The organism is Nereida ignava, assembly GCF_001049735.1.
GTDB classification, from domain to species: domain Bacteria; phylum Pseudomonadota; class Alphaproteobacteria; order Rhodobacterales; family Rhodobacteraceae; genus Nereida; species Nereida ignava.
Genome location: NZ_CVPC01000011.1, coordinates 57,672 through 112,100 on the forward strand (window position 1 = coordinate 57,672; position 54,429 = coordinate 112,100).

The window sequence follows — 54,429 nt, forward strand, 5'->3', positions numbered from 1 at the left end:
GGAAGTGCGCGCAGGCGTTGCATGCTGTCCCACATCTGCGCGGGCGTTCCTTCAAACAGACGTCCACAGCCCAATGTCATTAAGCTATCGGCAGTAAAGACGCATTCAGCGTCCGGTGCGTGAATGGCGATGTGCCCCACCGTGTGACCGGGGACATCAATGATGTGACACGGCGTGTCAGACAACATGATCTCTGCGCCCGCGTTAACGGCAATATCAAGGGGTGGCAGGCGGTGCGCATCAGCGGCGTTGCCCACTACTTTACTGCCAAAGGCGGCTACCAGCTCGGCCAGCCCGTCCACATGATCGTTGTGGTGGTGTGTGATCACAATATGCTCAAGCCCCCACCCACGGTCTTTCAAGACAGTCATAATGGGCGCGGCTTCGGGCGCATCAATAAGCGTGGTGCTGCCGGTGACGGCATTATGGATCAAAAACGCATAGTTATCATTGACGCGAAACACGCTTGGGTCGACCCGCGTGTGGATCATCACAACCTCCAACGCGCCGCGTGTGGTGACATGAAAAGCGATTTCGTTGGATGGCTGGTTTTTGGTCATAATATCTGTAACTCTCGCAGGTAGCTTATTCGTGAGGGCAGGGCCGCTGGTCTGTCTAACGTATCTTTCAGAGGCCGCGCTGCAATGCATTTAGACGTGCTTGATCTGAAAACCTTTTATTACCGCAGCCAGTTGGGGCGCGCGGCGCAGGCCGCTGTGCGTGGCAAGCTGCTCCAAATGTGGCCCGAGGCCGAACGTCAAACTGTTGTGGGCTTTGGTTTTGCGGTGCCCTTGTTGCGTCCGTATCTGGCGGATGCGCGCCGCGTGATTGGCCTGATGCCCGGCCCGCAAGGGGTGATGGCGTGGCCTGCGGGCATGCCTAATGTATCTGTGCTGTGTGACGAAACGGCTTGGCCCTTGGATACGGGTGTTGCCGATAAGCTGGTAATGATGCACGGGCTTGAAACATCCGAACGTCCGTCAGAATTGCTCCAAGAAGCGCACCGCGTGTTGGGGCCGGGGGGGCGGATGATCTTGGTGGTGCCCAATCGTGCGGGGCTTTGGTCGCGCCGTGACCGCACACCGTTCGGCTATGGGCGTCCCTACACGCTTGGTCAACTTGAGGCGCAGGTCAAACAGCACGGCTTTGTGCCAGAGCGTCACCTGACTACTCTTTACCAACCACCGTCGGCAAAACGGGTCTGGCGCAAGACAGCGCCCGTGTTTGAGCGCATCGGAAGTCAGATGCCCGTGGGCATGGCAGGCGGGGCGATCATGTTGGAGGTCTCAAAGCAGGTTTATGCACCGCGCGGCACGGCCACAAAAGACAAAGTGAAATCGCGCCTCAAGGCGTTAGATGGAATCGCTCGACCCGTCCCGAAGCCCGTATAAACGACTTTGCGGCGTCGGATGCCGACAAATTCTGGCCCGAACTACCCAAAAACACCGATAAATCCGCTAAAATGTTAACGCGAACATTAGCCGCAGGGGTGCCGTCTTTGGCTAAGTTATTGAAATATATAGATATGCTTGTTTTTCATTGATCGCCGAGAGGTGTTGCGAGGTGTGAGAGGCTCTGCTATCCCCCCCCTTGATTTCTGGGTGTGCCACACGGTGCGCCATCAATCGCTGCCTGGGGTGTGGAGCTTCCACCGAATAGGCGGCCTAAGACATCGGAAGGGTGGACGTGTCAGAACCAGCTTCGATCTCAATGGGTATTGCAGACCGCTATGCCACGGCAGTTTTTGAAATTGCCAAAGAGGGTAAGAAAGTTAAAGCACTCGAAACCGACCTTGCATCGCTGACAGATGCGCTGGCGGTAGACGACTTTAGCAACCTTATCTCCTCGCCCATGATCAGCCGCGAAGAGCAGGCAGGCGCCATTGTTGCCCTTGCCAAGAAAATGAAATTGTCTCCAACAGTGTCCAACACGTTGAACTTGATGGCCACTAAGCGCCGTTTGTTCGTGTTGCCACAATTGGTGACCCGCCTGCGCGAAATCATCGCGCAAGACAAAGGCGAAGTGACCGCCGAGGTTGTTACAGCGAAAGCTTTGACAAAAACCCAAGCGGACAAACTTGCGAAAACGCTGAAAGCCAGCGTTGGTAAGACTGTCACACTCAATGCGACCGTTGATGAAAGCCTCATCGGCGGTCTTGTCGTTAAAGTGGGCTCGAAGATGATCGACACGTCGGTCAAATCCAAGCTCGATGCACTCCAAAACTCCATGAAAGAGGTCGGATAAATGGGTATCCAAGCTGCAGAAATCTCTGCGATCCTGAAGGACCAGATCAAGAACTTTGGTCAAGAAGCAGAAGTGGCCGAAGTTGGCCGTGTTCTTTCCGTAGGTGACGGTATTGCCCGCGTCTATGGTCTGGACAACGTTCAATCCGGTGAGATGGTTGAATTCCCAGGTAACATCATGGGGATGGCTCTGAACCTTGAAGCAGACAACGTTGGTGTTGTTATCTTCGGTTCTGACCGTGACATTAAAGAAGGCGACACTGTTAAGCGCACAAAGTCCATCGTGGACGTGCCTGCTGGTGACGCACTGCTTGGCCGCGTTGTTGACGCGCTTGGCAATCCACTTGACGGCAAAGGCCCGATCAAAGGCTCTGAGCGCCGCGTCGCGGACGTAAAAGCGCCTGGCATTATCCCACGTAAATCAGTTCACGAGCCAATGGCGACTGGTCTGAAATCCGTGGACGCGATGATCCCGATCGGCCGTGGCCAGCGCGAGCTGATCATTGGTGACCGTCAGACAGGTAAAACAGCTGTCGCTCTCGACGCTGTTCTGAACCAAAAAGTTTACAACGACGCCGCAAAAGACGACAGCGAGAAGCTTTTCTGCATCTACGTTGCTGTTGGTCAAAAGCGTTCAACAGTTGCTCAGCTTGTTAAGAAGCTCGAAGAAACTGGTGCGATCGAATATTCTATCGTTGTTGCGTCAACTGCGTCCGAGCCTGCTCCAATGCAGTTCCTTGCACCATATGCTGCGACTGCGATGGCAGAATACTTCCGTGACAACGGCAAGCACGCGCTGATCATCTATGATGATTTGTCCAAGCAAGCTGTGTCATACCGTCAAATGTCACTTCTTCTTCGCCGTCCACCAGGACGTGAAGCGTACCCAGGTGACGTTTTCTACCTTCACTCCCGTCTGCTCGAGCGTTCATGCAAATTGAACGAAGACAACGGTTCCGGTTCTTTGACGGCGCTGCCGATCATTGAAACCCAAGGTGGTGACGTTTCTGCGTTTATTCCAACCAACGTGATTTCCATCACCGACGGTCAAATCTTCCTTGAAACAGACTTGTTCTTCCAAGGTATCCGCCCTGCGGTTAACACCGGTCTTTCCGTGTCTCGTGTTGGTTCATCTGCGCAAACAAACGCAATGAAATCAGTTGCTGGTCCGGTTAAACTCGAGCTTGCTCAGTACCGTGAGATGGCAGCCTTCGCACAGTTCGGTTCCGATCTGGATGCGGCCACACAGCAGTTGCTGAACCGTGGTGCACGCCTGACCGAGCTGATGAAGCAACCACAGTACGCACCTTTGACGAACGCCGAAATCGTCTGCGTCATCTTCGCGGGTACCAAAGGCTACCTCGATAAAGTTGCTGTCAAAGATGTTGGTCGTTACGAGGCAGGCCTTTTGGCTTACCTGCGCAGCGAAAAAGCTGACTTGCTGGATTGGATCACAAAAGAAGATCCAAAAATCAAAGGTGAAGCTGCGGACAAAATCAGCGCCGCACTCGACGCTTACGCCGCTGACTTCGCTTAAGGAGAGACAAGGCAATGCCAAGTCTTAAGGACCTTAAAAACAGGATCGAGTCGGTCAAATCGACCCGCAAGATCACAAAGGCTATGCAAATGGTGGCCGCCGCAAAACTGCGGCGGGCCCAAGAAGCAGCCGAAGCCTCGCGCCCCTACACAGAACGGTTTAACGCCGTGATGGCAGGGCTCGCGGCATCCGTGGGTGGCTCTGATAGTGCGCCCAAGCTGCTGTCTGGCACCGGAAGCGATCAAACCCACCTGCTGGTGGTGATGACGGCTGAACGTGGCCTGTGCGGTGGATTTAACGGCAACATCTCAAAACTGGCGCGCGGTCACGCACAAAAGCTGGTTGCTGAGGGCAAAACCGTTAAAATCCTGACCGTTGGTAAAAAAGGGCGTGACGCTCTGAAACGCGATTTGGGTGATCACTTCGTGGGCCACGTTGACTTGTCTGAAGTCAAACGCGTGGGCTACGGCGATGCTCAAGGTGTTGCACAAGACATTCTGACACGCTTTGACGCGGGTGAGTTTGACGTTGCAACGATCTTCTTCGCGGAATTCCAAAACGTCGTCACACAAATCCCTACGGCGCAACAAATCATCCCCGCTTCTTTTGATGCAGCGGATGAGGCGGGCGGCGATGCAACGCTCTATGACTACGAACCTTCAGAAGAAGCCATCTTGGCCGACCTTCTGCCTCGTGGTGTGGCAACTGCTATTTTCAGCGCTTTGCTGGAAAATGGCGCGTCAGAGCAAGGTGCGCGGATGTCCGCAATGGACAACGCAACCCGCAACGCCGGCGAGATGATCGACAAACTGACCATTCAGTTCAACCGATCACGCCAAGCTGTGATTACCAATGAATTGATCGAAATTATTTCGGGCGCGGAAGCGCTCTAAGAACCGGAGAATAGACACATGGCAAATGCAAAAGGCAAAATCACGCAGGTGATTGGCGCCGTTGTCGACGTGCAGTTTGAGGACGCTCTTCCCCAGATCCTCAACGCGCTGGAAACAGACAACAACGGCAAGACGCTGGTCCTCGAAGTGGCTCAGCACCTTGGTGAAAACACAGTGCGCACCATCGCGATGGACGCAACAGAAGGCCTCGTTCGTGGCCAGGCCGTTACCGACTCAGGTGCGTCCATTGTTGTGCCCGTAGGCGATGCAACACTTGGCCGCATCATGAACGTTGTAGGCGAGCCAATCGACGAAAAAGGCCCAATTGGTGCCTCTGAAACACGTTCCATCCACGCTGAGGCGCCCGAGTTCTCCGAGCAGTCAACAGCGTCGGAAATTCTTGTGACAGGCATCAAGGTCATCGACCTTCTGGCGCCATACTCCAAGGGTGGTAAAATTGGTCTGTTCGGTGGTGCGGGTGTTGGTAAAACAGTTCTCATCCAAGAGCTCATCAACAACATCGCGAAAGTGCACTCTGGCTACTCCGTGTTTGCGGGTGTGGGCGAGCGTACACGTGAAGGTAACGACCTTTACTACGAATTCATCGAATCCGGCGTTATCAACGCAGACGACCTGACGAAGTCCAAAGTGGCCCTCGTTTACGGTCAGATGAACGAGCCTCCCGGTGCGCGTATGCGTGTTGCCCTGTCAGGTTTGACAATGGCCGAGCAGTTCCGTGACCAATCCGGTACAGATGTTCTGTTCTTCGTCGACAACATCTTCCGCTTCACACAAGCGGGTTCCGAGGTGTCTGCGCTTCTGGGCCGTATTCCTTCCGCGGTGGGCTACCAGCCAACACTCGCAACTGACATGGGTCAGATGCAGGAACGCATTACGTCAACAAAATCAGGCTCAATTACGTCTGTGCAAGCGATTTACGTGCCTGCGGATGACCTTACCGACCCTGCGCCGGCTACGTCATTTGCTCACCTTGACGCGACTACGGTTCTTAACCGTGCGATCTCGGAAAAAGGCATCTATCCTGCGGTTGACCCACTCGACTCCACATCACGTATCCTCGACCCTGCTGTTGTAGGCGAAGAGCACTACGCGGTTGCAGCCGAAGTGCAGCAAACCCTGCAACGCTACAAAGCGCTGCAAGACATCATCGCGATTCTCGGCATGGACGAGCTTTCCGAAGACGACAAACTGACTGTTGCACGTGCCCGTAAGATTGAGCGCTTCTTGTCACAGCCATTCGACGTTGCGGAAGTGTTCACCGGTTCACCCGGTGTTCAGGTGCCACTCGAAGACACAATCTCGTCGTTCAAAGCGGTTGTTGCCGGTGAATACGACCACTTGCCAGAAGGCGCCTTCTACATGGTTGGCGGCATCGACGAAGTGATCGCAAAGGCCGAAAAAATGGCAGCAGAGGCGGCCTAAGATATGGCAGACACCATGCAATTCGACCTGGTCAGCCCCGAACGTCGCCTCGCGTCGTTCGGTGTGACCGAGGTCCAGATCCCAGGTGCGGATGGGGACATGACGGTTATGGCCGATCACGCCTCAACCATCACCTCTCTGCGCCCCGGTGTTCTGACAGCCACGGGTCCCGAAGGGACGCGCCAATACCTCGTGACTGGCGGTTTCGCCGAGATTTCACCCAACGGCACATCCGTGCTGGCGGAACGTGCGATCTTGCGTGAGGACGTCACACAAGCAGACATCGACGGCATGGTTGCAGACGCAACTGCGGCCCGCGACGCTGCTGGCCCGGATGCAACTGATGCTGCTGCCAAAACACTGGCAGACATCATTGCAATGGGTGGCGAGATCGGCATCACGGCAAGCTGATCATACCGACGACAAAATGATCAAAGGCCTCGCATTCGGTTGCGGGGCCTTTTTCGTTTTCCTATTGTTTACCCATAGCCCGTATTTTCGGCGGACCAGCCGAACCCGTTAACGAAAGCCGCCCATGAAACGCCTCGACAGCCATACACTTGGGATAGAACAGGGCGAGCTTGTCTTGTTCTCTGATTTTCAGGCCGGTGGTGATATGTGGACGGGCAAGGGGGACCGTATCGTGCGCCGCCGCGTAGAGTTCTCAGAGGCCTTCCGCAAAGCCCCAAGTGTCTTGGTTAACCTCAGCATGTGGGACACGGATCACGCCACGAACACCCGCATGGACCTACGCGCTGATGATATAACCGAACGTGGCTTTGACGTGGTGTTCCAAACATGGGGCGACACGCGCGTGGCCCGTATCCGCGTGGGCTGGACCGCCATGGGCATGCTTCACGAAGACGACGATTGGGAACTTTATTAACCCCTCCCGTATGCTGCCCGCCTATTAACCCTACCGTGCGCCCAAAATTATTTGGCGCAACACCCCGATGACCCGTGATATACCTTAGGACGCTAGCACATACCGGATCGGATCCTGACGCCGCTTTACCCTTGCGGGTGTGAGGTCAGACCAAGAAGACAGCCCCCGCTCGGGCATATTGGGCCAAAGGTCGTTATCCAAACCATCCTTGATGGCGCCATCATTTCCGGCTTTTCAAACGTAGACGCGAGCCAGATATCTCGCACTTAGCTACCACCAGACATGAAAAAACGCCCCGCCAAATTGGCTGGGGCGCTTCTTGTGCTACCAAAATACCGACGTGTGTGCGCCGCGTCTTTGGGCTTAGTCCGTTGAGTATAGACCTTCGTAGATTGGGCCTAAGGTGTTGGTTTCGAACAAAGAACTCACGCTTGTGCCGCTCCAGATGTTCAGGATCGCCTGCGCGAAAATTGGTGCTGTTGGCACGATCCGGATGTTGGGGCAATTCTTAACCGCTTCTGTCGGCTGAATTGAATCCGTGATCACCAAAGATTTCATGACCGAGTTGCTGACCCGCTCAATCGCAGGGCCGCTCAACACACCGTGGGTGATATAGCTGTGCACTTCCGTGGCGCCGTGCTCAAGCAGCACTTCGGCCGCTTTGCACAAGGTTCCCGCCGTGTCACAGATGTCGTCCACGATGATACAGCGTTTGCCCGTCACATCCCCGATCACTGTCATCTCAGCCACTTCACCGGCTTTCTCGCGGCGCTTGTCCACAATCGCCATGGGCGCGCCGATGCGTTTTGCCAACTCGCGCGCACGGGATACACCGCCCACGTCAGGCGAGATCACCATCACGTCGCTCAAATCGCCAAATTGCGATTTCACGTCCAGCGCAAAAACAGGGCTGGCATACAGGTTGTCCACAGGAATATCGAAAAAGCCCTGAATTTGCGTGGCGTGCAGATCAAGGGTCAGAATGCGCTCAATCCCCGCGCCGGTCAGCATATTCGCAACCAACTTGGCCGAGATCGGCGTGCGGGCTTTCATGCGGCGGTCTTGGCGCGCATAGCCGAAGTAGGGGATCACGGCAGTGATGCGTTGCGCAGATGAACGGCGCAGCGCGTCGGCGATGATCAGCAGTTCCATCAGGTTGTCATTGGCCGGACGGGACGTGCTTTGCAGGATGAACATATCCTCGCCGCGCACGTTCTCGAAAACTTCTACAAAAACCTCACCATCGTTAAAGCGTTCTACCCGTGCATCTACGGGCTTTACGTTCATTCCGCGGTGCATCGACATGCGGCGCGCAACCGCGTTGGCCAGCGGTTTGTTGGCGTTCCCCGAGATCAGTTTGGGTTCAGTAATATTGGGCATGGTGTTTGGTCCTGTGGAGCAGCTTTATGACAGAATCGTGACATTGCGCACCTCCTAACATGTCACTACGGTCGCGCATAGTTTCATACGTCAAACAACAGGATATCCTATGGCTCATATTGACTACTATCTGGCGACGATTTCTCCTTTCACATACATGAACGGCACCCGCGTCGAGCAGATTGCAAAAGCACATGGTGCGACGCTGACATATAAGCCGCTTGATATCATGGGTCTTTTCGGCGCCACTGGTGGCACGCCGCCCAAAGACCGCCACATCAACCGTCAGGAATACCGCCTGCAAGACATGGCACGACGCGCCAAGCTGGCGGGTCTGCCGCTGAACCTTAAGCCTGCTCATTGGCCCACAAACATGGCGCCAAGTTCCTATGCGATCATCGCAGCACAAAACGCAGGCGGCGGCGATCTTGGTGCGTTCGTTCACGCGCTGACACGCTCGTGCTGGGCCGATGAAAAAGATATCTCGCAGACAGACGTCATTGCTGCGTGCCTGACCGAAGCGGGCTTTGACGCAGGTCTGGCAGAAGCGGACATGGTGAACAGTGCCGACACATACGCGCGCAACCTCGAAGAAGGCGTGGCAGCTGGCGTCTTTGGCGCGCCGTTCTTTATTGTCGACGGCACCGAGCGTTTCTGGGGCCAAGATCGTCTTGATGATCTGGACGCATTTCTTGCTGGCAAACTCTGATCGGCCATCGGCTGTGACGTGGTCGCCCGTAAGGCGGCCCAATTAATAAAGAAAGCCCCCCGCCTTGGATATCAGGCGGGGGGCTTTTGTTTGAGAAGACTGATTGCGATCTGCTTGCTGCTAGCCGCCGCTGATCAGCTCAAGAAACGTGTCAACGTCGCGCTCGGTGGTGGACCATGACGCCACAGCCCGCGCGCCCAACAGCGCATCGGGGTCGCCCGCAAGATCGTGATCAAAGGGCCAGAAATAATATGCAGCACCGGCCGCATGGGCCTTTTGGTGTCCCTTGCGCGGCCAGCGGGCAAACACTTGGTTGGCGTCCGTGGGGTGCAGCAATTCACCACCTTCAATTTGCAAAATACCATCACTTAGCCGCTTGCCCATGGCGTTCGCGTGACGTGCCATCTCAAGCCACAGATCGTCTTTCAGATAGGCGTTCATTTGCGCGCTCAGATAGCGGTGTTTGGAGAAAAGATGTCCCCCCCGTTTGCGCCGCAACTCGAATTCCCACGCCACTTTGGGATCAAACAGGATAACTGCTTCCACGCCCAAACAGCCGTTCTTGGTGCCACCAAAAGACACCGCATCCACGCCTGCTTTCCACGTCATTTCAGCCGCGCTCGCACCCGTGGCCACAAGCGCGTTGGTAAAGCGTGCGCCGTCCATATGCACCCCAACGCCAAAGCTGTGGGCCACATCTGCAAGGGCGCGCACTTCGGCGGGGGTGTAGGCCGCGCCCGCTTCGGTGAGGTTCGTCAGGCTGAGGGGGCCGCGCTGTGGGTTGTGCACCCCAAGTTGGCCGGTTTTCTCGATGGCGGCGTGTAGCGCGGCGGGGCTGAGTTTGGCGTCATCCCCGTCGATTAATTCAATCTTGGCACCGCCTGTGTAAAACATCGGCGCGCCGCATTCATCGACTTCGATGTGGGCCTCGCGGTGGGCAAAAATGGTCTGCCACGGCTGGCACATACACGCCAGCGCCAGCGCATTTGCCGCAGATCCGGTGGCCACCAAATAAACGGCGGCCTCGGGGGCCTCAAAGACGTCGCGGATTTGTTGGCGCACTTCGTCCATGATCGGGTCCGAGCCATAGGGCATCGCGTAATCGGCATTGGCCTTTTGGACCGCTTCCATGATCTTGGGGTGCGCGCCGCTTGAGTTGTCTGATGCGAAATACATGAAAGCATTACCTTTCTGGCTGTGATGCGGTGTTGCGGGGCGGTTTTGTGAAGCGGCGCGCTTTGGCCGCTACGTCTCCGCCATACATATTGCGTTAAGCGCTACCTGAGCGGCAAATCTACTCGGGGTCAATGATGTGGTCTTCCCACTCGTCCTCGTGAACCTCGTTTTCAGGCACGGTCCACCCCTGCACGGACACGCCTGCGTCATGCACGGTTTGCGCGCTGCCGCTGATAAGCGGGTGCCAGTCATAGAGCGGGGCCCCTTGGGCGCGCAGCTTATAGGCGCATGTGCGCGGCAACCAATACATGTGGTCTGCGATGGTTTTGGGCGTCAGCACGATGCATTCGGGCACAAACTGATGGCGGATGTCATACTGGCTGCATTGACAGGTTTCCCCGTCAAGCAAGCGGCACGCCACGCGGGTGGTCACCACTTGGCCGGTGTCTTCGTCTTCAAGTTTGTTCAGACAGCATTTACCGCAACCGTCACACAGCGCTTCCCATTCTTTGGGGCTGAGCGCGGTCAGCGGCTTTTCCCAAAACGGCTTAGACATCGGCCAGAATTTCGCGGGCTTTGGCGCAATCCGCGTCCATTTGGGTGATCAACGCCTCAAGGCTGTCGAACTTCAATTCGGGGCGCAAGAAATCCACCAAGGCCACGGAAATTTCCGCGCCGTATAAATCACCCTTAAAGTCAAAAATGAACGTCTCGCAATTTGGCACGTTCTCGCCAAACATGGGCCGCACGCCGATGCTGGCCGCCCCTGTGTAGCTGCCCGCGTGCGGCCCGTTCAGAACGTCTGCCTTGACCGCGTAAACCCCAAATTTGGGCGGGTGACGGCCGTCGATGGACATGTTGGCAGTGGGGTAGCCAAGGTCGCGGCCACGCTGATCGCCGCGGATTACCTCGCCCACGATCCGGTGCCAGTGCCCCAACATTTCGGCGGCCACGCGCGGGCGGCCATCGGCAAGGGCGGCGCGGATGTTGGTACTTGAAACTTCGCCTGCATCAAGTGCCACCATCTGTGCGATTGTCACGCCAAAACCCATTTCTGCGCCAAACGCCTTTAGGGTTTCTGCGTTGCCGCTGCGGCCTTTGCCAAAGCAAAAATCCTGCCCCACGACCACATGATCAAGGCCAAGCTGATCGCAGATCACCGTCTGTGCAAAAGCCCGCGCATCCAGCTCGGCCAAGGCTTTGTTGAATGGCACTTCGAACAGACGTTCGACCCCCAGTTTATCCAAGCGGTTTGCCTTGGCCTCGGCGTTCATCAGGCGGAACGCGGGCGTGGCGGGGGCAAAGAAATTGCGCGGATGCGGCTCAAACGTCATGATCCCAAGGGGCACGCCGCGGCGTGTGGCCTCGGCGCGGGCAATGTCGATCACCGCTTGGTGGCCAAGGTGCACCCCGTCGAAATTACCAATGGCAGCCACGCCACCACGGTTGTCGGGATCAATGAAATGAGTGTCTCGGATGATGCGCATGGGCCAAGGCGTAGCGCCCGTGCGCGCGCTGCGCAAGCGCTAGTCGAACTTGCGGCTTGGGGCCATTACAACGGCTTCGCCTTTGAGGACTTTCTTGCCGTTGATTTCGCAGTGGGTCTCCATGGTGACGCGGCGTTTAGGGATGTCCATGTCGGTCACAGTAACCACAGCGTTCACCATATCGCCCGGGCGAACGGGGGCTAAAAACTTAAGCGTCTGGCCAAGATAGACCGTGCCGTGGCCCGGAAGCTGTTCGCCGATGACCGCACTGATAAGGCCCGCAGTCAGCATCCCGTGGGCAATGCGCCCCTCAAAAATGGTGTCGTTGGCATAGTCGTCATCAAGGTGGACCGGATTATGATCCGTTGAGACTTCGGCGAACATCTCAATATCGCGGTCAGTGATGACCTTGCGCAGATTGCGGCTCATGCCGATTTCGATGTCTTCGATACAGATCGTGCCGCGAGGTGCGTTATCCAACATTGCGAGTATCCCAAAGTAACAATTGCGCTATTCGAGATAAATACACGCAATAAAATTACTTTGCAACTGCAGAATAATTTATATGCAATTTATCGCAGGTATCCGATGGTGTAGCTGGGATTGACCATTTCGCCTTGTAAATAGGCCTCAAGGGCGGTCGCGTCTGGTTGGGTGTCTGTTTTGGTCTCGGCTTTGGCCAAGCCACCGCTGATGAACAAACAGTCAAGATCTTCGCCCATGGCACCGGCAACGTCGGTGATGATTCCATCGCCAATGGCCAGAATACTGCTGTCGGACACGTTGGGGCGCAGGGCCGCAAGGCGGCGGCGCGCAAGATCATAGATGGGCGGGTGCGGTTTGCCGAAATAGAGGCTCTCGCCGCCCATTTCCGTGTAAAGAGCCGCCAGCGCACCGGCGCACCACTCGCGCCGTTCGCCGCGGTCCACCACGATATCGGGGTTGGCACAAAGCAGCTTCATGCCTTTTTGTTTGGCATACAGAAATTCGGGGCGCATCACGGATGGATCAGCTGTGGGGTCCATTGGGCCACAGCACACGATGCCATCGGCTTGATCCAGCGGAACTTGGGTGATGGTGACGGGCGCGTCGATGACGTTGAGCGGTCTGAAGAACGACTGGTCGTGATCCTCGCCGATGAAATAGACTTTTTCGCCAACAACACCGCGGAACATTGCGGCGCGGGCACTGTCGCCTGACGTGGCGATATCGTCCCAACAATCCCGCGGCAGGCCCATGCCATCAAGTTGATCGGCCACAGAGGCGCGCGGGCGCGGAGAGTTGGTGACCATGATTACCGTGCCGCCTTGGGCCTTGAACGCCTGAAGGGCGGCGACGGCTTCGGGGAAAGGGGTGATGCCGTTGTGCACACAGCCCCAGAGATCGCAAAACACCGCTGAATACTGATCGGAAATTTCGGACAACTGCGTAACGATCTGGGACATGGGATGTCTTTCTGGCGGTGTGGCCGTGGCAGGGGGCGGGGGAGGGGACGGGTAGCGAGGTGTGGTGCGGAAAACTGTGCTGGCGCGCAAGGTTTTCTCCCTGCGCGCCAAAGGTGGGGGATTAAGCCAGCTTGAGGTTCGGGATGATCTGTTTTTTGCGGCTCATCACGCCCGGCAGAACCACGCTGTTACCAGTGACTGTTGCGCCGAATGATGCCTCTGCCACAGATTTTGTCAGCGCGTTGGGCACCAGCATGGTGGCTTCTTCGTTCAGGATGTCGACCACAAAGAGCAGCACCTGATCCACACCGTCTTCGCTTGCCACAGTTGTCATGCTGTCCATCAAAGACGCCGCGCGGTCCAGCACGATGGCGGGCTTTGTGGTTTCCAGAACAGACACGCGGAATTTAGTGCCGTCCACGGCGTATTCCTTGCTGTCCATGCGCAACAACTCGGCATCGCTAAAGGCGCTGACGTCTGATTTGGCGGCGAACATTTCATCGGCGTAGGCGTCAAGGTCAAGGCCCAGGTCGGCGGCCAGAGCGCGGGCCAGATCCGTGTCTGTCTGTGTGGTTGTCGGCGAGCGGAACGCCAGCGTGTCAGACAAGATACATGACAGCATAAGGCCTTTGATTTGCTCGGGCATTTCGGCGGCGTGTGCGCCCATCAGATCGTGCATGATCGTGGCAGTGCACGCCAGCGGGCGGATGGTGATGTCGATGGGGCCTGCGGTTTCCAGACCACCCACAAGTTTGTGGTGATCGATGATCGCCGTGACGTTGAGCGCGTTGATGTTGGCGGGCAACTCGGCGGGGTTGTTGGTGTCCACAACGATGCAGTCCTGACCGTCTTCAAAAGCGTCGACGATGTGAGGTTTGCTTGCATTCCAACGGGTTAGGACAAATGCGGCCTCTGTGTTCGGCTCGCCCAGAAGAACGGCGCGCGCATCACCGCCGGTGTGGTTGATGAACCATTCCCAGATCAGCGGAGCGCCGGTGCTGTCTGTGTCGGGGGATTTGTGGCCGAAAATCAAGGTCGTCATTGGAGGGTCTACCCTTTAAAAATGGAGTGCTTTTGAGGGCGTTATAGGCCCAAGCAATGGCCTTGTCACCCGCTCGCATCGATGGCTAGGATGCGGCGTTATGAGCACCAGCAGCACCCCCGCGAAAATCAAGGAAACGGACCTTTACGGGCCGGTCAAAGCGTTCCTTGAAGGGCAGGGCTACGAGGTGAAGGGTGAGATTGGCGCAGTGGATGTTCTGGCGCTGGGCGGTGAGGGGCAAAGCGGTGAGCCGTTGATTGTGGAATTAAAAACTGCCTTCTCTTTATCGCTTTTTCATCAAGGAGTTGCGCGATTATCGGTCAGCGACCTTGTGTATGTTGCAGTGCCCTATCAAAGCGGTAAACGCTGGCGCGCGGGGCTGAAGGCGAACGTGACGCTGGCGCGCAGGATCGGGCTTGGCATCATGACCGTGCGTCTTGAGGACGGGTTGGTGCAGGTGCATTGTGATCCGGTGCCCTACGCGCCGCGCAAAAATGCCAAGCGCAAGACGGCTTTGTTAAAGGAGTTTGCCAAGCGCAGCGGTGATCCCAGCAAAGGCGGGGCGACGCGGGCGGGCTTGGTGACCGCTTACCGGCAGGACGCCATCAAAATTGCAGCGCATCTGGCGGATCACGGGGCGAGCCGTGGCACAGATGTGCGCAATGCGACAGGAGTGGCGCGCGCTACAACTATGATGCGCGACAACCACTATGGGTGGTTCGAAAAAGTGACGACCGGTGTTTACGACCTAAGCGATACGGGCCGCGCGGCAATAGAAAGTTAGGGCAACAGCGCCCATGGTGGCGGGGTTGCCGTGCTTACTGGCCGGTGCCTTCAGGGGCAGCGCCATCGCCGTAAAGCAGATCAACGGTTGATTGGGGCACAGAGACTTCGACGGCATTATCGGCTGAACTGTCCCCGATGAAACCAGAACAGCCCGACAAGGCAGTGATCGCAAGCAGACAGAATGTAGAGAGTAAACGCATAGACTTATCCTCGAACCAATTAAGAATCTGCACACAGCGTGTGTGCTTGTCCGCTTTTGGACAACAAAAAACCTAATAATTGATGAATTTGGGCTTAATTCGCGCCTTAATTGCTAAATTGGCAATATTTCGTGAACAGTAGCGCGTGAATCTTAGGAATTGTTTTACCTTCGCATGGGCATTTAACCCCAAGGCGTTGTGTTTGGCTGTTGTGACACTTGGTTTTTGTAGAGGAATTTTCGTTCGTGACTGAGCTTTAATTTACGCAAAATAGACGGTGTTTGACCGTTTGAATTTTAGTGCAAAAGAATCTTGGGAGGGCCTGTTGACACCTTCATGGACGCTGCCTAACTATCGCTCGTTAGCACTCGCCCTGAGTGAGTGACAAGAATTGAAACTTGAAGCTAAGGAGCTGCACAGATGGCACTTAAACCACTTCATGACCGTGTATTGGTCGAGCGCGTGGAAAGCGAAGAAAAAACAGCGGGTGGCTTGATCATCCCTGAGTCCGCAAAAGAAAAGCCTGCGGAAGGTGTGATTGTTGCTGCTGGTGAAGGCGCACGTAAGGACAGCGGTGAGCTGATCCCAATGGCCGTCAAAGAAGGCGACAAAGTTCTGTTCGGCAAATGGTCCGGCACAGAAGTGACTGTCGACGGCAAAGAGCTGTTGATCATGAAAGAAAGCGACGTTCTGGGCATCCTGTCCTAAGCGCTTCTCTTTTAAGTTCATATAAATACACAAGATTTTAAGGAGCATTTGAAATGGCTGCTAAAGACGTCAAATTCGACACAGACGCCCGCGACCGTATGCTGCGCGGCGTAAACACGCTTGCAAACGCGGTTAAAGTTACGCTCGGCCCCAAAGGTCGCAACGTAGTTTTGGACAAATCATTCGGCGCACCGCGCATTACCAAAGACGGTGTATCTGTAGCCAAAGAGATCGAGCTTGAAGACAAGTTTGAGAACATGGGCGCGCAGATGGTCAAAGAAGTGGCCTCACGCACCAATGACGAAGCTGGTGACGGCACAACAACTGCTACAGTACTTGCACAAGCCATCGTTAAAGAAGGCATGAAGTCTGTTGCTGCTGGCATGAACCCAATGGACCTGAAGCGCGGCATCGACCTTGCAACTGCAAAAGTTGTAGAAGCGATCAAAGCGGCAGCACGCCCTGTTTCTGACAGCGACGAAGTTGCACAAGTTGGTACCATCTCTGCAAACGGCGAAATTGAAATTGGCCGTCAAATCGCGGACGCGATGCAAAAAGTGGGCAACGAAGGCGTTATCACTGTTGAAGAGAACAAAGGTCTGGAAACAGAAACCGATGTTGTTGAAGGCATGCAGTTCGACCGCGGTTACCTGTCACCCTACTTCGTGACAAACCCAGACAAAATGACAACCGAGCTGGAAGATTGCTTGATCTTGCTGCACGAGAAAAAATTGTCTTCACTTCAGCCAATGGTTCCACTGCTTGAAACAGTGATCCAGTCCGGCAAGCCACTTCTGATCATCGCAGAAGACGTAGAAGGTGAGGCGCTTGCCACACTCGTCGTCAACAAACTGCGTGGCGGTCTGAAAATTGCAGCTGTTAAAGCACCTGGTTTCGGCGATCGTCGTAAAGCCATGTTGCAAGACATTGCGATCCTGACTGGCGGCCAAGTGATTTCCGAAGATCTGGGCATGAAGCTTGAGTCGGTCACAATGGACATGCTGGGCACAGCCAAGCGCGTTGCGATCACCAAAGACGAAACAACAATCGTTGACGGTGCTGGTTCCAAGCCAGAAATCGAAGCTCGCGTGACACAAATCCGTCAGCAGATCCAAGAAACAGACAGCGACTACGACCGTGAGAAGCTGCAAGAGCGCGTTGCCAAACTGGCAGGCGGTGTTGCCGTTATCCGCGTCGGCGGCATGTCAGAAGTAGAAGTAAAAGAGCGCAAAGACCGCGTTGATGATGCCCTGAACGCGACACGTGCCGCTGTTCAAGAAGGTATCGTTGTTGGTGGTGGTGTTGCTCTGGTACAGGCTGGCAAATCGCTTGACGGTCTCGAAGGTGCAAACAACGATCAAAACGTTGGTATTTCGATTGTGCGTAAAGCCATCGAAGCGCCACTGCGTCAGATTGCTGAAAACGCCGGTGTTGACGGTGCAGTTGTTGCGGGCAAAATCCGTGAGAGCGACGACAAATCGTTCGGTTTCAACGCACAAACTGAAGAATATGGCGACATGTTCAAGTTCGGCGTCATCGACCCGGCAAAAGTATGCCGCACCGCGTTGCAAGACGCAGCGTCTGTTGCATCGCTTCTCATCACAACCGAAGCAATGGTTGCTGATAAGCCAGCGAAAGACGGCGGCGCACCAGCAGGCGGCATGCCTGACATGGGCGGCATGGGCGGCATGATGTAATCACCCACAGTTTCCCGGTTTCGGGAAATGGGTGACGCATCTGCGTTCACGAAAATTGGGGCCTCTCCTGTGTTGGAGGGGCCCTTTTTGTTTGCCTGACGTGTTCTGGTGTCAGATCGTCTTGTCACGCAGGGCGCGGCGCGCGGCAGGTGGTGCTGGCGGTGTGGGGGAAGATACCGTAGGCATATCTCAGAAAATGAAAGTGACCGCCTGATGCGCCTGATCCTGTTGATATGCCTAACGATGCTTGCGTTTGCGGCGAACTCTTTGCTGACACGCGCGGGTGTTGTGGCCGGTGCGGACCCGATGCAGTTTGCGGTGCTGCGGGTTGTGGCAGGGGCGGTTACGTTGTGTGGATTGGTTGCGCTGCGCGGGCGGAATGCGGGCGGTGGTTTTCAGCTTTTTGCGGTTCAGCGCGTGTTTGGGGCGCTCGCTTTGGTGACGTATCTGATTGGGTTTTCCCTCGCGTACCGTGTTCTTGATGCGGGGCTTGGCGCGCTCATTTTGTTTGGTGTCGTGCAGATGGGATTGTTCGGTTATGCCCTTGCGCGCCGACAACCGGTTAGCATTTTTCGTTGGAGCGGCATGGGGTTGGCCATGGTTGGCCTTGCGTGGTTGGTCTGGCCTGTGCCCGCCGCTGCGGGCGAAACGGTGGTGCGTGTTGACCTTTGGGGGGGCTGTATGATGGCTGTCGCGGGTCTTGCCTGGGCGGCCTACACAGTTAACGGGCAGGGCGCGCGTGACCCGTTGGGCGCATCAGCGGGTAATTTCGCATGGGCAGCCGTTGGGATGTTGCCGGTGTTGGTTTTGGTGCCAAGCGGTGCGATGCCCCTGATTGGCGCGCTTAGCGCAATCGCGTCCGGGGCCATCGCTTCTGGTTTGGGGTACGCGCTTTGGTTCAAGGTTTTGCCGCAGATCCAGACAACCACCGCCGGCATCGCACAGCTAAGCGTGCCGGTCCTTGCCCTTGTTTTGGGCGCGGTCCTTTTGGGCGAAGTACCGGATGTCCGCGCGATGCTTGCGGCCTCTGTGGTCATCGCAGGCATCGGGGTTGCGATGATCCCAAGCAGGGCGCGGGCCTAGCCGTTCGTTACGGTGTGATGAAGTTAACGTGGCCCATTTTGCGGCCCGTTTTGACGTCTGCTTTGCCGTAAAGATGCACCGCTGCGTTTGAGCCAAGCAAGGCCGGCAGCCGGTCCATATCATCCCCAATCAGGTTTTCCATCCGCACGTCGCTGTGGCGTGTGCCGTCGCCCAATGGCCATCCGGCGATGGCGCGGATGTGCTGTTCAAACTGGCATGTGGTACAGCCGTTTTGCGTCCAGTGGCCAGAATTGTGCACGCGCGGGGCGATCTCGTTTACGACCAAACCTGTTGGTGTCACAAAAAGCTCAAGGCCCATGACGCCTACGTATTCAAGGGCGTTCAGGATTTTCGCGGCCATCAAAACCGCGTCCATCCGCTGGGGCGCGGGGACAGTTGAGGGCACCGTGGTCGTGCGCAAAATGCCATCTGAATGCACGTTTTCGCCCGGATCATAACAGACCACTTCGCCCGATGGGCTTCGCGCAGCGATGACGCTGATCTCGCAGCTGAACGGGACAAATCCTTCTAGAACGCAAGGCGCGCCTTGGACCGCTTCAAGGGCGGCGGCGGCTTCAGAGATGTCGTTGATGCGGACTTGGCCCTTGCCGTCATAACCAAAGCGGCGGGTTTTCAAGATCGCTGGCGTGCCGAAAGTTTCGAGCGCTTTGGTTAATGATGCCAAATCGGTGATGTCCGCATATGGCGCAGTGCGCAGGCCCAAGCCGCTGAGGAAGTTTTTTTCGGTCAGGCGATCTTGGCTGGTTGAAAGCGCTGCGCGGCCCGGCCGGATTGTGCTGTGATCCTGGATCAGATCAAGCGCCGCCGTGGGGATGTTTTCAAACTCATAGCTGACCACATCAACAGAGCGCGCAAAATTCAACAGCGCGTCAGCGTCGTCATAGGCGGCTTTGAAATGGTAATTGGCCACGTGCGAGGCAGGGCAGTCACCGGCGGGTTCAAAAATGCAGGTCTTGAAGCCAAGGCGCGAGGCCGCAACGGACAACATCCGCCCCAGCTGACCGCCACCCAAAATGCCGATTGTCGCGCCTTGGGGCAATGCGCCCGCGGGCAGTGTCGCGGTGTCAGTCATCTGTTGGCTCCTGCGGGATGGATGCGGATAAATCAGCGCGCCATTTATCGAGGCGTGCGGCCAGCGCATCATCAGATGTGGCCAAAATGCCGGCGGCCATCAGGCCTGCGTTTGCAGCACCTGCCGCGCCAATCGCCATGGTCGCAACCGGATATCCTTTGGGCATTTGCAGGATGGAATAAAGGCTGTCTACACCCGAAAGCGCCTTGGTTTGAACCGGCACACCCACCACTGGCACGCGGGTTTTGGACGCCATCATACCGGGCAAATGGGCAGCACCACCGGCACCTGCGATGATCACTTTGAGGCCACGCTCTACGGCAGTTTTGCCGTATTCCCAAAGCCGGTCAGGGGTGCGGTGCGCCGAGACGATCTTGGTCTCATAGGCGATGCCCAATTCATCGAGGATTGTTGCTGCGTTTTTCATGGTGGGCCAATCGCTTTGGCTGCCCATGATGATACCGACTGTGATGGACATGGCGCGTCCCTTTTCGTGGTGTTGATCGCGCGGGGCGGTCGTTGTTGAGGTCGTTATAACGCCGCTGGCCTGTTACGCAATCGGCGCGCCGAAATTGAACGTGGCTGCGGGCAGGGTGGCCGTATTTCAGGCGATAATATCGGGGGTGATGCGGTCTTCGAGTTGCGCGATGCGATCTTTCAGGCCGAGTTTTTGTTTTTTCAGACGCTGCAACGTGAGCCTGTCAAAGGGGCTGTCCGTCAGTGCTTCGATTGCGGTGTCGAGGTCACGGTGCTCTTGGCGCAAAACTTCAAGTTTGATGCGCAACACATCTTCGCTTGGCATCTCCATTTGCGCGTTCATTTGCAGTCCTCTGTCTGGGCTTTTGCCGATGTATCTGGGGACCAGTCACCGATCTGTTTCACTTAACTACCTGATTCTAGCCTATTTCACCTAGGAAAACCTTGCGAAGCCGTAAACGCGCCCCCATATTTTATTTCATGAAGCGCATTGCCTTGATTTGGGGTGCGCCTTGATACCGTCGCTTGACTGAAAAGGACGAATAGATGACGAAATTAACCTTGGGGACCCATCCCTATTTGTTGGGGTTTGAGCAGCTTGAGCGCTTGGTTGAGCGCAGCGCGAAGACCGGAAACGATGGATACCCGCCCTATAATATCGAACAAACCAGTGACACATCTTACCGCATTACGCTTGCGGTGGCGGGATTTGGCGATGACGATTTAAGTATCACCGTGGAAGACAGCCAACTGGTGATCCGTGGCCGCCAAACCGATGACAGTGAGGGCCGCGTGTTTCTGCACCGCGGGATCGCAGCGCGGCAGTTCCAAAAGTCTTTTGTGCTGGCGGATGGCGTCGAAGTGGGGGCTGCACGCATTGAGAACGGGCTGCTGCACGTTGATCTGAACCGCGCCGTGCCAGACCGGATCATCCAGAAAATCGAAATCTCAAAAGGGTAAGTTGGGGGAATTGATATGAAAAATGACGTTTCAAATACAGCAGATACGCGTTTTGGTGACAACAGTAAGCTTGTTTATGTAAAGCCAATTGCCCTTGATGAATTGCCTGATGAGGTGCGCGAAAAAGTGAATGGGCAGGGCCCATTGTTTGCGGTGCACAATGATGCAGGCCAACAATTGGCGCTTGTGGCTGGACGGCGTTTGGCGTTTGAGTTGGCGCGCGAGAACGATTTACAGCCAGTAACCGTTCATTAACTGTCACAGACGCAGTAAATGGCGCAGCAGACAAAAGTGAGACCCTGATGATGCGTGCGCCATTTGAGATTGCAGGCCGTGAAATTGCGGCCGCCAGCAGACAAACTGTTGAGTTGCCCGTCAGCGTGATGGCTGACAACACGCCCGTGGGCTTGAACGTTCATGTGATCCACGGGGCGGATGAGGGCCCCGTTTCTTTCGTCAGTGCGGCCGTGCACGGCGACGAAGTGGTTGGCGTTGAGATTTGTCGCCGTCTTTTGGCCAGTGTTGATCCCGAATTGTTGCGCGGCACGCTTCTTGTGGTGCCGATTGTAAATGCGTTCGGATTTCTGAACCGGTCACGATACCTACCGGACCGGCGGGATTTGAACCGATCATTTCCCGGCTCATCCAAGGGGTCTTTAGCGTCTCGCTTGGCCCAGATATTTTTGCGCGACGTCGTTCAGCGCTGCAGCTTTGGTGTGGATTTACACTCGGCTGCGATCCACCGGACAAACTTGCCCCAGTGCCGCGTGTCGGCGGGCAATGCGCGTACGCTGGCTATGGCGCGGACATTTGGCGCACCTGTCATTTTGACATCAGATTTGCGCGAAGGTTCGTTGAGATCAGAGGCGGCAGAGCGCGGGGTTGATGTGCTTTTGTATGAAGCGGGCGAAGGGCTTCGGTTTGATGAGTTTGCAGTGCGCGCGGGCGTGATGGGCATCATGCGTGTGTTGCACGGCGCTGACATGGTGGACGACACTGACTTTGATCCGGTCGTCACGCCGTCCCTTTTGTGCAGTTCAAGCCAGTGGGTGCGGGCGCCCGCAGGGGGCTTGTTGCGCGCGTTCAAAGGGGATGGCGATGTGGTCGAAGAGGGTGATTTATTGGCCGCGGTGAGCGATCCGTTTGGCGCACAAGAGCATGAAATTCTGGCCCCAGCCCCCGGGATTGTGGTGGGTCGCGCGGTGTTGCCCGTGGTGAATGAAGGGGACGCAGTGTTTCATTTGGCGGCCGTGCGCCAAGGAGATGCGGAAGCGACCGTGGAAGAAATTGCTGCGCAGCTGGATGCTTCACCGCTGTTTGATGAAGACGAAATTATTTAGACAGGTAATTAAAAAAGGCAGGGTGTGTACCCTGCCTTTGTGCGTTTTCGGATATATCTTCGATCAGAAGTTAGGCGCGGATTAGGCCGAGGCTTTCAAGTTTAAGAAGCACTTGGTGCGCGCAGTTATCGACATCGACGTTTTCGGTTTCAACACGCAATTCAGGGTTTTCAGGAATGTCGTAAGGGTCTGAAATGCCTGTGAATTCCTTGATCTTACCTTCGCGCGCAAGCTTGTAGAGGCCCTTGCGATCACGGCGCTCGCATTCCTCAATTGACGTGGCTACGTGGACTTCGATGAAGGCGCCAAACTGTTCAATATCTTCGCGTACGGCGCGCCGTGTCGTGGCATAGGGGGCGATTGGTGCGCAAATGGCGATGCCGCCGTTTTTGGTAATTTCCGATGCAACATAGCCGATGCGGCGGATGTTCAGATCGCGGTGCTCTTTCGAAAAGCCGAGCTCGGAGCTGAGGTTTTTGCGTACGATATCGCCGTCCAGCAAGGTCACGGGACGTCCGCCCATTTCCATCAGCTTCACCATAAGCGCGTTTGCGATGGTGGATTTGCCAGAACCTGAATAGCCGGTGAACAGCACTGAAAATCCTTGCTGCGCGCGCGGTGGGCGGGTTTTGCGCAGCTCGTTCACGACGGCCGGGAACGAGAACCACTCGGGGATTTCCAACCCTTCCGACAGGCGGCGGCGCAATTCGGTGCCTGAGATGTTCAGGATTGTGACGTCATCCTTGTCGGCGATTTCGTCAGCGGGTTCGTATTGGGCGCGGTCTTGGACGTAGACCATATGTTTGAAATCGACCATTTCGATGCCCATTTCCGCCTGGTGTTCGCGGAACAGGTCTTGGGCGTCGTAGGGGCCGTAAAAATCTTTGCCGGCCGAGTTTGCGCCAGGGCCCGCGTGGTCGCGGCCAACGATGAAATGTGTGCAGCCGTGGTTTTTGCGGATGAGCCCGTGCCAAACCGCCTCGCGGGGGCCTGCCATGCGCATTGCAAGGTTCAACAGCGACATGGTTGTGGTGGCTTGTGGATACTGATCAAGCACCGCCTCGTAGCAGCGCACTCGTGTGAAGTGATCAATGTCACCGGGCTTTGTAAGTCCCACAACGGGATGAATAAGTAAGTTGGCTTGCGCTTCTTTTGCAGCACGGAACGTTAGTTCTTGATGGGCGCGGTGCAGGGGGTTACGCGTTTGAAAAGCGACCACTTTGCGCCATCCAAGCTTGCGAAAATAGGCGCGCATTTCATTTGGTGTGTCACGCCGCGCTTTGAAATCATAGTGTACAGGCTGCTGAATGCCTGTGACGGGACCGCCCAGATAAACCTTGCCTGCAGTGTTATGAAGATAGTTAACGGCCGGGTGTGCGCTGTCGTCTGCGCCAAAAACCTGTTTGGCTTCATGGGCTTTGTCTGGTGTCCAGCGGTCTGTGACAGTCATGGTGGCGAGGATGACGCCCTCTTGATCGCGCAGGGCGATGTCTTGGCCAATTTCCAAACTTTCGGCGTAATCTTCGGCTACATCAAGGGTGATTGGCATGGGCCAAAGGGTGCCGTCCGCAAGGCGCATCGTGTCCACGACGCTGTTATAATCGTCTTGGGACAAGAACCCTTTGAGCGGGTTGAAACCACCGTTCATCAAAAGCTCTAGATCGCAGATCTGGCGTGGTGTCAGATCGTGACTAATCAGATCGCCTGCATCGGCTTTAAGCTTTTGCGCGCTTTCATAGCTGACATAGAGTTCGGGGATTGGGGTGAGGTTGGCTGCCATTGTCATCGGATTACTCATTTGGGGTATATCGGTCCTAGGTGGCTTCCGGTTACGCAAGCAATGTGGCGAAAATCGTGCAATGGCGCGGCAATCACGCCCAAACCGCGCCTAACTGTAATTAAACACGGTTCGGGTGCATGATTGGGTTATTCGCCCGCCAAAAAGCGTTCGGCTTCAAGGGCGGCCATGCAGCCCATGCCGGCGGATGTGACCGCTTGGCGGTATTTGTGGTCCGTCAAGTCACCCGCGGCGAAGATGCCCGGGATGCTGGTTTCGGTGCTGTCTGGTTTGGTCACCACATAGCCGCCCATGTGCGTTTCAAGCACGTCTTTCACCAATTCGTTGGATGGGGCGTGGCCGATCGCCACGAAGACACCCTTACAGGCGATGTCCTGTGTCTCGCCTGTTTTGACGTTGCGCACGGTGATGCCTTCCACGCCGAGAGGTGTGTCTGTGCCAGTGACCTCAACCATTTCATGATCCCACAGTGGGACGATTTTTTCGTTCTTCATCAGGCGATCGATAAGGATTTTCTCAGCGCGTAGTGTGTCACGGCGGTGCACCAGCGTAACTTTTGAAGCAAAGTTGGTCAGAAACAACGCCTCTTCAACAGCTGTGTTGCCGCCACCGATCACCACGATTTCCTGACCGCGGTAGAAAAAGCCGTCACAAGTGGCACAGGCCGATACGCCAAAGCCCTTGAATTTCTCTTCGCTCTCAAGGCCCAACCATTTGGCCCGCGCGCCTGTTGCCAGAATAACCGCGTCGGCGGTGTAGGTCGTGCCGCTGTCGCCGTGGGCGGTGAAGGGACGGGAAGTTGTATCGAGCTTGGTGATGATATCACCGATGATCTTCGTGCCCATGGCGGCGGCATGATCTTGCATGCGGACCATCAAATCAGGACCCTGAACTTCCGTATCACCGGGCCAATTTTCGACTTCGGTTGTGGTGGTAAGCTGGCCGCCCGGCTCTATACCCTGAACCAAAATTGGGTTCAGCATGGCACGACTTGCATAGACGGCGGCGGTATAGCCAGCAGGGCCAGAACCGATGATGAGAACTTTGGTGTGGCGTGTGTCGGCCATGGCGGGCTTCCCTTTATGGTGCGGCTTTTGAGGCCGTGAATGAGGTGGCAGAAGACTGCGGTCAGCGAAAAGATATAAACGGCATTTTCAGGGGTTGAAAGGGGGCGGCTGAGCGAATAGCTGCGCATAATTATTGCGCAATGTTGAAATATTGTTGCGCACTCAAAGCGGCTAACGTAAGAAAGGCGCTGAACTTTATGGGGATACTTTAATGGCTGGTGCAAAACTGGACCCGATTGACCGGATGATTTTGGCCGAACTTCAAGCGGATGGCCGCATGACAAACGTGGAATTGGCCAAGCGCGTGGGTATTTCTGCGCCGCCGTGTTTGCGCCGTGTGCGCACCCTTGAGGATGCAGGCTACATCAAAGGATATCACGCACAGGTTGATGCGCGCGAGCTTGGTTTTGAAGTGCAGGTGTTCGCGATGGTGGGTTTGCAGTCTCAGGCGGAAAATGATCTCCGCGAGTTCGAGCAGCGTTGTGAAGGGTGGCCTTTGGTGCGCGAGTGTCACATGTTGAACGGTGAAGTTGATTTCATTTTGAAATGTGTGGCCCCTGATCTGAGTAGTTTTCAGTCGTTTTTGACTGGCGAGTTGTTGACCGCGCCAAACGTTGGCAGCGTCAAAACATCGCTGGTCATTCGCGGTGCCAAGAACGAGCCGGGTGTGCCATTTGACGTGTTGGAAAGCCGTCTCAACACGGAGGCGTAAGTCGGAAATACTCTACGGGCCTAGGCGATTTGCTTGCCTGGGCCTTGGGCGTCACTAACAATGCGCGGATAGGCCAGTGGGCCGAAATCACTGACGCGTGTAATATGCGGAAAAAACGATAAGTAGAGTTCAAGCATCTGCGCATTTGTTTGCGGGGTTGCTTGCTGGCCCGGGTGATATGTCTCGATACCCATACCGTTTGCGAAGATCACAGCATGTCGCTTTAGCGCAATATGATAGACTTGAACGGGGCTTGGCGGCGTTACCTCAATGACATTCATGCCGTCGATAAGCGCGCGCACAGGCACCAAAGCGCCGTCCGTGCCTAACGTATCTGTGCAATTTTGCCCGCGCTGTAAAACGCGCGCTTTTGGTCCCAGAATGAGATCCGGAGCAGGCCTGCCCATCCCGAAACTGTCCATGGGTAACCGCGTGAGGCGGCCCATTTCATGTGATTGGCGGGGTGCATTCGGAACCAGCGTCAGTGTGCCTTTCCAAAGAACGGTCTCTTGGGTGGTGCGGCTGTTGTGAGAAGTCGTGATTACATCTCCGGGCCAAAGATCTTCAATCGCGCGCGGGCCGTCTGGTGTCGCGATGAGCGTTCCGCGTGCAATCGCCGCAAAGGCGCTTTCGAATAAATCGGATGCGGGTGCGAGTTGTGAGATATCTGCGATCGTGCCGTCAGACCGCAAGAAGCTAGCCTCGTACTTGCGCAGCAGCGGCTTGTTAGGCTGGCGTGGCGGTTGTGCCGTAAGCGTGCGTGCTGACACGGCTGTTGGTTTTTTTGAACCTACTTGGGTTATGGGGCGTGGTGGATAATACATCGGCACCTCAAGGGGTTGTTTACGCGGCAGTTTTCATACGTTCAGACGCCAGCGAAGATGATGTGGGTGTGGCTTGGCGCGGCTCGCTTAAGCGTGCTTTCTTGCTGCTGCGTGACCACGGCATCTGGTGGTGTTGCGCAGTTTCGGATGCTGCAATTAGGCGTTTTATCCATTTGGGGTGCGCGGTCATGGCAGGCTCCGTACTCATTAAAGTTTGAGCCAACCTGCACCGCCAATGCGGCGCGATTACGGAAGAAATTGCATCAATTGGGGTATGTTTGGGGCAGGCTGATGGATAATACAGGCCTGCAACATGGTTTCGCCGCAATAGTTAACGGCAAAAAACGCAAGCAGCTTATAAAGTAATGGCCGAGATCAACCGCCCGTAGTCAGCTTCGTTGTGATGACAGCTGCGACGATAGCTAAAGAAGCGTTCTGGGTCGGTATAGGTGCAATGACGTGTCCATTCTGCGTGTCCAACGCCAGCGTCACGCAGTAGTTTTAGGCCAAAAGATGGTAAGTCAAATTGGTACTTTTGAGGGGTACTGCCGCCAGCAAAAAACCGCGCGTTTTCAGCGTCATGATCCATGAATTCTTCGAGAAACTCTTGCCCCACTTCGTAATTTTCTTGGCTGATGCTGGGCCCGATTATGGCTGTGATATTCTGGCGGACCGCGCCAAGTTTTTCCATTTGCGTGATGGTGTTTTCCAGAACGCCTGCCATTGCGCCGCGCCAGCCCGCATGCGCCGCACCTATGACGCCTGCCTCTGGATCGCTGAATAAAACGGGCTGACAATCCGCAGTCAAAATGCCCAACACGGCACCTTTGACGTTTGTGACCATCGCATCCGCGCGCGTTCTGTCCTCGGCTGCGTGGGGCGATGTGATCACATGAACGTCGGCGGAGTGGTGTTGGAAGACCGTGTGTAACTGTGTGACTGGGCTTCCAAAATGTGCGGCGACGCGGCTTCGGTTGATCGCAACGGCTTGGGATTGATCGCTGCTGCCTTGTCCGCAGTTCAGGCCGTGAAACACACCCGATGAAGCGCCACCCACGCGGGTGAAAAACCCGTGGCGACAATTGTGCAGTGAGTCAGATGTGATGACATCAAGGGCCATGAGGGATTAAAACTCCAGTCCGGCAATGGGGCGTGCGCCGTGCGGCGTGATGCCCAACACTTTGAATAGAGTTCCCATTTCGTCAGGGTGGGTCAAGCGCTTATGCGCGGCGATATGCTGCTCAAGGGCGGTACCGCTGAGTTTGCCAGCAAGGCTTTGGGCGCGCGCAGTGATGCCAAGACGTTCCAGAAAGACACCTTGGGGCGTCATCAAAGATGGCGTTGCACCACTGGCTTTGGCGGCATCTGCCAAGGCCTCAAAATCAACATGGGCGGTGAGGTCGGCGGTGCCGATATGGGTCAATGGATCAACGGGCTTATGGTTTGATAGGGCTTGAAATGTATCGCCGTTGCTGCGCCAATCGCCGTAGTCGATCACCAAGCCCGCGCCGCCGTTTTGCGCGATATGCTCGGCAAGATGGGACATGATTGCAGTGGCCTGTGGGCAGGTCTCTATGCGCATGTCGGGGGTCGTGTCATCCAAGCGATGTTCCAGTGCGGCGATCGGGGCGGCGTCTGACAGACCCATGATGAGGGTGCTGTCTTGTGCTGCGATCAAATGCTCGCGCCAGCCATCTTTGTCACGGGTAAACTGACGGATAGGAAGTGCATCGAAGAATTCGTTTGCGACCGCGAAAAGCGGTAGTTTGGGCAGATCTGTTACCGTTGTGTGGTGGGTGACGCTGAACCCTGAAAGGATGTCTAGCTGGGCTTTTTGCAGCACTGGTGATGCTTCGATTAGATGAATTTCGGCTGCGTCATGAAAGCCTTTAACCCCTTTCGTGGCGCGTAAAATATCGGCCATCAGAGTTCCGCGGCCTGGGCCCAGCTCGGCCAGTGCAAAGCGGGTTGGTGCCCCCTGATCCATCCACGTTTGTGCAAGCGCGAGGCCGATAAACTCACCAAACATTTGACTGATCTCAGGGGCCGTTATGAAGTCACCAGTCACGCCCAAAGGATCGCGGGTTGTGTAATATCCCAACGTCGGATGTAGCAAGCAGGTTTGCATGAATTGCGCAATGCTCAGCGGACCTGTTGCTTTGATCTGTGCAAGCAGATGATCTTTGAGAGTGAGCTCACGCGCGTCTTTTTCTTCCGTCATCGGAATGCGCGCCGGATCAAAAAGAGCCCTACAAAGATCATGGGCAAAGACAGAAACTGCCCCATGGTCAGCCCGTATCCGTTGACTTGCCACGCCAGCCCGAGCGGGTTGTTCAGTGTCACAAATTGCGCATCAGGCTGGCGGACAAATTCGACCGCAAACCGCGCCATTCCGTATCCTGCCAAGAAGATGCCTGTCGCAGCGCCCTGGCGTTTGAGCAGGCCGCGGCGGAAAGCGAAATACAGCAGAACCGCTCCCAAAATGAGACCTTCAAGAGCCGCTTCATAGAGTTGTGAGGGGTGGCGCGCACATGCGCCGATAATACCCTGACATGCCTGGGCGGCCTCACCTGGGAAGATCACCCCCCAAGGTGCGTCTGTCGGGCGGCCCCAAAGTTCGGCGTTGATGAAGTTTGAAACGCGGCCAAGAAGTAACGCGGGCGGGACAGCAATTGCCAAGCTATCAGCAAGTGGCCAGAGAGCGACCTTGTTGCGGCGGGTCCAGATGTAGGCCAATAAAACAACGCCCAAAAAGCCCCCGTGAAACGACATGCCGCCGGTCCAGATGGCGGGAATTTCAAGTGGGTTTTGCAGGTAATAGGCAGGCTGATAGAAAAAGACATATCCCAATCGCCCACCCAAAATAACACCAACCACGATCCATGTCAGAAGGTCCTCGGCCTGTTCTGGGCTGAACGGACTTGTGTCTTTGGACCACAAAGCGGGACGGCGCAAAGCGGCGACAATGATGCGCCAACCTATGACGATGCCGACGATGTAAGCCATTGCATACCAGCGAAGGGCGAATTCCATGCCAAACAGAGAGATGCTGAAAATATTTGGCGACAAATTAGGAAAAGGGATCGCGGCGAGCATAAATAGGACCTCCGGCAGTTGTGTCGCGTGTGCGGCCCTTGAGACTGACCGCAATTCTGCCCATATAGGATGTAACAGTTAGCGAAAAGGCCAGACCAAATGCAAACGCGTAACAAAATTATGGACGACATCAGCCAGCTTATGACCAACGCCATGGGTGTAGCCCAAGGTGCCAAGGACGAAGCAGAAAACGCAATGAAATCAATGATGGACCGCTGGTTGGCGGACCGTGAATTGGTAACGCGCGAAGAATTTGACGCTGTTCGTGCGATGGCTGTGAAAGCCCGCGAGGAGAACGCAGCCTTGCTTGCCCGGCTTGAGGCGCTTGAAGCTAAGGGCAAGAAAAAGGGTTAAACTCGCTCCCTTATTCTAATTGGATTTCGAAATTTGAGCCGGCTCTTCTTTGTGAAGGGCCGGTTTTTTCGTGGTTACTTATTACGATCGCCGATTAAGCGCCAAAAATAGTGGTAAATGGTATCTTACCCACAAGTTATTGAGGTTATCCCCAAATATTGTCTTTACAGGCCCCCATGCGATGGCACAGCATGTAGCTAAGGGGCAAGCGGCAACCACACCCCCTTGAGTAGGTACCCTAGCGCTAGGTCGACTGCCATCGACAGCGCCAACACCTGAAAGGCCACAAAATGGCACTCTCTGAGCAGTATTTGGACGCCGAAGACCTTCATCCGATTGATATTGTTGAACATCTTGCTGAACATCATGACTGGCAGTTTGATCGTATTCATGATGATCAGATCGCAATGGCGGTTGAGGGGCAGTGGCGGACGTATTCAATTACGCTGGCTTGGGTCGCATCCGATGAGACGTTGCGGTTGATTTGCACGTTCGATATGGAGCCGCCGAAAGACCGGATGCCTGCGTTGATGGAGGCCCTGAATGCGGTGAATGACCGGTGTTGGGCGGGGGCGTTTTCCTATTGGGAAGAGCAAAAGTTGATGGTGTTCCGATACGGGTTGATCCTTGCGGGTGGGCAGATTGCCAGCCCCGAGCAGATTGACACGGCAATTAATGCAGCAGTCATGTCCGCTGAACGGTATTATCCGGCGTTTCAGCTTGCGACATGGGGCGATGCCAGTGTTGAGGCTGCCCTACAAACGGCCATTGCGGAAGCTTACGGGCGCGCCTAACTTGCCTTGAAAACGGCAGGGGGCGTCTATGAATTTGGAACAGATTGAACAGCGCGGCATGGTTTTGTTGGGCTGCGGAAAAATGGGTTCGGCAATGTTGCGTGGGTGGCTTGCCGACGGGCTTTCGACGCAAGCGGTGAGCGTGCTTGATCCGTTTCCAAGCGCGTGGCTGAACGAATGCGGCGTGCGCGTTAATCAAGAATTGCCTACTAATCCTGCCCTGGTTCTGATTGCTGTGAAGCCGCAAATGATGGGTGATGCGCTGCCGCAAATGCAAGCGCTCGGCAACGGTGACTCTGTCTTTTTGTCAGTCGCCGCGGGGGTGACCCTAGCGAATTTTTCCAGCGTTTTGGGACCGAAAACGCCGATCATTCGGGCCATGCCCAACACACCGGCCGCCGTTGGGGCGGGCATCACGGCGTTGATCGGAAATGCCGAAACAACGCCCGATCATTTAGACATGGCAGAGGCCTTGTTGCGTGCCGTGGGGCAGGTGGTGCGTCTGGACAACGAAGATCAGATGGACGCGGTCACGGGGGTGTCTGGGTCCGGTCCGGCGTATGTTTTTCACATGATTGAGGCGCTGGCAGCAGCCGGCCAAGCCCAAGGGTTGGGTGCGGATTTGGCGATGCAGCTTGCAAAAGCCACGGTTGCAGGGGCGGGGCAATTGGCGGCGGCATCAGAAGAAACCCCATCTGAGTTAAGGGTCAATGTGACATCCCCTAATGGAACCACCCAAGCGGGACTGGAGGTTTTGATGGATGAGAAACACGGCCTTGGGCCCTTGATGAGCAAAACAGTGGCTGCTGCAACCACGCGTTCAAAGGAGCTGGCAAATGGCTGAGATTTCTTTTGATGATTTTATGAAAGTGGACATCCGTGCAGGCAAAGTTGTGCGTGCGGAACCATATCCTGAAGCGCGCAAACCGGCGATCAAACTTTGGATCGATTTCGGCGGCGACATTGGCGAAAAACGCTCCAGTGCGCAGGTTACCGATCATTATTCGCCTGAGGGGCTAGTGGGTAAAACGGTGATGGCGGTGGTGAATTTTCCACCACGCCAGATCGGTAAATTCATGTCAGAGGTGCTGGTGCTGGGTGTGAGTGATGCGCAAGGGGGGATTGTGTTGATTTCGCCCGATCAAGATGTGCCAATTGGGGGGCGACTAAATTGACTAAGTTATTGATTACACGAAACTTACCAGAAGAGGTGCTTAAGGCAGCAAAGGCGGTTGCTGATGTAACGGTCCGCGAAGATCAGTCCCCAATGTCCGTGCAAGAGGCGGCCGAAATGCTGCAAGCTTATGATGTGATCCTGCCCACGTTAGGCGATCAATTCAGCGCTGCGGCTTTTGGTGTAGCGCCAAATCCGCGTTGTAAAATGCTCGCAAATTTTGGGGTGGGCTATAATCACATTAATGTTTCGGCGGCGCAAAAGGCAGGTGTCTCAGTATCAAATACCCCTGGTGCGGTAACCGATGCGACAGCTGATATTGCGATGTCGTTGATCTTGATGAGTTGTCGCCGCCTCGGCGAAGGTGAGCGGATGGTTCGTGCAAGCGCGTGGGATGGATGGCATCCCACACAACTGTTGGGCATGCATATTGGCGGCAAAACCCTTGGGATCATCGGTATGGGGCGGATCGGCAAAGCAATTGCCCGCCGCGCAGCCGCTGGTTTCGGAATGAATGTAATATTCTACAACCGCTCAACCGTTGACGCACCTGAACATGGCACACAGATGCCCGAGATTTCACAGGTGTTAGGGGCGTCGGATGTGGTTGTACTGGCGGTACCTGCAACGCCGCAAACCCACCGTTTGATGAACGCTGAGCGATTTGCGCAAATGCAATCCCATGCACATTTGATCAATATTGCGCGTGGCGATGTGGTGGATGAGGCAGCCCTGGTCGATGCGCTGCAAAGTGGTCAAATCGCCGGTGCGGGCCTTGATGTATATGAGCGCGAGCCAATTGTGTCAGAGGCGCTTTTGCAGATGGAAAACGTGGCGCTGTTGCCGCATCTTGGCACTGCGGCCCTTGAGGTGCGCGTTGATATGGGGCTGATGGCGGTGCGCAATGTTGCCGCGCATATCAACGGCACGGCTCTGCCCAATCCTGTTCTGCCGTAAGCTGTGCAGCTAGCTGACTGCTTCGCGCCAATGACGGCGGCAGAGCGAGACATACGTCTCATTGCCGCCGATTTGCACTTGGGCGCCGTCTTTTAGGGCCTGCCCGCTTTCATCTTGACGCACGACCATGGTCGCCTTGCGCCCGCAGTGACAGATTGTGCGGACTTCGCGCATCTCATCCGCAAGGGCCAGCAACGCCGCAGAGCCGGGGAAAAGTTCGCCGCGAAAGTCTACGCGTAAACCGTATGCCATGATGGGCACGTTGAGGTCATCTACCGCGCGGGCCAGTCCCCAAACTTGCTCTTTGGTTAGAAACTGAGCTTCGTCGATGAACACGCACGCACACGGACCGGCCTGAAGGCGTGCTGAAATTTTGGCAAAAAGATCGTCGGTTTCGTCGAAGGTGTCGGCCTCAACGCCGATGCCAATACGGCTGGCGATGCGGCCTTCACCGGCCCGGCGATCAAAGCGGGCGGTTAGCAAATAGGTCTGCATGCCGCGCTCGATATAGTTGTGAGACGCCTGTAACAGAACCGTGGATTTGCCCGCGTTCATTGTGGAGTAATGAAAGTAAAGTTTTGCCATAGGGTCTGCTACCCCAAGGATTGTCTGAACTGCAAGATGCAAGACGCGCCAAGTGAGATTTGGCCTTGAAGCGGCGTTACGAATGCGGGACGCTTTGCGCAAACGCCGGTTGGCACAGGTTTATTCAGGAAAGCCCTCAGATGTCTGACACATCTCTTTTTGATCCCGCACAGCTTCATTCAATTTCGCCCAACGGTTTGGTGGGGCAGGGCGATGACGGTCATCCACCGCGTATTTTGATGCTCTGCGGATCGGTACGCCCGCAAAGTTATTCTCGCGCTGCCGCCGAAGAAGGGGCGCGCATTCTTGAGGCGCTTGGAGCGGACGTTCGGTTCTTTGATCCCTCCGGCCTGCCCCTTCCTGATGATGTGGCACCTGAGCATCCCAAAGTGGCGGAGCTACGGGAGCTTGCCCTGTGGTCAGAGGGGATGGTCTGGTCCAGTCCCGAGAGGCATGGCGCGATGACGGCGATCATGAAAGCCCAAGTTGACTGGCTGCCTTTGTCGGCGATTGGCGGCATTCGCCCAACCCAAGGTAAAACACTGGCGCTGATGCAGGTGTCCGGTGGCTCGCAAAGTTTCAACACAGTGAACCAAATGCGCATCTTGGGCCGTTGGATGCGGATGATCACGATCCCGAACCAGTCAAGCATTCCCAAGGCGTGGCTTGAGTTTGAAGAAGGCCGGATGAAACCAAGCGCGCTTTATAATCGGATTGTTGATGTAATGGAGGAACTGGTTAAGTTCACCTACATGACGCGCGGCCGTTCTGCGTATTTGACGGACCGGTATTCAGAGCGGGTTGAAACGGCTGAGGCAGTGCACAAGCGCGTGTCACAAAAAGACTAACCTGCTTTTCGCAAAATAACGCTGCCCACGGAATACCCCGCGCCGAAACTACAGATCAGACCGTGATCACCGGCTGCCATGTCATCAGAGTGCTGTGAAAAAGCGATAATGCTGCCCGCACTTGAGGTGTTGGCGTAGTCTTGCAGAATGTTGGGTTGCTCGCCATTTTCGGGCACACGGCCAAGGACCTTTTTGCCGATATAATCGTTCATGGTTTTGTTGGCTTGGTGTAACCAAAGGCGCTTCAGGTCATCGGCGGCGATGTTCTGAGCGGTCATATGATCAGCGATATGTTTGCTGACAAGGGGCAGAACTTCTTTGAAAACTTTGCGGCCATTTTGCATGAACTGCATGTCGCGGCGATCGTCCATGTGATCATGGGTGCGGCGCAAAAAGCCGTTGTTGTTACGAATATTGTTTGAAAACGACGTGGCGCATCGGGTTGAGGTGATCTGAAAATGCGGGCCTTTGGCATCATCGGCGCGTTCGATCAAAACTGCCGTTGCCACATCGCCAAAAATGAAATGGCAGTCACGGTCGCGCCATTCCAGATGGGCGGAACAAATTTCGGGACAGATCACAAGAGCCGAGCGGATCGAGCCGGACTTAATCATATCGGCGGCGGCCTGAATGCCAAACGTGGCCGATGAGCAGGCGACGTTCATATCAAACGCAAAGCCACCGGCCCCGATAAGATCCTGAATTTCGATGGCAATTGCGGGGTAGGCGCGCTCGTGGTTTGAGGCGGCGCATAGAATGGCATCTACATCCGCGGCGGATTTCCCCGCCATATCCAGTGCCTTTTTCGCGGCTTTCATCCCCATTTCTGCCATCAAAGAGGGGGCATCATCAGCGCGTGCGTCAAGTTTGGGATACATGCGCGCGGGGTCCAGAACGCCCTCTTTATCCATCACATAGCGGTTCTCGATGCCCGATGCGTTGTGAATGAATTCCGCTGAGGAATGCGCCTTTGCGGTCACTTCGCCACTTTCGATTGTGGCGGCGTGTTCGGTGTTGAAGCGGTCCACATAGGCGTTGAACGCGACAACAAGCTCATCATTGGTGATGATGTTTTCCGGTGTGAAGACCCCGTGGCCTGTGATTGCTGCTGCGTACATAATATACCCCTTTGGCTTGGGGTATTTCTGCGGACAGTCAATGGGTTAGGTCAAGCGCTACGTTACGGCGCTTTGGTACGGTTCGCGTGTGAAGTTTGATTTTTCAGCACGCTTCAGAAACGAAAAAGCCCGCCTAGAACCAATGGTCAGGCGGGCTTTTGTCGTAAATTAGGGCTGATTGAAGGCTTAGCTTTCTTGCAGCGCTTTCACTTCGATTTCACCACCTGCGCGTGCGCGCATGGCAAGGGCAGCAGCGTGTGAGGCGGCGGCCGTCGTGAAGTACGGTATCTTGTCATAAAGAGCGACTTTGCGAATTTCGCGACTGTCCTCAATGGCTTGCGCCCCTTCTGTCGTATTGAGAACCAAGCTGATTGCGCCGTCTTTCAGTTGGTCCACCACGTTCGGGCGGCCCTCATAGACTTTGTTGACCAACTCCACGCTAAGGCCTGCGTCTGTCAGGAATTTCGCAGTACCGCTGGTGGCCATCAATGTGTGGCCCAACTCAAGAAGCACAGTGGCGGCTTCTATCATTGCGGGCGTTTTGTCGCTGTCTTTGATTGAGAAGAACACTTTGCCTTCACCGCCTTGTGGAAGCTCGGTACCAGCGCCCATTTGCGCCTTGAGGAAGGCCATATGGAAGTCTTTGTCAGACCCCATCACCTCGCCCGTAGAGCGCATTTCTGGCCCAAGTATCGTGTCCACACCGGGGAAGCGTGCAAACGGAAGCACTGCTTCTTTGACCGCGTAGGTGTCGATTTCAGGATCAACCAGATCGAAGTCTGCCAGCTTTGCACCGGCCATGATTTGCGCGGCGATTGAGGCGATTGGGCTGTTCACGGCTTTGGCTACAAATGGCACTGTCCGTGAGGCGCGTGGGTTAACCTCGATCAGGTAGATGTCACCGTCTTTCACCGCGAACTGGATGTTCATCAGACCGACAACGTTGAGGCCGCGCGCTAGTGCTTCTGTCTGGCGGCGCAGCTCTTTGATCGTCTGAGCGGTCAGTGAGTAGGGAGGCAGTGAACAGGCACTGTCACCTGAGTGTACGCCGGCTTCTTCGATGTGTTGCATGATGCCTGCGACGTGCACATCTGTGCCGTCGCTTAGCGCGTCAACGTCGATCTCAACGGCACCGGACAAGTAGCTGTCCAGCAGCACGGGGCTGTCGCCCGAGACCACGACAGCCTCATTAATGTAGCGTGTTAGATGTGCGTCGTCGCGAACGATCTCCATCGCGCGGCCACCCAAAACATAAGACGGGCGGATCACCAACGGATAGCCAACGTCTTGGGCGATCGACATGGCTTCAGCGTCAGAATGTGCAATGCCATTCTTGGGTTGCTTCAGCTCAAGACGCTCAACAAGGGCTTGGAAACGCTCACGATCTTCTGCCAGATCAATCGCGTCGGGGGATGTACCGAGGATCGGGATACCAGCGGCTTCAAGACCGTTTGCAAGCTTCAACGGGGTCTGTCCGCCGAATTGAACGATCACACCGTGCAGGGTGCAGTTCTCTTGCTCAACGCGAAGTATTTCCATGACATGTTCAAATGTCAGCGGCTCAAAATAGAGGCGGTCCGACGTGTCATAATCTGTTGAGACAGTCTCGGGGTTGCAGTTGATCATAATGGTTTCATAGCCCGCATCAGTCAGCGCGTAGCACGCGTGACAACAGCAGTAATCAAACTCGATCCCTTGGCCGATCCGGTTTGGACCACCGCCCAAGATGACAACTTTCTTACGCTCGGATGGGCGCGCCTCACATTCGGGCGTGCCCATGATGGGCGCTTCGTAAGTGGAGTACATGTAAGGCGTTTGGGCCTCAAATTCGGCAGCACAGGTATCGATACGCTTGAACTGTGCGACCACGCCAAGGTTCTGGCGGGCGCGGCGTACGTTGTCTTCGTCCCGGCCCGTCAGGGTGGCAAGACGCGCATCTGTAAAGCCCAGCATTTTGATTTTGCGCAGAGCCTGTTCGTTCGTGGGCAGACCGTTCTTGCGAATGTCTGCCTCGGCGTCGATGATTTCGCGGATACGCGCAAGGAACCAAGGGTCGAACGCTGTTGCTGCGTGAATTTCGTCGTCGCTCAGGCCTTCGCGCATGGCTTGGGCAATCACGCGGATCCGGTCCGGTGTCTGTTTTGCCAGCGCTTTTACCACTGCAGATTTCTCAGGCGCACCTTCGATTTTGATCTCGTCGAAGCCAGTCAGACCCGATTCCATCGAGGCCAACGCCTTTTGCATCGATTCGTGGATGGTCCGGCCAATGGCCATCGCCTCGCCCACGGATTTCATCGCGGTGGTCAAATAAGGCTCAGAGCCCGGGAATTTCTCAAAGGCGAACTTTGGAATTTTGGTGACCACATAGTCGATTGTGGGTTCAAAGCTAGCGGGTGTGACGCGGGTGATGTCGTTGTCCAACTCATCAAGCGTGTAGCCCACGGCCAGTTTGGCGGCAATTTTTGCAATCGGGAAACCGGTCGCCTTTGAGGCCAGCGCGGAAGAGCGTGACACACGCGGATTCATCTCAATGACAACCATGCGGCCGTCTTTGGGGTTCACCGCCCATTGTACGTTTGACCCACCTGTTTCAACGCCAATTTCGCGCAAAACGTTGATGCTGTGTGTGCGCATCAGTTGGTATTCTTTGTCCGTCAGGGTCAGCGCAGGGGCAACCGTGATACTGTCGCCTGTGTGCACGCCCATCGGATCAATATTCTCGATTGAGCACACGATGATGGCGTTGTCTGCTGTGTCGCGCACAACTTCCATCTCGAACTCTTTCCAACCCAAAAGTGATTCATCAATCAGGATTTGATTGACGGGCGAGGCATCAAGGCCGGTTTTGCAGAAGTGCTCATAGTCATCGCGGTTATACGCAACGCCACCGCCGGTTCCGCCCATCGTGAAGGCGGGGCGGATAATCGCGGGCAGGCCGATATCTTCGAGGGCGGCCATACATTCGTCCATGGTGTTGGCGATTGTGGCGCGCGGGTTTTCGATGTTCAGGCGGTCCATCGCTTCACGGAACAGCTTACGGTCTTCGGCCATTTCGATGGCTTCGCGCTTTGCGCCGATCAGCTCAACGTTGAATTTCTCAAGAATGCCCATGTCATCAAGAGCAAGCGAGGTGTTCAGGCCCGTTTGACCGCCCATTGTGGGCAACAGTGCGTCGGGGCGCTCTTTCTCGATGATCTTGGCAACAACCTCTGGGGTGATCGGCTCGATGTAGGTTGCATCGGCAAGGCCGGGGTCTGTCATGATGGTGGCAGGGTTCGAGTTAACCAAGATAACCCGGTAACCTTCTTCGCGCAGCGCCTTACAGGCTTGGGCGCCGGAGTAGTCGAACTCACAAGCTTGGCCAATCACAATAGGCCCCGCTCCGATGATCATGATTGACTTGATATCAGTGCGCTTTGGCATGGCAGTGCCCTCGGTTGTGATTGCAAATTGTCGTGCGTTATAGGCATCGCGCGGCGCGGTGCAAGGGGATTGGCACGCTGATCTATAAAACAATGCAGCACCGTGTGCACGCGCGCATTTTACTTGTGCCTTTTGCGGCAGGTTTGCATGCGCCACCCGCAGGTAGGCGTGTTTGAGGCATCATCGTCCTGCAATGGGGCTAAATGCGGGTAATTATGGGAGATTGGCGTTGGAATTGGGCGCTTTCCCTTGACTTTACGGGGTAGGCGCGGTGTATCGCGTCAGACCTGATATTCATGGGAAAGAGCCGATTATGCACGCCTACCGCAGCCACACTTGCGCCGATCTAAACAAATCAAACGTGGGCGAGACCGTTCGCCTGTCCGGTTGGGTGCACCGCGTGCGTGATCACGGCGGGTTGTTGTTCATCGATTTGCGCGACCACTACGGCATCACGCAAGTCATGGCCGATCCCGACAGCCCCGTATTTTCCGAGATTGAGAAAGTCCGCAGCGAATGGTGTATCCGCATTGATGGCAACGTCATGGCGCGGGACGAAAGCCTTGTGAACCCCAAGATTCCAACCGGCGAAATTGAGGTGTTCATCCGTGACATCGAAGTGCTGGGCGCGTCTGCTGAGCTGCCCCTGATGGTGTTCGGTGAGCAGGAATATCCCGAAGAAACCCGCCTGAAGTACCGCTACCTCGATCTGCGCCGCGAGAAATTGCAGCGTAACATGGCGATGCGCTCAGACGTGGTGGCGTCCATGCGTAAGCGGATGTGGGACTTGAACTTCCGCGAATATCAAACGCCGATCATCACAGCCTCAAGCCCAGAGGGCGCGCGTGATTTCTTGGTGCCTTCACGTCTGCACCCGGGTAAATTCTATGCGCTGCCCCAAGCGCCACAGCAATTCAAACAGCTGATCATGGTGTCTGGCTACGATAAATATTTCCAGATCGCGCCGTGTTTCCGCGACGAAGATCCCCGTGCGGACCGCTCGCCTACTGATTTCTACCAACTTGATCTTGAGATGTCGTTTGTTGAGCAGCAGGACGTCTTTGATACGATCCAACCTGTCCTAACAGGTGTTTTTGAGGAGTTCGGTGGCGGACGCGCTGTTGATCAGGAGTGGCCGCAGATTTCATATAAAGACGCGGCCCTTTGGTACGGCACCGACAAGCCTGACTTGCGCAACCCGATCAAAATGCAGGTTGTGTCCGATCATTTCCGCGGATCAGGCTTTGCCATTTTCGCCAAACTGCTCGAGCAAGACGGCACTGAAATTCGCGCGATCCCTGCGCCGAAAGGTGGATCACGTAAGTTCTGTGACCGTATGAATGCCTTTGCGCAAAAAGAAGGTCTGCCTGGGATGGGCTATATCTTCTGGCGCGACCAAGGTGAGGGTATGGAGGCTGCGGGTCCGCTTGCCAAAAACATCGGCCCCGAGCGCACAGAAGCAATTCGTCAGCAACTGGGCCTTGGCGTGGGCGATGCTGCATTCTTCTTGGGCGGTAAGCCGAAGGCGTTTGAAGGCGTGGCCGGCAAAGCGCGCGTTGAAATTGGCAACGAGCTTGGCCTGACCGACCTGAACCGTTTTGCGTTCGCTTGGATCGTGGATTTTCCGATCTATGAGCGGGATGAGGAAACTGGCAAAATCGATTTTGAGCACAACCCGTTCTCAATGCCCCAAGGTGGCATGGATGCGTTGGACGGCAATCCCGAGGATGTGCTGGGCTATCAATACGACTTGGCCTGTAACGGCTATGAGTTGGTGTCCGGTGCGATCCGGAATCACCGTCCAGAGATTATGTTCAAAGCGTTCGAGATTGCGGGTTACGGCAAAGACGAAGTCGAAAAACGTTTTGGCGGCATGGTTAACGCATTCCAATACGGCGCGCCTCCCCACGGTGGATGTGCGGCGGGTATTGACCGGATTGTGATGCTTTTGGCGGATGAGGCAAACATTCGTGAAGTGATCATGTTCCCGATGAACCAACGCGCCGAAGATCTGATGATGGGCGCGCCGAACGATCCGATGAACGAACAGCTGCGTGAGTTGTCGCTGCGTGTGATTGATCCCGAATGAGTCTAGAAGCGTGGCGCCCTGTTGCTTTGCCTGAACGGGTAGAATTGCGTGGGCGCTACGTCACGCTTGAGCCTTTATCTACCGATCATGAAGACGGCTTGATTGCTGCTTTTTCTGAAGACCTTGACGGTAAGATGTGGGATTGGTTGCCAACTGGGCCGTTCGCAGGAACCCAGTATCGGGCGTGGCTTGATGCTGCGCGCATCACTAATGACCCGCTGCATTTTGCTGTGCGTATGGAAGACGGGCGTCTTGGCGGTACTTTGTCGTTGATGCGTATCGATCCCAAGAACGGCGTTGCCGAAGTCGGTTGGGTGACGTTTGCGCCAAGACTGCAACGCACCCGTGAAGCAACAGAAGCAGTGTATTTGTTGATCAGATGGGCGTTTGAGGCTGGCTATCGCCGGTTTGAATGGAAGTGCAACAGCCGCAACCTTGGATCACGCCGCGCTGCGGAACGGTTTGGCTTTTCCTACGAAGGCATTTTCCGCCAAGCAGTTGTTGTTAAGGGCCGCAACCGCGATACGGTTTGGTACGCGATGATTGACGGTGAATGGCCACAGTTGCGCGATGCGTTCGAGACTTGGCTTAATGCGGACAACTTTGATGCGGATGGTCAGCAGATTAAATCGTTGCGCGACCTGACCGCGCCAATTTTGGTAAGCCGAGATCCTGCTCTTTAGAAATTATTCTGGCTAGACCTAACCCGCAAAGGGACGCCCGAATATTGTGTGGCTTTTTGCTAAATTGGCTGGGTAAAGCTTGTGTCTGTTTCGATCACGGTGTCGCGGGCGAAATCTGCGGACGCACCAATAAGTGAGGCAAGGATACCAACGGCCAAGAATGTGGCGCCCGTGGTTAACACGATCCAATCCACTGCCCCTTTTGAACGCGTATCTGCGTTTGCCCACAACTTTTGTGCCAGTCTTTCCATCTTGAACACCCCACAATTAAACAACCAACATGCTGATACGTTTGGCGCGTAAATGTGGCAGGTGTTTGGTGCCCTCGTGCCGATAAGATGAATTTACGTTTCAGTTACATATTTTTGCCGCGCTAAATGACTGCGCGCGCGTTGAGGCGGTCTTGGACAAGTCCCGAAAGAGCCGCGATCGCGTTTGGCAGGTGGTGACCCTCGGTGCGTGCGTCGATCACATTCTCCACAGCTATGCTAAGCTCGCGGTCCGAGGCCGTGCGCGCCACGCCTCCGGTGAATTGTGTGATGTAGTCGAGCACACGCGCGTCCGTCTCAGCACCAAGTACATCAGCGATGTGTGCCATGTCATTTTGGTAAGCAATCCTGTCTGGTACGATAATTTCATCATTTACACTGCGTGGACCAGAGGGGCGTCTGTCATCAGGTAAATGGCTGAGGACCGCGTCTTGAAAGGCTGCAAGACTGGTTAGCGGTTTTTCCAAAAAGCCATCCGCGCCCGCTGCCAGCGCCATATCTTGGCCGTTTGGATCACCGCTGGTGCCCAAAATAACGTCCACGCGTGGGCTCGCATTCGCTAGATCTTCAAGCAGGTCGGCCCCGCTTCCGTCAGGCAGGCCGATATCAATGACGATCACCGATGGTCTGTAAACTTTAAGGTGGCGGCGCGCTGAAGTCAGGCAATCCGCCATTCTGATGCGCGCGCCTGAACGCAGGCACATCAACCGAAGGGCCTCACAGGCGTGGCGGCTGTCTTCGACAACCAGAATGGTCTGCCCCAAAAGAGGGCGGTCGTTGGTGGCTTTGGGTGTGGTGAGATAGTCATCAAGGCTGGGCATGGCAGTGCTCCGCTGTGGTTACTGTTGAACGATTTACGGCTTCAGAAATACGGGCGCATGCCTAACAGCGGGTTAATGTGCCGCGCTTGTGATGACTTGTTTCTGGCGGCTCATCCGCCCATAAACAGGCCAAATACTGACTGGAGACCCCACTATGATTGGCCGCTTAAACCATATCGCCATCGCCGTTCCTGACCTTGAGGCTGCGTGCGATCAATACCGCAATACGCTTGGCGCCAATGTAGGTGCGCCGCAGGATGAGCCGGATCACGGGGTGACTGTTGTGTTCATCGAGCTGCCGAACACCAAAGTGGAGTTGCTGTATCCCTTGGGCGAAGATAGTCCGATCAGAGGATTTCTGGATAAAAACCCCGTCGGGGGCATCCATCACATGTGTTACGAAGTCAACGATATCTTGGTCGCCCGCGACAGACTAAAAGCAGATGGCATGCGTGTTTTGGGCACCGGTGAGCCGAAAATCGGAGCACACGGAAAGCCGGTTTTGTTTTTGCACCCCAAAGACTTTAACGGCTGCCTTGTCGAGCTAGAACAAGTCTAAGTGATTTAGAAAGGCCTGCCCATGTCCATCACCTCTGCTATCGTTTTGTTTGCCGTGATCTGGTTCATGGTGTTCTTCTGTGTACTGCCTTTGCGCATGGTTACCCAAGGCGACACAGGCGAGATCGTGCCCGGCACACATGCCTCTTCGCCAGCGGATGCGCAGATTAAACGGAAAGCCAAAATCACTACTTATTGGGCGATTGGGCTGTGGATTGTCATTGCGAGTACTTTGGTGTCGGGCCTTTTGACAGTTGAAAGCATCGATATGTTCAACCGCATGGGGCCCGGCTCTGGCTTGCCACAGGCGGCGGGCTAAGCGCGGCTTTGCAGGGTGTGAAAAAGGTGTGTGAAAGTCGCGGCGCCCAGAATTGGGACCAGTAAGTTCAACATTGGTACGGATAAGACAACGGCCATCACACCGCCTGCCAGCCAAATTCTAAGCGCATGTTTGCGCCGCAGTTGCTTTGCTTCTTTGAGGCCGACACGCCGCGCGGCCACAAGTTGAAAATATTCCCGCCCCAGTAAAAAGCCGTTTAGTCCCCAAAAGATCAGCGGCGCGAAGGGCAAAAAGATCAGGTAGAGCACTAAGGCCAGAAGATTGGCACCCGCCATGACAGCCAAAAACCCAAGCGAGTCCCGCAGTGTTTGTGCAATCCCGAGGGGTGTTGCAGGGGATAAGTGTGGGAAGTGGCGGGCCTCAACAGCATCGGCAACGTCTTCAAGAAAAAGCCCTGTCACTGCGGATGCAACAGGCACCATCAGAAACACTGACAGGACCGCCATCAATGGGACCGCTGCCCAGCTAATGGCGCTTTCCACCCATGTAACTGTGCCGATCCACGGCAGGTTGATCTGATCAGGTAACAGCCAGCCAATGCCCCAGATCACAGCCGCTCCGAGGCCAATGAGTGTCACAATCGTGAGAGCAATCGCCTTGGCAGCAACGCCCCAAAACGCAGGATCAGAGAATTGCGCCGTCGCACGTAGCACTGCCTGAAGGATCACGATGCGACCCAAGTGGTTATGCTGTCCACGTCGGGACGCGGGCGTTCGGGTGGCGGATTTGTCTCTGTGCCCAAATGGATCAACCCCGCGATGCGCTCGTGCGGTGCAAGCCCCAGATGTGTCTGCGTGAACTCTGCGTCATGGCTGGCCGGCCCCGACAGCCAGTTTGCCCCCCAGCCAGATGCAAGCGCCCCGTTGAGCAGCGCCAGACAAACAGCACCCGCTGAATAGGTTTGCTCCAGAGGCGGAATTTTTGGGGAGGGTTTGGGGCTTTCAACAACAGCTACTGCAAGATGCGCATTTGCGTATTGCGCGGTTTGTTTGGCAATGATCGCGGTCTCATCTGTGCGCGCGCTTACAAATTTCTCAACCTCGGCCGCGAGGCGCAGCAATGCGGGCCGCTGCAACACGATAAAGCGCCACGGCTCAAGCTTACCATGATCGGGCGTGCGCGCAGCAATGGTCAAAAGGGCGCGCAGATCATCGTCGCCGGGCACCGGGGTGGTTAGTGTCTTTGCGGGCCGTGAGCGGCGCGATTGCAAAAAAGCCAAAGCGGCGGTGTTCGGTGCGGGCATGACGGATCCTTTATAGCGCCTTTGCCCCTATGTTGCGGTTTGCGCGCGTGGGTTCAAGATGCAGCGCGCGCTTGGCGCCTTTTGTGCATGCCGAACAGCAGTGGTGCGAGTATCCTGTCATAGATGAAAACTGCTATTGGGTGGATGACGGGCAGGGCCACCAAACGTGCAAGCCAGCAAAAACGCGGCATTTCCCCCCACAAAATAACGAAGGCATCCACACCGGCCAAAAGTTTTCCCTCATGCAGCACATGAAGGCGCTTGGCCGCTTCATCAGGTGTTAGGCCAAGGGCATCAAGGTCCGTCGCCGTCAGGTCCGTGAACGTCAGCGGCAGGGCCTTAGCTTGCGCATAGCGGGCGTATCCGTTGACCTCGCGCGAGCAAATTGGGCACGATCCGTTGTATATGATCTCTGTCTTTTCCATATACAGCAGGTAGTCTTGGCTTTCGGTTTTGACAGGGGGTGCGGCGAAAGGGGCTGGCTCTTTTTGTGGCGCTGCTGATAGTGTGCGGGACAGTTTTGGGACGTAAAGGACGTTTGAGTATGCGTGTTTGGTTGGTTTTTGCACTTATGTTTTTGACTGCGTGCCAACCGTCTGGGGTAGATAGTAGTAAGCCCACTTCCGAAGGTATTCCTGAACAAACTGCTCAAAGCAATGATGGCTCAGCCCTCGGGTTGCGCGCGGGCACGCAAGCATTTGCGCGCGCGGTAGCGCGGGTTGAGCCTGTTGCCGAACGGATGTGCGTGCGTTCCACCAAGGGGCTGAATTGCGATTTCAAAATCCTGCTTGATGATAATCCGCGCAAACCGCCGAATGCATTTCAAACTCTTGAGCGGTCAGGCAGGCCTGTCATCATGTTTACGGCGTCTCTTTTGGCCCGTGCCCATAATGACGACGAGATTGCCTTTGTCTTGGGTCATGAAGCGGCGCATCACATCAAAAACCATCTGGCACGCCAGCGCACCAATGCCATCGCGGGAGCGGTGCTTTTGGGTAACTTGGCTACCCTGACGGGTGCCGGTGCCATTGGTGTGCAAACGGCTCAGGAACTTGGGGCGGCTGTGGGCGCGCGCAGCTATTCCAAAGATTTTGAGTTGGAGGCAGACCGTCTGGGCACAGTGATCACTGCACGTGCGGGGTATGACCCTGTGCTTGGCTCTAAGTTTTTTACGCGCATTCCTGACCCGGGGGACCGCTTTTTGGGAACGCACCCGCCGAATGCAGACCGGGTTAAGGCCGTGCGTGATACTGCCGCTAAACTGTAAAGTATAGACGACTTAGCGTGCGTTCACAGCACCCCAAAGGTCATACTCAGACGCCTCATCCACGGTCACGGATACGATTTCGCCAACGTGTAGGTCGCTGGTGTTTTCGTCGATGAAAAGGTTGCCATCAATCTCGGGGGCATCGGCTTTGGTCCGGCATGTGGCCACGCCGTCCTCATCGATGTCATCAATAATCACATCCATTGTGTGCCCCACTTTTGCGGCAAGCTTTTGGGCAGAAATGGCTTGGGCTTTCTCCATGAAACGGTTCCAGCGGTCTTGTTTAACTTCCGCCGGCACATGGTCTGGCAACGCGTTTGATCGTGCGCCGTCCACGTTTTCATATTGAAAACATCCAACACGATCGAGCCGTGCTTCATCAAGCCAATCGAGCAACGTCTGGAACTCGGCCTCGGTCTCGCCCGGATAGCCGACAATAAACGTGGAGCGCAGCGTGATGTCTGGGCAGGTCGCCCGCCAAGCTGCGATTTCGTCTAAGGTTTTTGACGCCGCAGCGGGTCGCGCCATGCGTTTTAGAACATCAGGGTGCGCATGCTGAAACGGAATATCGAGATAGGGCAGCACACCACTTGTAGGGTCGGCCATCAAGGGGATCATGTCGCGCACGTGTGGGTACGGATAGACATAATGCAGGCGGATCCACGCGCCAAGTGTTCCCAAATCACGAGCTAAATCAGTGATATGCGCGCGGTGACCGCGATCTTCGGCATGTTTTATGTCAACGCCATAGGCCGATGTGTCCTGACTAATGACAAGTAGTTCACGTACTCCTGCATCGACCAGCTTTTCGGCCTCACGGATCACCGCATGAGCAGGGCGACTTACAAGGCGGCCGCGCATGTCAGGGATGATGCAGAACTTACACTTGTGGTTACAGCCTTCGGAAATTTTCAGATAGCTGTAGTGGCGCGGTGTCAGGCTGACGCCCGTCGCGGGCAGCAGATCAATGAAGGGGTCAGGTGCAGGCGGCACAGCCGCATGAACCGCGTCCAGAACCTGTTCATACTGATGCGGGCCAGTGACGGCCAAAATATTGGGGTGATGTTCGCGAATATAATCAGGCTCCGCGCCCAAACAGCCGGTGACAATCACCTTACCGTTTTCAACCAATGCCTCGCCGATGGCATCAAGGCTTTCGGCCTTGGCGCTGTCTAGAAAACCACAGGTGTTCACGATGACAGCATCCGCACCGGTATATTCTGGGCTGATGGCATAGCCTTCTGCACGCAGGCGAGTAAGGATCCGTTCACTATCAACCAGCGCTTTCGGACAGCCAAGAGACACCATTCCAAGGGTAGGCTGGCTACTGCGTGGTTGCTCGCCAAAGCGCGCTTGTGGGGCCAGATCGGGACGAATGTTTGGAGGGTTCTCAGCCATTTGACGCTCTTTCATAAAAAGAGGCGCGTCCTTGTGAAACGCGCCGCCCTTTGGTCTTTCGTGTTCTTTTGTTCAAAAATATCCCCGCCGGAGGCATGTGCCACGGCGCACAAAATATTACCGACGGCGATCGCGGCGCGATGACATGGGTTGGAATGCTACGCCGACGTGCGCCTCGCAGTAGGGCTTGCCTGCTTTAACGGGAAGCCCGCAGAACCAGAAATCTTCTGTCGCAGGGTCACCAACTGGCCACTTGCACGTGCGTTCGGTCAATTCCATCAAGCCAATCTTCTTGGATTTTTTCTCAATTTCGTTGACCTTGGCGAGAGCCTCTGGGCTGATCTCATTCGCGGATGGCTGAGGTGGCAAGGGCTGACCTGCGGGGATAATTGCACGGCGACCAGCGACTTTGGGCTGCGGGGGCGGTGCAGCACTCTCGGTCTTTGGTTGTGGTTTCGCTGCGGGCGCCGGCGCGGGTTTCTTGGCCTCCGCTTTGGGCGCTTTTTCTTTTGCGGCGGCTTTCGCACCTGCACTACCTGCACGATTTGACAGGCCAAGTCGGTGCACTTTGCCAATAACAGCGTTACGGGTCACGCCGCCAAGCTCTTTTGCGATTTGGCTGGCCGATTGTCCCTCGCCCCACATTTTCTTCAGGATTTCGACGCGTTCATCGGTCCAGGACATTCAATGTTCCACTTTATGTTAGAGCCCGTTAGGGAGGGGCTTGAGTTCTCTGCCACGGCGCTATTCTAGTCAGGCAGACCAGCAGATACAACCAACCAAGGTGCCTTTTCAATGACTGATCGCAACCTGAGTTTAGGGCAGATGGGCGCACGCCGTTTTGGACGGGTCAATTGGCTCGGTACGCGCACGTTGGCTGAACGCGAAATTCGCCGCTTTCTGAACGTTTGGACCCAGACTTTGATGGCCCCAATGATCACGGCAGGCCTGTTTTTATTGGTGTTCAACTTGGCGGTGGGGCCACGGCGCGGGGACGTGATGGGAATGCCCTTCATGGTGTTTATCACGCCGGGTGTTTTGATGATGACCGTGATCCAAAATGCATTTGCAAATACATCGAGTTCAATCTTGGTGGCGAAAGTTCAGGGAAATATTGTTGATACATTGATGCCACCACTGTCTGCGGCAGAGATGGTGTTGGGGTATGTGGCTGGTGCGATCGTGCGCGGGCTGATCGTAGCGGTTTGCATTGCTATTGTGGGTCTTGGGTATTTTGGCGTTTGGCCTGCGCATCCGCTTTGGGCTTTGATGTTCGTTGTGCTGGGTGGTGCTTTGATGGGCGGTCTTGGCATCATCGCCGGTACTTTCGCCAACAAATTTGATCAAATGGCAGCGATCACCAATTTCGTCGTGACGCCATTGGCGTTCTTATCCGGTACTTTTTATTCGGTCAGTGACCTGCCACGTGTGATGTATGTGTTGAGCCACGCAAACCCGTTTTTCTACCTGATCGATGGTGTCCGATACGGTGTGTTGGGTATTTCTGACAGCTCACCTTGGCTTGGTCTTGGCGTATGTTTGGCAACGACTGCTCTTATTTTGGGTGTCTGTTGGTGGTGGTTTCGTACGGGCTATCGGATCAAAGCTTAGCCCGGCCTTCGCGCCATGCCAAAAGAAGTGCGCCCGTAAGAATTGTGATTGCACCAAGGATTGAGATTGCGTCCGGCATGACGTCGAAAATCACCAAGTCGTAAATGGTTGCAAAAACCAGTGTGCTGTAGCTGAACACAACAATAAAGCTGGCCTCTGCGCGCTTCATAGCGTTCACAAAACATGTCTGGGCGCAGGCCATCAGTGCGCCAAGGGCTGCAAGCGCAATCCATTGCTGGACTGTTGGCGGCTGCCAAAACGCGATGACTGCAACTGATGCTACGATGCATCCGATAAAATTATTGGTCAGCAGAATTTGAAACATCGGCTCGCGTCCTGACAGCCGTTTAATGAAAATCAATTCAACACCTAGAAAAAACGCTGCCCCAAGAGCCAAAAGTGCAGCTGGCTGAAAACTATCCGGTCCCGGGCGTAACAATATGAACGCGCCGGTAAGGGCGATTGCTGCCGCACTCCAACGCCATGGGCCAACTTTTTCCCCCAGTAGTAACGCGGCCAAAGCCATACCAAACACTGGATTGAGGAAGCTAATCGCCGTCGCGTCCGAGAGTGGGATATGAGCTACAGCAGCAAACATCAGGCACACCCCACTGCCACCAAGGCTGGTCCGGCCAATGTGAAGTCTAATGTTTGGCTTTGTGTTTAGGTGCCGCCAAAACGCCGGCAACGTCATGCAAAGTGCCAAGAACGCAAACACAAAACGACCATGGGTAATTTGTATCGGGTGCAGCGGCGCCCCGAGAGAAGTTGTTCCAAGCGCTTTGGCCAGCACGGTAGTTGCCGCTATAAACATCGTGGCCGTTATCATCAAAACAACAGCCAACAAGTTTGAGCCATTCACCTCATGGAGGGGGGGAGGGATGACCTGATTTGCGCTTGGGGATGTGTTTGATGTCATGCCATGCGGCTTGTCGCTTTTTGCCAGACCTGTCCACAATTTTGTTTGGCTGTCTCGGATTGTTTGCACGAGGTGTCGCAACGGAGGGACCAACCGTGCCTTTTTCCAAGCGCACGGTGGCTACAGGTTGGCCTGCAGAGCGTGGCAGTTCACGGGGGTCCGGATCATAAGGGGCACTTTGATGCAGGGCCGCGCGCATCATGCTGCGGCGGCGCACCCACATGGCAAAACAAATTCCAACAAAGATCGCGATGAAATACGTCATGCGTCCCGATAGCATATCATTGATTAAGAAATCGTTTGCCTAAGTCTTACTCAAGTCTGCACAGGGCAGCCTGCATTAATCATGTCTAACTTGACAGGTTCGCGGGCTTAGCCCATCCCTTGGCACTCGCATAATTCAAAAGGACGCTATGCTATGATCCCGTCTATTCTTCCCACCTATAATCGTGCCCCTTTGACGTTTGTCAAAGGTGAAGGCTCTTGGTTAGTGGAAGCTGACGGCCGACGCTTTTTGGATATGGCGGCGGGTATTGCGGTGATGTCTTTGGGACACGGCCATCCAGCGGTTGTTTCAGCACTTTGTAATCAGGCTGAAAACCTGTGGCACACATCAAACCTGTATCAGATCGAGGGGCAGCAGACCCTCGCCGATAAGCTTGTTGCGCATACATTCGCGGACACTGTTTTCTTCACGAACTCAGGAACCGAAAGCTGTGAGCTGGCTGTCAAAATGGCCCGTAAGTATTTTCACGCCCGCGGTGAGGACCGGACAGAAATCGTTGCGTTCAACGGCTCTTTTCATGGCCGTTCAAGCGCTGGGATCGCGGCAGCAGGTTCTGCAAAAATGACCGAAGGTTTCGGCCCTCTTTTGCCAGGATTTACCCATTTGGACATCGGCGATCATGACGGCTTACGCGCGGCAATTACAGACAACACATGTGCCGTAATCGTTGAGCCTGTCTTGGGTGAGGGCGGGATCATTCCGGTCCCTGAACAATGCCTTAAGGGCCTGCGTGACCTGTGCGATGCCACGGGTACTTTGCTTGTTTTGGACGAAGTCCAATGCGGTGTCGGTCGTACTGGTAAGCTTTTTGCGCATGAATGGTCCGGTATTTCACCTGATATCATGATGGTCGCAAAAGGTATCGGTTCCGGATTTCCGCTGGGCTGTGTGCTGGCGACGGAAAACGCGGCAAGCGGCATGAGTGCGGGAACCCACGGCAGCACGTACGGTGGCAACCCGCTTGGGTGTGCGGTCGGTAATGCTGTGATGGATATTATCGTGCAAAGCGACTTTCTTGATGACGTAGAGCGCAAAGGTACCCTTCTGAAAACCTTGCTTGATGATCTTGTGGCGAAACACAGCGCTGTTTTTGAGCTGGCGCGTGGGGCAGGCCTCATGGCGGGTCTTAAGTGTCGATTGCCTGTTGGTGATGTGCTTAGCGCCAGCTACGCCCAAGAGCTTTTGGTGGTGCCAGCAGGCGACAACACATTGCGACTTCTTCCGGCGTTAACCGTAACTGACACTGAGCTTAAAGATGCCGTCGCACGCCTTGATCGCGCAGCGGTCAGTCTGTCGGCCTAACTTCTTTTGTTTTCAAATATCCCGGGGGACCGGGGGCAGCGCCCCCGTTTCGCCACTTACAGGGGGAAAACCCATGAACCACTTTCTTGATATCCACAAAACATCTGCTGAAGATTTGCGCGCGATGATCGACAGCGCAAAATCGGTGAAATCGGCGCGCGCTGGGCTGCCCAAAGCCGCACCTGATCAGGATTTGCCCCTAAAAGATCGAATGGTGGCGTTGATTTTTGAAAAGCCATCAACACGGACCCGTGTCAGCTTTGACGTAGGCGTGCGCCAAATGGGTGGTCAAACAATGGTGCTGTCAGGAACGGATATGCAGCTTGGTCATGGTGAAAGCATCGCGGATACCGCGCGTGTTTTGTCCCGTTACGTCGACATGATTATGATCCGCACGTTCGAGGAAACAACCCTTTTGGAGCTGGCCGAGCACGCCAGTGTTCCCGTGATAAACGGGCTAACAAACCGGACACACCCCTGCCAGATCATGGCAGATATCCAAACATTTGAAGAGCATCGCGGCTCCATTAAAGGTAAAAAAGTCGTCTGGTGCGGTGACGGAAATAACGTTTGCGCATCGTTCTTGCACGCGGCGGGACAATTCGGATTTGACCTTACTTTCACGGGCCCTGAGCCGCTTGATCCTGAGGCTGAGTTTGTTGATCTTGCGCGCGCCAATGGCAGTACCGTTGAGATTATCCGCGACCCGATTGAAGCAGTTCAAGGCGCCGATCTGGTGGTGGCTGACACATGGGTTTCGATGCACGACAGCCAAACCACAAAAGAACGCCGCCACAATCAGTTGCGCGGGTATCAGGTTAACGATGCGTTGATGTCACATGCTAAAGACGATGCATTGTTCATGCACTGCTTGCCTGCCCACCGCGAGGAAGAAGCAACATCTTCGGTGATGGACGGAAAGCACTCTGTCATTTTTGACGAGGCTGAAAACCGGCTACATGCGCAAAAAGCGGTCATGCGCTGGTGCATGCAAGGGTAAGCGGCGTCACTTACCTTTTGCGGGGCTTTGCGCGCAGGGTTGGCTCTGCTTGTGTCGGGTCTTCGGGCCATGGGTGTTTGGGATATCTTGCGCGCATGTCTTTGCGTACATCCGCGTAGGAGCCTGCCCAAAACCCTGGAATATCCATTGTGGTTTGCAAAGGTTTTCGCGCAGGTGACAAGACAGTCACCTTTAGAGGCTTGCCGCCGACAGTTGGGTGTTTGGTAACACCGAAAAGCTCTTGCAACCTGACCTCAATTTCTGGATCAGCCTGCGAATAATCGATGGGCCGGCGATCACCAAGCGGCGTTGTGAAATGCGACGGCACAAGCTGGTCAAGCGCTTGAGTTTGCTCCCAATTCAAACAATTCCGCAATGCTTCAAGCGGGTCAAACGCCTTCCAATCCGCACTTGTGCGCACGCTGCCAAGGTAAGGAGCAAGCCAGTCCTCTAGGGTGTCGAGCAAGGCGCTGTCACTCAGGTCTGGAAATGCGCGATCGCTATTTTCGCGGGCCAAAATCACGCGGGCTTGAAATCGCTTCGCAGCTGCGGGCAGGTTCAGACCGATCATTCGAATGCCGTCGCACATCGCGCGGTTCATCTGTGCCACGTCCGCGTTTTTCCAAGCGCGATCCTCAAGGACACAGGCCCCAAGTCTCAGTTGTTCGCGCGCCATCACGCGGCTTTCTCTGCGGGACCATTCACACACAGTATGCCACACGAATTGTTCGGGCATGATTGCGCGCAGTTCGTTTTCGCTGATCGCAATGGCTTGGCGGGTCTTTGCATCGCGCGGGTTACCATCGGTATCTGTCACCACGATCAGCAGCTGTGTGCCGATCGGGTCACTGTCGGAAACAACAGCGCCCTTGCCACCAGACAAGACAAACCTGTGGGCTTGCCCCGCACGCCGCAGGCCGATGCGATCGGGATAGGCGAGTGCGGCCATTTGCGCAGCCGACAGCCCTTGATCCGGACCCGCAAGCCGCGCGAGGCGCTTGGCCTCAAGCCGTGCCGTGGCCAGCGCACTTTGGTTAACAGCGTGGGCGTTTGATCCTTTGGGGTCGCTTAGTGCACGAATGCGTAGGGTGAGGTCAGCGCCCGCACCATTAAAACCGTTCATCAGTATATCGCGCCCAGACAGCAGTGCAGCAATGGGTGCTGCACCTTTGCCCGCGCGCGCCACCATATGGGCCAGCCGAGGGTGCACTGGTAGGCGCAACAGCGCGCGGCCATGATCTGTAATCCGTCCGCTTTTTAGGGCGCCAAGCGATGTCAAAAGAGCCTGTGCTTCGGCAAGCGCACCCT

Annotated in this window: 61 protein-coding genes (2 of these 61 running past the window's edge); 30 read left to right on the top strand and 31 right to left on the bottom strand. The window is 55.5% G+C overall.

The window, feature by feature from the left end:
• On the bottom strand, window positions 1-491 hold the 5' portion of the coding sequence (gene gloB, locus NIG5292_RS10135; protein ID WP_048599488.1) for a hydroxyacylglutathione hydrolase. Its footprint begins 283 nt before the window's first position; 491 of the gene's 774 nt are visible here — the first part of the coding sequence; it begins with the start codon at window positions 489-491; the stop codon falls past the left edge of the window.
• Window positions 492-644: 153 nt separating this feature from the next.
• Between gloB and NIG5292_RS10140 the strand changes: the two genes are divergently transcribed.
• The 7 genes from NIG5292_RS10140 to NIG5292_RS10170 all read left to right on the top strand — a co-directional run bounded on the left by NIG5292_RS10140 (window position 645) and on the right by NIG5292_RS10170 (window position 7,002).
• Entirely contained in the window at window positions 645-1,391 is a 747-nt protein-coding gene (locus NIG5292_RS10140; RefSeq protein WP_048599425.1) for a class I SAM-dependent methyltransferase, read from the top strand.
• 295 nt (window positions 1,392-1,686) lie between these two features.
• Window positions 1,687-2,244 carry a F0F1 ATP synthase subunit delta gene (locus NIG5292_RS10145; protein WP_048599489.1) on the top strand — a complete coding sequence of 186 codons (558 nt, stop codon included), beginning with the start codon at window positions 1,687-1,689 and terminating at the stop codon, window positions 2,242-2,244.
• Window positions 2,245-3,780, top strand: a complete 1,536-nt coding sequence (gene atpA / locus NIG5292_RS10150; RefSeq protein ID WP_048599426.1) for a F0F1 ATP synthase subunit alpha — start codon at window positions 2,245-2,247, stop codon at window positions 3,778-3,780.
• A gap of 14 nt (window positions 3,781-3,794) precedes the next feature.
• Entirely contained in the window at window positions 3,795-4,673 is an 879-nt protein-coding gene (locus NIG5292_RS10155; protein ID WP_048599427.1) for a F0F1 ATP synthase subunit gamma, read from the top strand.
• Window positions 4,674-4,691: 18 nt separating this feature from the next.
• Window positions 4,692-6,116: a F0F1 ATP synthase subunit beta gene (atpD, locus tag NIG5292_RS10160; RefSeq protein WP_048599428.1), complete on the top strand. Its 1,425-nt coding sequence runs from the start codon at window positions 4,692-4,694 to the stop codon at window positions 6,114-6,116.
• 3 nt (window positions 6,117-6,119) lie between these two features.
• The gene (locus tag NIG5292_RS10165) at window positions 6,120-6,527 is read left to right on the top strand and encodes a F0F1 ATP synthase subunit epsilon (protein ID WP_048599429.1); all 408 of its coding nucleotides are present in this window, start codon (window positions 6,120-6,122) and stop codon (window positions 6,525-6,527) included.
• 124 nt (window positions 6,528-6,651) lie between these two features.
• Window positions 6,652-7,002, top strand: coding sequence for an H-type lectin domain-containing protein (locus NIG5292_RS10170; protein ID WP_048599430.1), 351 nt, complete (start codon window positions 6,652-6,654; stop codon window positions 7,000-7,002).
• A gap of 363 nt (window positions 7,003-7,365) precedes the next feature.
• Here the strand turns inward: NIG5292_RS10170 and NIG5292_RS10175 are convergent, their stop codons facing one another.
• Window positions 7,366-8,382, bottom strand: coding sequence for a ribose-phosphate pyrophosphokinase (locus tag NIG5292_RS10175; protein ID WP_048599431.1), 1,017 nt, complete (start codon window positions 8,380-8,382; stop codon window positions 7,366-7,368).
• A gap of 109 nt (window positions 8,383-8,491) precedes the next feature.
• Between NIG5292_RS10175 and NIG5292_RS10180 the strand changes: the two genes are divergently transcribed.
• Window positions 8,492-9,091, top strand: a complete 600-nt coding sequence (locus tag NIG5292_RS10180) for a 2-hydroxychromene-2-carboxylate isomerase (RefSeq protein WP_048599432.1) — start codon at window positions 8,492-8,494, stop codon at window positions 9,089-9,091.
• Window positions 9,092-9,211: 120 nt separating this feature from the next.
• Here NIG5292_RS10180 and NIG5292_RS10185 read toward each other — a convergent pair whose 3' ends face one another.
• The 6 genes from NIG5292_RS10185 to NIG5292_RS10210 all read right to left on the bottom strand — a co-directional run bounded on the left by NIG5292_RS10185 (window position 9,212) and on the right by NIG5292_RS10210 (window position 14,241).
• On the bottom strand, window positions 9,212-10,267 hold the full coding sequence (locus NIG5292_RS10185) for a threonine aldolase family protein (protein WP_048599433.1): 1,056 nt from the start codon (window positions 10,265-10,267) through the stop codon (window positions 9,212-9,214).
• 118 nt (window positions 10,268-10,385) lie between these two features.
• A complete protein-coding gene (locus NIG5292_RS10190) occupies window positions 10,386-10,823 on the bottom strand; it encodes a YcgN family cysteine cluster protein (protein ID WP_048599434.1) in 438 nt (145 codons plus the stop codon).
• On the bottom strand, window positions 10,816-11,754 hold the full coding sequence (locus NIG5292_RS10195) for a bifunctional riboflavin kinase/FAD synthetase (protein WP_048599435.1): 939 nt from the start codon (window positions 11,752-11,754) through the stop codon (window positions 10,816-10,818). The genes NIG5292_RS10190 and NIG5292_RS10195 overlap by 8 nt, the downstream gene beginning before the upstream one ends.
• A gap of 39 nt (window positions 11,755-11,793) precedes the next feature.
• On the bottom strand, window positions 11,794-12,237 hold the full coding sequence (locus NIG5292_RS10200) for a MaoC family dehydratase (RefSeq protein ID WP_048599436.1): 444 nt from the start codon (window positions 12,235-12,237) through the stop codon (window positions 11,794-11,796).
• 89 nt (window positions 12,238-12,326) lie between these two features.
• On the bottom strand, window positions 12,327-13,199 hold the full coding sequence (locus tag NIG5292_RS10205) for a TIGR01459 family HAD-type hydrolase (RefSeq protein WP_048599437.1): 873 nt from the start codon (window positions 13,197-13,199) through the stop codon (window positions 12,327-12,329).
• Window positions 13,200-13,320: 121 nt separating this feature from the next.
• A complete protein-coding gene (locus tag NIG5292_RS10210; protein ID WP_048599438.1) occupies window positions 13,321-14,241 on the bottom strand; it encodes a manganese-dependent inorganic pyrophosphatase in 921 nt (306 codons plus the stop codon).
• 100 nt (window positions 14,242-14,341) lie between these two features.
• Between NIG5292_RS10210 and NIG5292_RS10215 the strand changes: the two genes are divergently transcribed.
• On the top strand, window positions 14,342-15,025 hold the full coding sequence (locus tag NIG5292_RS10215) for a DUF2161 domain-containing phosphodiesterase (RefSeq protein WP_177193438.1): 684 nt from the start codon (window positions 14,342-14,344) through the stop codon (window positions 15,023-15,025).
• Window positions 15,026-15,059: 34 nt separating this feature from the next.
• Here the strand turns inward: NIG5292_RS10215 and NIG5292_RS14955 are convergent, their stop codons facing one another.
• Window positions 15,060-15,227 carry a hypothetical protein gene (locus NIG5292_RS14955; RefSeq protein ID WP_158441657.1) on the bottom strand — a complete coding sequence of 56 codons (168 nt, stop codon included), beginning with the start codon at window positions 15,225-15,227 and terminating at the stop codon, window positions 15,060-15,062.
• A gap of 420 nt (window positions 15,228-15,647) precedes the next feature.
• Here NIG5292_RS14955 and groES point away from each other — a divergent pair, with 420 nt between their 5' ends.
• From groES to NIG5292_RS10230, 3 genes are all read left to right on the top strand, one after another.
• Window positions 15,648-15,935: a co-chaperone GroES gene (gene groES, locus NIG5292_RS10220; RefSeq protein WP_048599439.1), complete on the top strand. Its 288-nt coding sequence runs from the start codon at window positions 15,648-15,650 to the stop codon at window positions 15,933-15,935.
• A 53-nt stretch (window positions 15,936-15,988) separates the two neighbouring features.
• Window positions 15,989-17,632, top strand: coding sequence for a chaperonin GroEL (groL, locus tag NIG5292_RS10225; protein WP_048599440.1), 1,644 nt, complete (start codon window positions 15,989-15,991; stop codon window positions 17,630-17,632).
• A gap of 213 nt (window positions 17,633-17,845) precedes the next feature.
• The gene (locus NIG5292_RS10230) at window positions 17,846-18,715 is read left to right on the top strand and encodes a DMT family transporter (protein WP_048599441.1); all 870 of its coding nucleotides are present in this window, start codon (window positions 17,846-17,848) and stop codon (window positions 18,713-18,715) included.
• Between the two features lie 7 nt (window positions 18,716-18,722).
• Here NIG5292_RS10230 and NIG5292_RS10235 read toward each other — a convergent pair whose 3' ends face one another.
• From NIG5292_RS10235 to NIG5292_RS10245, 3 genes are all read right to left on the bottom strand, one after another.
• Window positions 18,723-19,808: a 5-(carboxyamino)imidazole ribonucleotide synthase gene (locus NIG5292_RS10235; protein ID WP_048599442.1), complete on the bottom strand. Its 1,086-nt coding sequence runs from the start codon at window positions 19,806-19,808 to the stop codon at window positions 18,723-18,725.
• Complete coding sequence (gene purE, locus NIG5292_RS10240; protein ID WP_048599443.1) at window positions 19,801-20,286, bottom strand: 5-(carboxyamino)imidazole ribonucleotide mutase; 486 nt, start codon at window positions 20,284-20,286, stop codon at window positions 19,801-19,803. The genes NIG5292_RS10235 and purE overlap by 8 nt, the downstream gene beginning before the upstream one ends.
• Before the next feature lie 126 nt (window positions 20,287-20,412).
• On the bottom strand, window positions 20,413-20,628 hold the full coding sequence (locus tag NIG5292_RS10245) for a YdcH family protein (RefSeq protein WP_048599444.1): 216 nt from the start codon (window positions 20,626-20,628) through the stop codon (window positions 20,413-20,415).
• A 203-nt stretch (window positions 20,629-20,831) separates the two neighbouring features.
• On the opposite strand from NIG5292_RS10245, the gene NIG5292_RS10250 reads away from it, so the two are divergent.
• Genes NIG5292_RS10250 through NIG5292_RS10260 form a run of 3 tightly spaced genes read left to right on the top strand, consistent with a single transcriptional unit; the run spans window position 20,832 to window position 22,585 of the window.
• A complete protein-coding gene (locus tag NIG5292_RS10250) occupies window positions 20,832-21,245 on the top strand; it encodes an Hsp20 family protein (protein WP_048599445.1) in 414 nt (137 codons plus the stop codon).
• Window positions 21,246-21,260: 15 nt separating this feature from the next.
• Entirely contained in the window at window positions 21,261-21,500 is a 240-nt protein-coding gene (locus tag NIG5292_RS10255) for a DUF1150 family protein (RefSeq protein WP_048599446.1), read from the top strand.
• Window positions 21,501-21,544: 44 nt separating this feature from the next.
• Window positions 21,545-22,585 carry a succinylglutamate desuccinylase/aspartoacylase family protein gene (locus tag NIG5292_RS10260; RefSeq protein WP_143081992.1) on the top strand — a complete coding sequence of 347 codons (1,041 nt, stop codon included), beginning with the start codon at window positions 21,545-21,547 and terminating at the stop codon, window positions 22,583-22,585.
• A 70-nt stretch (window positions 22,586-22,655) separates the two neighbouring features.
• On the opposite strand, the gene NIG5292_RS10265 is transcribed toward NIG5292_RS10260, so the two are convergent.
• Both NIG5292_RS10265 and trxB read right to left on the bottom strand, forming a co-directional pair.
• Window positions 22,656-24,371 (bottom strand): bifunctional sulfate adenylyltransferase/adenylylsulfate kinase, encoded by a 1,716-nt coding sequence (locus NIG5292_RS10265; RefSeq protein ID WP_048599448.1) that lies wholly within the window; start codon window positions 24,369-24,371, stop codon window positions 22,656-22,658.
• Between the two features lie 140 nt (window positions 24,372-24,511).
• The gene (gene trxB / locus NIG5292_RS10270; RefSeq protein ID WP_048599449.1) at window positions 24,512-25,450 is read right to left on the bottom strand and encodes a thioredoxin-disulfide reductase; all 939 of its coding nucleotides are present in this window, start codon (window positions 25,448-25,450) and stop codon (window positions 24,512-24,514) included.
• Between the two features lie 211 nt (window positions 25,451-25,661).
• Between trxB and NIG5292_RS10275 the strand changes: the two genes are divergently transcribed.
• A complete protein-coding gene (locus tag NIG5292_RS10275) occupies window positions 25,662-26,162 on the top strand; it encodes an Lrp/AsnC family transcriptional regulator (RefSeq protein WP_048599450.1) in 501 nt (166 codons plus the stop codon).
• 20 nt (window positions 26,163-26,182) lie between these two features.
• Here NIG5292_RS10275 and NIG5292_RS10280 read toward each other — a convergent pair whose 3' ends face one another.
• The 5 genes from NIG5292_RS10280 to lgt form a co-directional block, all read right to left on the bottom strand.
• On the bottom strand, window positions 26,183-26,986 hold the full coding sequence (locus NIG5292_RS10280; protein WP_048599451.1) for a Hint domain-containing protein: 804 nt from the start codon (window positions 26,984-26,986) through the stop codon (window positions 26,183-26,185).
• Window positions 26,987-27,005: 19 nt separating this feature from the next.
• A complete protein-coding gene (locus NIG5292_RS14960) occupies window positions 27,006-27,176 on the bottom strand; it encodes a hypothetical protein (protein ID WP_158441658.1) in 171 nt (56 codons plus the stop codon).
• Window positions 27,177-27,341: 165 nt separating this feature from the next.
• On the bottom strand, window positions 27,342-28,106 hold the full coding sequence (pgeF, locus tag NIG5292_RS10285) for a peptidoglycan editing factor PgeF (protein ID WP_048599452.1): 765 nt from the start codon (window positions 28,104-28,106) through the stop codon (window positions 27,342-27,344).
• A 6-nt stretch (window positions 28,107-28,112) separates the two neighbouring features.
• On the bottom strand, window positions 28,113-29,207 hold the full coding sequence (locus tag NIG5292_RS10290; protein WP_048599453.1) for a class I SAM-dependent methyltransferase: 1,095 nt from the start codon (window positions 29,205-29,207) through the stop codon (window positions 28,113-28,115).
• Window positions 29,204-30,082 (bottom strand): prolipoprotein diacylglyceryl transferase, encoded by an 879-nt coding sequence (gene lgt / locus NIG5292_RS10295; protein ID WP_048599454.1) that lies wholly within the window; start codon window positions 30,080-30,082, stop codon window positions 29,204-29,206. The genes NIG5292_RS10290 and lgt overlap by 4 nt, the downstream gene beginning before the upstream one ends.
• Before the next feature lie 99 nt (window positions 30,083-30,181).
• Here lgt and NIG5292_RS10300 point away from each other — a divergent pair, with 99 nt between their 5' ends.
• The 5 genes from NIG5292_RS10300 to NIG5292_RS10320 all read left to right on the top strand — a co-directional run bounded on the left by NIG5292_RS10300 (window position 30,182) and on the right by NIG5292_RS10320 (window position 33,361).
• Window positions 30,182-30,436: an accessory factor UbiK family protein gene (locus tag NIG5292_RS10300; protein WP_048599455.1), complete on the top strand. Its 255-nt coding sequence runs from the start codon at window positions 30,182-30,184 to the stop codon at window positions 30,434-30,436.
• A gap of 290 nt (window positions 30,437-30,726) precedes the next feature.
• The gene (locus tag NIG5292_RS10305) at window positions 30,727-31,230 is read left to right on the top strand and encodes a type III secretion system chaperone family protein (protein WP_048599456.1); all 504 of its coding nucleotides are present in this window, start codon (window positions 30,727-30,729) and stop codon (window positions 31,228-31,230) included.
• A 28-nt stretch (window positions 31,231-31,258) separates the two neighbouring features.
• The gene (proC, locus tag NIG5292_RS10310; RefSeq protein ID WP_048599457.1) at window positions 31,259-32,074 is read left to right on the top strand and encodes a pyrroline-5-carboxylate reductase; all 816 of its coding nucleotides are present in this window, start codon (window positions 31,259-31,261) and stop codon (window positions 32,072-32,074) included.
• On the top strand, window positions 32,067-32,405 hold the full coding sequence (locus NIG5292_RS10315) for a tRNA-binding protein (protein ID WP_048599458.1): 339 nt from the start codon (window positions 32,067-32,069) through the stop codon (window positions 32,403-32,405). Before proC ends, NIG5292_RS10315 begins: the two co-directional genes overlap by 8 nt.
• Complete coding sequence (locus tag NIG5292_RS10320) at window positions 32,402-33,361, top strand: 2-hydroxyacid dehydrogenase (protein WP_048599459.1); 960 nt, start codon at window positions 32,402-32,404, stop codon at window positions 33,359-33,361. Before NIG5292_RS10315 ends, NIG5292_RS10320 begins: the two co-directional genes overlap by 4 nt.
• A gap of 9 nt (window positions 33,362-33,370) precedes the next feature.
• On the opposite strand, the gene NIG5292_RS10325 is transcribed toward NIG5292_RS10320, so the two are convergent.
• Window positions 33,371-33,946, bottom strand: coding sequence for a thymidine kinase (locus NIG5292_RS10325; protein ID WP_048599460.1), 576 nt, complete (start codon window positions 33,944-33,946; stop codon window positions 33,371-33,373).
• A gap of 140 nt (window positions 33,947-34,086) precedes the next feature.
• Here NIG5292_RS10325 and arsH point away from each other — a divergent pair, with 140 nt between their 5' ends.
• A complete protein-coding gene (gene arsH, locus NIG5292_RS10330) occupies window positions 34,087-34,794 on the top strand; it encodes an arsenical resistance protein ArsH (RefSeq protein WP_074842123.1) in 708 nt (235 codons plus the stop codon).
• Here arsH and NIG5292_RS10335 read toward each other — a convergent pair.
• Together NIG5292_RS10335 and carB are read right to left on the bottom strand one after the other, a co-directional pair.
• A complete protein-coding gene (locus NIG5292_RS10335) occupies window positions 34,791-35,912 on the bottom strand; it encodes a beta-ketoacyl-ACP synthase III (RefSeq protein WP_048599461.1) in 1,122 nt (373 codons plus the stop codon). The genes arsH and NIG5292_RS10335 overlap by 4 nt on opposite strands.
• A 186-nt stretch (window positions 35,913-36,098) precedes the next feature.
• On the bottom strand, window positions 36,099-39,335 hold the full coding sequence (carB, locus tag NIG5292_RS10340; RefSeq protein WP_048599492.1) for a carbamoyl-phosphate synthase large subunit: 3,237 nt from the start codon (window positions 39,333-39,335) through the stop codon (window positions 36,099-36,101).
• Between the two features lie 313 nt (window positions 39,336-39,648).
• Here carB and aspS point away from each other — a divergent pair, with 313 nt between their 5' ends.
• Complete coding sequence (aspS, locus tag NIG5292_RS10345; RefSeq protein WP_048599462.1) at window positions 39,649-41,424, top strand: aspartate--tRNA ligase; 1,776 nt, start codon at window positions 39,649-39,651, stop codon at window positions 41,422-41,424.
• On the top strand, window positions 41,421-42,107 hold the full coding sequence (locus NIG5292_RS10350; protein ID WP_048599463.1) for a GNAT family N-acetyltransferase: 687 nt from the start codon (window positions 41,421-41,423) through the stop codon (window positions 42,105-42,107). Before aspS ends, NIG5292_RS10350 begins: the two co-directional genes overlap by 4 nt.
• A gap of 59 nt (window positions 42,108-42,166) precedes the next feature.
• Here the strand turns inward: NIG5292_RS10350 and NIG5292_RS10355 are convergent, their stop codons facing one another.
• Window positions 42,167-42,358 carry a hypothetical protein gene (locus NIG5292_RS10355; RefSeq protein ID WP_048599464.1) on the bottom strand — a complete coding sequence of 64 codons (192 nt, stop codon included), beginning with the start codon at window positions 42,356-42,358 and terminating at the stop codon, window positions 42,167-42,169.
• Window positions 42,359-42,480: 122 nt separating this feature from the next.
• Window positions 42,481-43,197 carry a response regulator gene (locus tag NIG5292_RS10360; protein ID WP_048599465.1) on the bottom strand — a complete coding sequence of 239 codons (717 nt, stop codon included), beginning with the start codon at window positions 43,195-43,197 and terminating at the stop codon, window positions 42,481-42,483.
• 154 nt (window positions 43,198-43,351) lie between these two features.
• On the opposite strand from NIG5292_RS10360, the gene mce reads away from it, so the two are divergent.
• Complete coding sequence (gene mce / locus NIG5292_RS10365) at window positions 43,352-43,756, top strand: methylmalonyl-CoA epimerase (RefSeq protein ID WP_048599466.1); 405 nt, start codon at window positions 43,352-43,354, stop codon at window positions 43,754-43,756.
• 21 nt (window positions 43,757-43,777) lie between these two features.
• Window positions 43,778-44,074, top strand: coding sequence for a DUF1467 family protein (locus tag NIG5292_RS10370; protein WP_048599467.1), 297 nt, complete (start codon window positions 43,778-43,780; stop codon window positions 44,072-44,074).
• On the opposite strand, the gene NIG5292_RS10375 is transcribed toward NIG5292_RS10370, so the two are convergent.
• From NIG5292_RS10375 to NIG5292_RS10385, 3 genes are read right to left on the bottom strand one after another with little or no spacing between them, the layout of a single operon-like run.
• Window positions 44,071-44,763, bottom strand: coding sequence for an EI24 domain-containing protein (locus NIG5292_RS10375; protein ID WP_048599493.1), 693 nt, complete (start codon window positions 44,761-44,763; stop codon window positions 44,071-44,073). The genes NIG5292_RS10370 and NIG5292_RS10375 overlap by 4 nt on opposite strands.
• Window positions 44,760-45,338 carry a nitroreductase family protein gene (locus NIG5292_RS10380; RefSeq protein ID WP_048599468.1) on the bottom strand — a complete coding sequence of 193 codons (579 nt, stop codon included), beginning with the start codon at window positions 45,336-45,338 and terminating at the stop codon, window positions 44,760-44,762. The genes NIG5292_RS10375 and NIG5292_RS10380 overlap by 4 nt, the downstream gene beginning before the upstream one ends.
• A gap of 53 nt (window positions 45,339-45,391) precedes the next feature.
• Complete coding sequence (locus NIG5292_RS10385; RefSeq protein WP_048599494.1) at window positions 45,392-45,763, bottom strand: thiol-disulfide oxidoreductase DCC family protein; 372 nt, start codon at window positions 45,761-45,763, stop codon at window positions 45,392-45,394.
• Window positions 45,764-45,882: 119 nt separating this feature from the next.
• Between NIG5292_RS10385 and NIG5292_RS10390 the strand changes: the two genes are divergently transcribed.
• Window positions 45,883-46,605, top strand: coding sequence for a M48 family metallopeptidase (locus NIG5292_RS10390; protein WP_048599469.1), 723 nt, complete (start codon window positions 45,883-45,885; stop codon window positions 46,603-46,605).
• Between the two features lie 12 nt (window positions 46,606-46,617).
• Here NIG5292_RS10390 and rimO read toward each other — a convergent pair whose 3' ends face one another.
• Together rimO and NIG5292_RS10400 are read right to left on the bottom strand one after the other, a co-directional pair.
• Entirely contained in the window at window positions 46,618-48,003 is a 1,386-nt protein-coding gene (rimO, locus tag NIG5292_RS10395; RefSeq protein WP_048599495.1) for a 30S ribosomal protein S12 methylthiotransferase RimO, read from the bottom strand.
• A 117-nt stretch (window positions 48,004-48,120) separates the two neighbouring features.
• Window positions 48,121-48,687, bottom strand: a complete 567-nt coding sequence (locus NIG5292_RS10400; RefSeq protein ID WP_048599470.1) for a GcrA family cell cycle regulator — start codon at window positions 48,685-48,687, stop codon at window positions 48,121-48,123.
• Between the two features lie 111 nt (window positions 48,688-48,798).
• On the opposite strand from NIG5292_RS10400, the gene NIG5292_RS10405 reads away from it, so the two are divergent.
• Window positions 48,799-49,614: an ABC transporter permease gene (locus NIG5292_RS10405; protein ID WP_048599471.1), complete on the top strand. Its 816-nt coding sequence runs from the start codon at window positions 48,799-48,801 to the stop codon at window positions 49,612-49,614.
• Here NIG5292_RS10405 and NIG5292_RS10410 read toward each other — a convergent pair.
• Window positions 49,604-50,533, bottom strand: a complete 930-nt coding sequence (locus tag NIG5292_RS10410) for a DMT family transporter (protein ID WP_082136688.1) — start codon at window positions 50,531-50,533, stop codon at window positions 49,604-49,606. The genes NIG5292_RS10405 and NIG5292_RS10410 overlap by 11 nt on opposite strands.
• 418 nt (window positions 50,534-50,951) lie before the next feature.
• Between NIG5292_RS10410 and NIG5292_RS10420 the strand changes: the two genes are divergently transcribed.
• Both NIG5292_RS10420 and argF read left to right on the top strand, forming a co-directional pair.
• The gene (locus NIG5292_RS10420; RefSeq protein WP_048599473.1) at window positions 50,952-52,121 is read left to right on the top strand and encodes an aspartate aminotransferase family protein; all 1,170 of its coding nucleotides are present in this window, start codon (window positions 50,952-50,954) and stop codon (window positions 52,119-52,121) included.
• A gap of 73 nt (window positions 52,122-52,194) precedes the next feature.
• Window positions 52,195-53,121, top strand: a complete 927-nt coding sequence (argF, locus tag NIG5292_RS10425; RefSeq protein ID WP_048599474.1) for an ornithine carbamoyltransferase — start codon at window positions 52,195-52,197, stop codon at window positions 53,119-53,121.
• A 10-nt stretch (window positions 53,122-53,131) separates the two neighbouring features.
• Here argF and hrpB read toward each other — a convergent pair whose 3' ends face one another.
• Window positions 53,132-54,429: the 3' portion of an ATP-dependent helicase HrpB gene (gene hrpB / locus NIG5292_RS10430; protein WP_048599475.1), read on the bottom strand. Its footprint extends 1,144 nt past the window's final position; the window shows 1,298 of its 2,442 coding nt (coding positions 1,145-2,442); its start codon lies off the right edge, out of view; its stop codon occupies window positions 53,132-53,134.

Coding starts and splice junctions, on each gene's coding strand:
- NIG5292_RS10140 (WP_048599425.1), top strand. CDS start 645: ATGCATTTAGACGTGCTTGATCTGAAAACCTTTTATTACCGCAGCCAG.
- atpA (WP_048599426.1), top strand. CDS start 2,245: ATGGGTATCCAAGCTGCAGAAATCTCTGCGATCCTGAAGGACCAGATC.
- NIG5292_RS10155 (WP_048599427.1), top strand. CDS start 3,795: ATGCCAAGTCTTAAGGACCTTAAAAACAGGATCGAGTCGGTCAAATCG.
- atpD (WP_048599428.1), top strand. CDS start 4,692: ATGGCAAATGCAAAAGGCAAAATCACGCAGGTGATTGGCGCCGTTGTC.
- NIG5292_RS10165 (WP_048599429.1), top strand. CDS start 6,120: ATGGCAGACACCATGCAATTCGACCTGGTCAGCCCCGAACGTCGCCTC.
- NIG5292_RS10170 (WP_048599430.1), top strand. CDS start 6,652: ATGAAACGCCTCGACAGCCATACACTTGGGATAGAACAGGGCGAGCTT.
- NIG5292_RS10175 (WP_048599431.1), bottom strand. CDS start 8,382: ATGCCCAATATTACTGAACCCAAACTGATCTCGGGGAACGCCAACAAA.
- NIG5292_RS10180 (WP_048599432.1), top strand. CDS start 8,492: ATGGCTCATATTGACTACTATCTGGCGACGATTTCTCCTTTCACATAC.
- NIG5292_RS10185 (WP_048599433.1), bottom strand. CDS start 10,267: ATGTATTTCGCATCAGACAACTCAAGCGGCGCGCACCCCAAGATCATG.
- NIG5292_RS10190 (WP_048599434.1), bottom strand. CDS start 10,823: ATGTCTAAGCCGTTTTGGGAAAAGCCGCTGACCGCGCTCAGCCCCAAA.
- NIG5292_RS10195 (WP_048599435.1), bottom strand. CDS start 11,754: ATGCGCATCATCCGAGACACTCATTTCATTGATCCCGACAACCGTGGT.
- NIG5292_RS10200 (WP_048599436.1), bottom strand. CDS start 12,237: ATGTTGGATAACGCACCTCGCGGCACGATCTGTATCGAAGACATCGAA.
- NIG5292_RS10205 (WP_048599437.1), bottom strand. CDS start 13,199: ATGTCCCAGATCGTTACGCAGTTGTCCGAAATTTCCGATCAGTATTCA.
- NIG5292_RS10210 (WP_048599438.1), bottom strand. CDS start 14,241: ATGACGACCTTGATTTTCGGCCACAAATCCCCCGACACAGACAGCACC.
- NIG5292_RS10215 (WP_177193438.1), top strand. CDS start 14,342: ATGAGCACCAGCAGCACCCCCGCGAAAATCAAGGAAACGGACCTTTAC.
- NIG5292_RS14955 (WP_158441657.1), bottom strand. CDS start 15,227: ATGCGTTTACTCTCTACATTCTGTCTGCTTGCGATCACTGCCTTGTCG.
- groES (WP_048599439.1), top strand. CDS start 15,648: ATGGCACTTAAACCACTTCATGACCGTGTATTGGTCGAGCGCGTGGAA.
- groL (WP_048599440.1), top strand. CDS start 15,989: ATGGCTGCTAAAGACGTCAAATTCGACACAGACGCCCGCGACCGTATG.
- NIG5292_RS10230 (WP_048599441.1), top strand. CDS start 17,846: ATGCGCCTGATCCTGTTGATATGCCTAACGATGCTTGCGTTTGCGGCG.
- NIG5292_RS10235 (WP_048599442.1), bottom strand. CDS start 19,808: ATGACTGACACCGCGACACTGCCCGCGGGCGCATTGCCCCAAGGCGCG.
- purE (WP_048599443.1), bottom strand. CDS start 20,286: ATGTCCATCACAGTCGGTATCATCATGGGCAGCCAAAGCGATTGGCCC.
- NIG5292_RS10245 (WP_048599444.1), bottom strand. CDS start 20,628: ATGAACGCGCAAATGGAGATGCCAAGCGAAGATGTGTTGCGCATCAAA.
- NIG5292_RS10250 (WP_048599445.1), top strand. CDS start 20,832: ATGACGAAATTAACCTTGGGGACCCATCCCTATTTGTTGGGGTTTGAG.
- NIG5292_RS10255 (WP_048599446.1), top strand. CDS start 21,261: ATGAAAAATGACGTTTCAAATACAGCAGATACGCGTTTTGGTGACAAC.
- NIG5292_RS10265 (WP_048599448.1), bottom strand. CDS start 24,371: ATGACAATGGCAGCCAACCTCACCCCAATCCCCGAACTCTATGTCAGC.
- trxB (WP_048599449.1), bottom strand. CDS start 25,450: ATGGCCGACACACGCCACACCAAAGTTCTCATCATCGGTTCTGGCCCT.
- NIG5292_RS10275 (WP_048599450.1), top strand. CDS start 25,662: ATGGCTGGTGCAAAACTGGACCCGATTGACCGGATGATTTTGGCCGAA.
- NIG5292_RS10280 (WP_048599451.1), bottom strand. CDS start 26,986: ATGTATTATCCACCACGCCCCATAACCCAAGTAGGTTCAAAAAAACCA.
- NIG5292_RS14960 (WP_158441658.1), bottom strand. CDS start 27,176: ATGACCGCGCACCCCAAATGGATAAAACGCCTAATTGCAGCATCCGAA.
- pgeF (WP_048599452.1), bottom strand. CDS start 28,106: ATGGCCCTTGATGTCATCACATCTGACTCACTGCACAATTGTCGCCAC.
- NIG5292_RS10290 (WP_048599453.1), bottom strand. CDS start 29,207: ATGACGGAAGAAAAAGACGCGCGTGAGCTCACTCTCAAAGATCATCTG.
- lgt (WP_048599454.1), bottom strand. CDS start 30,082: ATGCTCGCCGCGATCCCTTTTCCTAATTTGTCGCCAAATATTTTCAGC.
- NIG5292_RS10300 (WP_048599455.1), top strand. CDS start 30,182: ATGCAAACGCGTAACAAAATTATGGACGACATCAGCCAGCTTATGACC.
- NIG5292_RS10305 (WP_048599456.1), top strand. CDS start 30,727: ATGGCACTCTCTGAGCAGTATTTGGACGCCGAAGACCTTCATCCGATT.
- proC (WP_048599457.1), top strand. CDS start 31,259: ATGAATTTGGAACAGATTGAACAGCGCGGCATGGTTTTGTTGGGCTGC.
- NIG5292_RS10315 (WP_048599458.1), top strand. CDS start 32,067: ATGGCTGAGATTTCTTTTGATGATTTTATGAAAGTGGACATCCGTGCA.
- NIG5292_RS10325 (WP_048599460.1), bottom strand. CDS start 33,946: ATGGCAAAACTTTACTTTCATTACTCCACAATGAACGCGGGCAAATCC.
- arsH (WP_074842123.1), top strand. CDS start 34,087: ATGTCTGACACATCTCTTTTTGATCCCGCACAGCTTCATTCAATTTCG.
- NIG5292_RS10335 (WP_048599461.1), bottom strand. CDS start 35,912: ATGTACGCAGCAGCAATCACAGGCCACGGGGTCTTCACACCGGAAAAC.
- carB (WP_048599492.1), bottom strand. CDS start 39,335: ATGCCAAAGCGCACTGATATCAAGTCAATCATGATCATCGGAGCGGGG.
- aspS (WP_048599462.1), top strand. CDS start 39,649: ATGCACGCCTACCGCAGCCACACTTGCGCCGATCTAAACAAATCAAAC.
- NIG5292_RS10350 (WP_048599463.1), top strand. CDS start 41,421: ATGAGTCTAGAAGCGTGGCGCCCTGTTGCTTTGCCTGAACGGGTAGAA.
- NIG5292_RS10355 (WP_048599464.1), bottom strand. CDS start 42,358: ATGGAAAGACTGGCACAAAAGTTGTGGGCAAACGCAGATACGCGTTCA.
- NIG5292_RS10360 (WP_048599465.1), bottom strand. CDS start 43,197: ATGCCCAGCCTTGATGACTATCTCACCACACCCAAAGCCACCAACGAC.
- mce (WP_048599466.1), top strand. CDS start 43,352: ATGATTGGCCGCTTAAACCATATCGCCATCGCCGTTCCTGACCTTGAG.
- NIG5292_RS10370 (WP_048599467.1), top strand. CDS start 43,778: ATGTCCATCACCTCTGCTATCGTTTTGTTTGCCGTGATCTGGTTCATG.
- NIG5292_RS10380 (WP_048599468.1), bottom strand. CDS start 45,338: ATGCCCGCACCGAACACCGCCGCTTTGGCTTTTTTGCAATCGCGCCGC.
- NIG5292_RS10385 (WP_048599494.1), bottom strand. CDS start 45,763: ATGGAAAAGACAGAGATCATATACAACGGATCGTGCCCAATTTGCTCG.
- NIG5292_RS10390 (WP_048599469.1), top strand. CDS start 45,883: ATGCGTGTTTGGTTGGTTTTTGCACTTATGTTTTTGACTGCGTGCCAA.
- rimO (WP_048599495.1), bottom strand. CDS start 48,003: ATGGCTGAGAACCCTCCAAACATTCGTCCCGATCTGGCCCCACAAGCG.
- NIG5292_RS10400 (WP_048599470.1), bottom strand. CDS start 48,687: ATGTCCTGGACCGATGAACGCGTCGAAATCCTGAAGAAAATGTGGGGC.
- NIG5292_RS10405 (WP_048599471.1), top strand. CDS start 48,799: ATGACTGATCGCAACCTGAGTTTAGGGCAGATGGGCGCACGCCGTTTT.
- NIG5292_RS10410 (WP_082136688.1), bottom strand. CDS start 50,533: ATGACATCAAACACATCCCCAAGCGCAAATCAGGTCATCCCTCCCCCC.
- NIG5292_RS10420 (WP_048599473.1), top strand. CDS start 50,952: ATGATCCCGTCTATTCTTCCCACCTATAATCGTGCCCCTTTGACGTTT.
- argF (WP_048599474.1), top strand. CDS start 52,195: ATGAACCACTTTCTTGATATCCACAAAACATCTGCTGAAGATTTGCGC.